Genomic DNA, 57,671 nt, shown 5'->3' with positions numbered 1-57,671 from the left:
GAGAATTCATTGTACGGTAATCATCCCGCTGCCATTCTAATACTTGTTTCTTCTGCTTTAATTTATCAAGAGGCATCCGTTCTGCCTTCATTAGATCTGACACAAGCTGGTCAATATCCATCCCGCTCGCCAGACCTCCGATTCTAACCAATTCGAATTCCTCCTTTAAATCTTCTTATCTACCACTAACCCAACAAATTCTGTCATCGCTGCATACATGTCCAGCATTTTTTTTGATGGGATTTCCTTTACTACTTCCTGGGTTCGGTCATCAACTAAGGTTACGTAATATTCATTTAGTTCATCATGGAGAACGAACTTTAATGAGGTATGGGAAGCCTGTAAAAACTCGTTCATGCTTTCGACTACTTCTGTTAACTTTTCTTCCTTCAGTGGTTCAATTTGTTTATGTGCTGGCTGTTTGAGTATATTAGATTCTTTTTTTGTAAACTCATTATTTACTTCATTATTATTAGAAAATCTAGGTGTAAGAGGCGTGTGTTGAGATGTTAACCGATCAATCATGAAATCCCCTACCTATATTAATTTATTCTTAGTTTTTATATCGGTAGGGGAGTGGAAATGTTGAGAGGGAATTTAGACGGTGATAATATGGAGATATTGCGTGTGGATTATTATTTAACTATTAAAGAGTAGGAAACTATCTGTTTTAATTCATTACTGTATGTGGGGAAAGCCACCGATACTTTAAGGTGTTAAATGAATAGGAGCAGGCGGGGCGAGGCACCCGCCCCAATTGGTTCTTCAGGGAAGGCTCCAGAAAACAAAACTTGCATAAAGTTGGTAAATAAGTTAGGACAACTACTGACTTTTTTACTATAGCGCTTTATAGATTGTGGGGTCAGGCACCTGGTTTTCCAGCTATTCTTGTAAAGAATGCTAGATTCCTTCACTAACTTTAGGCTTACAATGTTTACACTTTGGCTGATTGATTTTTCATGATTCGATTCCTCCTTCAAAAATAGAAAAGGGACTTCCCTCCGAAGAGAGAATCCCCGTTTTGATGAACATCATGTACATGAATGCTCAATATTATGATATATGCTTATTTTTGTAGTTATTACGGTTTCAATTTTGTTATGCCCTAATTACCTCTACCGAAAGTGAATGTTAATTTCATGCCTTTCTGTCTTTACTATCCCTTCAGTTGGTTGGTGTATTGGATTTGCTGTATTCGCAACAAGAACATTAATAAATGGTTCAAAACCAATTGAAACTAATCTTTCGAATTCATGCTCAACTATTGAAACACATTGATTAACATCAACTAGTCCTTCGTATAGAACAATAGTTCTCGGAGCGTTAACAGGTGGCATTCTGCCATCTATTTCTTGAATTTCAATTCTCACTTCGTTATGATTAGACGCAAAAATATTAATTAAGCTTGTGTGTAGCAACATAAATAATCCCACTTTCCAGAAATAAATTAATGTAAAAAGAGACCCTAGTAAAACTAGAGTCCCCGATTTGTTCAAAAATATTAACGAAGAAGTTGTAGAACTCCTTGTGGTTGTTGGTTGGCTTGCTTTGCCGCTATGCCTTTCGGTCACAGAATAGACTATATCTTCATCCATATTTTTTCATGGAGCTGGGCACTTCGAACAGTTTTCACTGCCCTACGAGATTCATAGTCATAGCCTTCGCCTTAGACCGTATTCTCTAGTCGTTGAACCTTCTCCAGAGTTTCCTCACAGGAGCTTGGCTGCTGATTATCCATTGTTTCATCCTCATCATTTTCAAACCATCACGCTGACCGTTTCCAGTTACGTTGTGGTTGATGAAGCTTTAGGAAGTTCCAGCAATTCACCCAGTTATCCTCTTATCCATTGCCAGATAAGACGCCCTTTAATCAATTATCTCAAGAGTTGCAATACCGCTTGAGGCATCTGATTCGATTGAGCCAACATTGCTTGTGATGCTTGTGCTAAGATAGAGTTCTTAGTTTGTTCCATCATTTCTTTCGCCATATCCACGTCACGGATACGAGATTCCGCAGCAGTTAGATTTTCAGAAGATGTGTTCAAGTTATTAATAGTATGGTCCAAACGGTTTTGTGCTGCCCCTAATGATGACCTCTGTGAAGATACTTTATTAATTGCATCATCTACTACTTTAATTAAAGCTTCTGCCTTTGCCTTTGTATCAACAGCAGTATTATCACTTATTTTGTCACTAAGGTTGCTGCCTGCTCCACTACCTAAAGTAGAACTTGACATCTCCTTGAATTCTACCTTTAATGTCTCATCAGCGCCACCATTGCTACCAATTAAAAATTCTGCTGAACTACTACCTGATTCAGTTACAACTGTTAGTCCAGTACCACCGCCATGCAATGCACCACCAATATTAGCAGCAGTGTCATCACCTGTAACTGTAATACTTACACCTAGTGTGTTGAAACTTAGTGTTTCCTCATTGTCATCAAAATCTGCATCTTTAATATCAATAGTTTGCGCTGCATTGTCACTCTTCCTTGTAAGAGTTAACTCTCCAGCATTATATGAAAAAGTGTAAGTTTCGTCAGCTTTTGCACCACTTACGTCAACATTAGAGATTAGTGCACCACCCAGCGCTACACCTGTTTTTGCAGTTGATGTAGATTTTTGGGTAGTTGCCAAATCACCATTTAAAAGTTTTTTTCCGTTAAAAGCTGTAGTATCAGAAATTCTATCAATTTCGTCTGTTAGTTGAACCAATTCATCCCCTATAGCTTTTCTATCATCTGCTGTATTAGTGTCATTTGATGCCTGTACTGATAATTCACGCATACGTTGAAGGATTGAATGTGTTTCATTTAAAGCCCCTTCAGCAGTCTGAATCATTGAAATACCATCTTGGGCATTTTTGGATGCTTGGTCCAAGCCACGAATTTGTCCACGCATTTTCTCAGAGATTGCTAAACCTGCTGCGTCATCCCCAGCTTTGTTAATACGAAGACCAGAAGCTAACTTCTCCATTGATTTTGATTGACCAGCTGATGCACTATTCAACTGACGATAAGTATTCAACGCCGCAATATTATGATTAATTCTCATTATTAATTTCCTCCTTGAGTATATATCCCACATCCATGTGGTTTGTTTACCAACCAGCAGAAAAGTCGGCCGCCTTTTTGCTGGTTAGCTTTACAATGGTTATATCGACTTATTTTGACAGGTGTTTAATGGTTTGGAAAAAATTTTTATTTCTTTTTAAAAAAACTGCTCAAACTTTCAATTGCACTAGCATCTGTTTGTGATGCACTGCTGTTTTCCTGCTGAATTGATAGGTATATTTCCTTCCTATGTATATCGACATTTTTCGGCGCGCTAATGCCCAGCTTTACCTGGTCACCTTCAATAGAGATGATCGAGATTTCAATATCGTCACCAATCATGATTGATTCTTTGGGTCGCCTAGTAAGTACAAGCATTATCTCTCCCCCTGTTCCTGAGGTGTCATGATTTTATGCTTGGTCTGGTAAGTTGTTTGATTAAGAATGACTTGTTTTCCTAGCTTTTTTGTTTGGTTAATGACTAATGGTGCCTGCAGGTTAGCGGTTGTTTCCTGGAAAGGATCTCTTACTGTCAAAATCGAAAAGGTTGCCACATCTTTAGCTGATTGGATTTCTAATTTTCCCAATGCCTCTTCTGGCAAATCAAACTCATACTGAGGAAAAAGAACAAATGGATCTGTAACAATAAATGCCACCTTAGTTGTTTTTACTGATTGCAGCACAAATAGGTCTGTCCCTTCAAGAGGAAGAATAAAAAATTCCCTCTCTTCTAAAAACCCCGGAATCCCGGATGGAAATTTAATAATGTCATCCTTTTTTATCTCTTGCTCACCATGAAACTTTGTTTGGATATTCACCTTTTCACCTCATTGCTATATTGTTAGATTGATAAAATCAATATTCAGGCTATTTTTCTCAAGAATTTCTGTGCTTACCTTTCCAGGCGTATAAGTATGTACCGGCTTTCTAATTTCAACATCAATCTTCGGCTTTTGCGGCTGAGCCTCAATGTTTACTTTTGCAGGTTCATATTGAATCCTTACACTATTATGAGAGGGCACCCAGCCAATATTAAACTGTTTAGGAGGACCTTCACTGTTTTCCTTTGCTTGATTTGCGATAGGGTTGCCGCCATATTCAATTTTCATGAGCTCTGTTCCCTGTGCAGCTCTTCTCTCCAGCCCTATCAGCCAGTCCTGGTATCCGTTTTGGGCAAACTCTTCTATTCTTCTGCCGACACTTTTTAGGTCGACGTCCTCACGTGCCTTTGTCTGATCGATTGTCAGCTTTCCTGGGATTGTTTCGATTTCCAGGAGGGCTTTAGGCTGCTGGATGGATTGGATGGCTGAGGGCTGTTCGATTTCCTGCACCGGTTTTTCTATTTTTATTCCCATTTTGATAAAGTTAGATTCCAGCCTGATCTGCGGCACGTTCATATTAGACACCTCTTTTATGAAAAAAAGCTATCACCCATGGATAGCTTTTCATTGATTATCTTAAAAAGTCGGTTAAGCTCGGCTGAATGATTCTTGCCCCAACGCTTAGTGCTGCACGATGAATGCTTTCCTGGGTTGTAAGCTCGATAATGGCTTTTTCCACATCAATGTCTTCATTATCGGAAAGGATTCTCGTTGAGAAGACTTCCTGCTGGGATAAACGGTCCTCCATCAGCTCGACACGATTCTGTTTGGCGCCAATTAGCGCACGTGCAGACAGGAAATTGTCTATGTTTTTATCAACATTCTCAAGCATATCCCCAACGGCAGGGTCATTCGTTTCGAGTGCTGTAATTAGCTTTTGGATATCACCTTCATTGCTGAGCATATCCCCAAATAAAGCTTTACCTTCCGTGTTAACAGGAATCTTGATTCCTGAAAAAACCTCTAGCTCAATGGTTCCGCTTTGAAAACCGGATTCAGATGGCCGTACATTTGTCTGATTGCCATTAAAAATATACTTTCCGCCCACTTGTGTATCTCCAAGATTCTGCAAATGCTCTTTAAGCTGTTTCACCTCTTCAGCAACCGCTTTACGCTGATCTCCTTCAAGAGTGCCGTTGCTTGCCTGGAGCGTCAACTCCCTGATTCTCTGCAGGGCCAGCACACCTTTATCTAAAGCATCGTCGGTACTATCCACCCAGTTTCTCGCTTCCCCAATATTTCGGGTAAACTGCTGAATCCGGTTTAAGTCCGTACGATAATTCATCCCCATCATCGCAGCAACTGGATCATCCGATGGCTTGGTAAATTTCTTTTGCGTAGAAATTTGATCCTGCAGCTTGTCCAGCCTGCTGTAGCTGTTGCTTAAATTTCGAAGCATGTTATTTGATAGCATCGATTGTGTTACGCGCACTTTATTTCACCCTTTATCTGCCTACAACGCCCATGCCGTTGATGATTTTATCGAGCATTTCATCGACCACAGTGATATTGCGGGCCGAAGCGTTGTACGCATGTTGGAATTTAATCATATTGGTCATTTCTTCATCTAATGAGACTGCACTGACGGATTGCCTGTTCCGGTCTACTGAATCTGCCAGCACGGCGGAGTTTTTTAAATCCTTTTTAGCACTCTGAGAGTCTACGCCTAACCGTCCAATAATTCCTGAATAATAGGAATCCAGGCTCCCGTTCAGCTTTGATTTTTCATCATCCGTCAATGAAGTATAATCACTAAAGCTTTTCTTTCTTAAATCAGCCAGCAGCTGAGCATTTTTGTTATCACCTGATGCTCCGCCTTTTTCGGCTGCCGCGGCAATTTTAGATGAATCATCCAGCAATGCTTGATTCACTTTCATGCTCTGTGCCGGGTTCTCCTCATCAAACTCGAAAAAGTCCAATCCGGAGATATTATCTGCTCCAAGGGCATATCCATTCTTATGAATCTCATTGAATTCCTTGGCAAAAGCAGACGCCATTTTATTCAGCTTCTCCAGCATTTCAGGATAAGCACCCTTAGCAGAACCACCTGCTTCATAACCATAGCTGTTAATTAAACCGGTCAATTCACCGGATAAAGTCTCAAATTGCGTAAAGGAAGTAGATCCAATCTTTAATCCTGTTACAAGTCCGCTGTCTTCGCTTTTTTCAAGCTCCAGCTTGTTTGTGCCAACAATCCCACTCTCTTTTGTTACAGATATGAGGTTAATTGGCGGGTTATAGGATTTTCCATCCTTTTGGACAATCTCGATATTATAAAGGCCCGCTGCCATCGGCTTGGCATCTCCATATGTATTCGGAACCACATTGGTCACTTTTACATTCACCAATTTTGAAAGACCGTCTACCAGTAAATCCCGCTCATCATAAAGATCATTTGGCATGTATCCGTGCGGCTCAACAGAGGCGATCTGTTTATTTAGTTGATCAATTTGTGCGACGATCGCGTTAATTTCATCCACTTTCACATCAACCTGATTCCCAATATCCTCTTGAACCCGTGATAGGGAATTATGATAATAATTCAGTGTATCCGCAACCATCTGCCCGGTAGCTGCCACTACATCTCTGGCTCCGGTGTTTTCAGTATGGCTTGATAAATCCTGCAGCGCATTCCAGAATTTTTCCAGCGTACTGTGCAATCCATTCTCAGACGGTTCATTTATGATTTCTTCCATTTTGGTTAAAGACTCGCTCATGGCACCGTAATAGCCCATTTTTGTGTTTTCGGTTCTATATTGCAAATCCAGGAATGATTCTCTTATTCTCTGAACTGTTCCAGCCTCAACACCTGTTCCCATTTGTCCGGGTATCTGCGGTCGGTTCATGCCAACGCCAGGATAAGGCTCAGTTTGCGCGAAATTAATGCGCTGCCTGGTGTATCCCGGCGTATTCGCATTTGAAATATTATGACCTGTTGTATATAAAGCACTTTGCTGGGTGAACATGCCGCGGCGGGCTGTTTCGAGTCCCATGAAAGTTGAACGCATGTTTGTTCCTCCGTTCTGCTACACTTTCGAGTTGAAAATTCCTGGATTCATCTTTTCAGGTTTCTTTCTGGCAGGCGGACCGTAGTTCATATTTTCAGGCTGCGGCCTTAATAGATTCATAGAGACATTCACAAACTGAAGCGACTGATGAACAAGCTGCTGGTTAAGGAAGTTCTGCTCTTTCAGTTCGTACACCAGCTCAGCAAGCTCCTCTGTGATGGCCTCCAGCTTGAGACGGTCAGGCTGCGTGAGGATATTTAAGCAATCTGATACGGTTGGGCTTTTCAGCATAGGTGCGATGGAGTTTGCTGCTTTCTCCCGTTCTTTATCCAACCGGCTGATAGCCGCTATATGAGCCTGCTCATCCTTCAGCATCTGATTCAGGGCGTTCATGTCGCCGGTTTTAATAATATCTGTCTTTTTAACTGCGAGTTCGTATAGGCTTTTATGAAGCTTAAGCAGTTTCTCCATCGATGCAGTAAGTGCTTCGGCTGACACGCCATCCCCTCCTCTTTATTTTTTCGTATAAAAATTAGCGATGCTTTTCGCGACTTCTTTTGGATTGATTTTATAGGTGCCGTTCTCTACCTGAATTTTAAGCTCTTCCACCTTTGCTTTGCGGTTTTCGCTCAGCTGTGAAACCTGCTGCATTTCCTTTGCAGTGGAGCTGATTTCGATTTTATCTGATGCCGCTCTGGCTGGTTTCCCTGCATTTTCAAGCTTATTCAGTTGGCGTTTGTATGGGTTCACGCCTGAAGGACCAAAATTATTGATTTTCATGTGTACCCCTCACTTTCTTTTCCGGTCAATTTTACCCTAAGTTTATTATCGGCTAACGGGGCGGTTTGTTTAAATGTTATTTTAAGTTTGGCAAAAAATACATCGATTAGCCTATAGAAAAAGCTATGTGAATGGGACACATAGCTTAAAAACGCCTATTAATTTTTTCATTTACGGCAAAATAAGTGCCGTGTTTTTCCCGCTGGGCTGCTTCTTTTCTTCGTTCTTCTTCAGCTGTAAACTGCTGAAGATCTTTCCGCAGCTCTACAGCACAGCTGCCGCAAAGCTTACCTTCCCGGATGCTTGTACCGCATTTCTCGCAAGGATACCCCAGGTTTGGAAAATGCGCCAGCTTCAATCGGCCGGTTTTAATGAATTTAATGATGAGCTCTTCTTTAACTCCGGTCGCATCTACAACCTCCAGCATTTTTGCCGTCCGATTCTCCCGCTTCCGTATAAACTGGTACACCGTCTCATAGGCCTTTTCTTCTTCCTTCCAGCAATCCTGGCAGACATCGCGGAATTGATTTTTTACATAAATCGCATCACATTTCGGGCAGTTAGATAACTCAGCCATATGATTTCTTCCTCTCTCAGTTTGTGATGAAATTATTATAGCTCGAAGAATAGGATAATTATAGAAAAATGTTATTCGAAGTACTGCTGGCTGCTGGCTGTTTTTATGAATCGAGATTCGGAAACGGGGAGGTCTTGCTCGAACTGACTTTGCAAAACATCAAGCATACCCGCCAATTCCGCTCTTGGTGCCTCTTCGATAATAAATTGAAATCCATAAATAGTCAGAGCATCTGATATTTCAGCTTTTCGGACAATCGTTCCGGTATAGGAAAGATCCTCTCCTGAAAGCTTGGTCTCAATTAATAGAATGATATCTTTCCTCACAGGGAGTTTCATCTTTGATACAAATTTCACTCCGCCTGCACTCATATCTTCAATCAGGATCTTCGTGCTGCCCATTTTGACAGGCTTGCTGTTAAGCTCTAAGATGGTCATGTCCGCCTCCAGCGGATAGGGAAACTCGACCCGGACATACTTGCGCAAACCTTTAAACACATTGTCTTCCTTGATATTCCGCGGCTTCAGGGTGCCAATTAACAGATTCTGCTCAAAGGTGGAAGGCGGAATTGGCTTGCTGAAAAGATAGCCCTGTATTTGGTCACACTCATTTTTTCTTAAGGAATAGAACTGTTCAAAGGTCTCAACGCCTTCTGCTACCACCTTCATATTCAGCCCATGCGCGAGCTGAATCAAATTGGCCGTAATGATCGCATCTTCTGTGTTTTTATCCATTGCCTGAATAAACGTTTTATCAATCTTTAAAACATCGAATTTATATTTCTTTAATTGAGTGATGGAAGAATAGCCGGTTCCAAAGTCGTCCAGCGCAATTTCCACTCCCATCTCACCCAATTCCTTAAGCACTGCTATCACGTTCTCTGAGTAATTGATCAGGGAAGACTCGGTCAATTCAATCTCAAGCAATGATGCGTCCAGACAATTCTCATCCAATGCTGCCTTTATCGTGGAAACAAAACAGCTTTTCAAAAAGCTCAGCGGAGAGATGTTCACGGATATTGGAACAATCGGCAGCCCGCTTTCCTTCCAGGAATGAATCTGCCTGCATACCTTCTTTATCACGTATTCGCCTATATCTACGATTAAACCGGTTTCTTCTGCAACGGGGATAAACTCCAGCGGTGAAACTCTGCCCCATTCTGGATGATTCCATCTTAATAAAGCTTCCGCACTTAGTATTCTCCGTGTTTTCGTATCAACTCTTGGCTGGTATTCAAGAAAAAGCTGGTCATTCTGAAGTGCTTTCCGCATATCCTGTTCCAAAGTAAAAAGCTTATAAGATTCAATATCCATGGAGGGATGGTAAGCCTGGAATCTATTATTCCCTTTCTGCTTGGCATGGTATAGGGAAGATTCCGTGTTTCTGACCAATTCATCAGCTGTGATTCCATTATCCGGATATAAACTAATGCCTATAGACGGGGTAATACTAAGCTCAAAGCTGTTAATATGGAATGGTTCAGAGAAGATAGGATTGATGGAATCTGCTAATCGTGCGGGATCCTCCCCTTCCTGAATAGATTCCATAATGACCGCAAACTGATCACCGGAAATTCTTGCTGAAAAATAATTTACCCTCCCCTTAATTCTTTGAGAAACAAGCTTGAGAAGTTCATCTCCAGCAGAGTGGCCGAATGTATCATTAATCTGCTTTAGCCGCTCCAAATCAAAAAATAGAACCGCAAATCTCTTCTGTGCATCATCTTCTATAAGACTCTGGAGCTTCTGATCAAAGTACCGGCGGTTTGGCAGGTCGGTTAAATGATCATAAAAAGCCATACGCCTCATTCTTTTTTCAAGCCATTTTTGTTCCGTTATATCTGTTACAAATCCATCAACCCGGATAAGCTCACCACTATCATTCAGGTGCGGGATGCTATGATGATTAACCCACCTTAATTCACCGGACTTATGAACAATCCGATATTGATAGCGGATGCTATTCCCATTCAGAAGTTTCACCCGCTCCGCCTCTACCACCTGCACATCCTCTGGATGGATTACATTGTTCCACAAATCGAAGTCGGCAATAAACTCCTCGGCCGTGTAGCCGAAAATCCCTTCTACACCTCTCGAAAAATGAAGAACCTTTCTTTTCAGTAAATCTGCAGAATAAATGCCCACATCAAGATTTTCATATATCTGTCCAATTTTCCGCTCGTTTTCATAAAGTTTTTCTTCCATGCGCCGCTTTTCAGTTATATCCTGAATCGTGACAATGATTTTGGGCGATCCATCTCCATCTGCAAAATAATCTGCCAGATGGTGAATATACCGTTCTTCACCATCCTGCCTGATCATCCTGCATACCAGGTCCACACTATCCTTTTCTTTGAGAAGCCTATTAAACTGCTTTTCAAAAGCCGGGTGGTCATCCTGATGAATGTAGCTCAAATACATTTGATAGTCTGGGAAAAAATCTTTTTGAGGCTTTAGACCAAAAATCCGAAACAGCTGATCAGTCCAAAATCCTTTATCGGTTTCAACATCGTACTCCAGGCTTCCAATGTTGGCGATTTTTTGGGCCTGGTTGAGGTTATTTTTTATTTTAGTCAATTCCATTTGATGGATGTAATATTCAGTCATATCCTTTGGATTGATATCATCTTCCTGCGAGTTTAAGTCGTTCACTTCCAAACATCCTTTCCAAACAAAATGGCAACTGAAAAAACATTTCTTTGTCGCCATGGCAGCTCCAATGCTTTAGATCAGCAGCAGGTGTCTTTCCCATCCGTAAAATTCGCCCTTGATTAGAATATTTTAACATAGGAGTATTTTCCTAATAACTAATCAATCCAAAATATTACTTTGCAATATCTTCCATTACTTATCCTCTTGCCAATGTAAATGAACATACCGATGCAGCTCCTCGTTCCTTCAAAACATTCGCTGCATGGTATAAAGTAGATCCAGTTGTATAAATATCGTCGATGAGGAGGATATTCTTGTCTTTAACAGCTGTCTCGGGAAATAACTCGAAGACCTGTGTTAGATGTATGCGCTCTTTTCGTGATTTTTTTGATTGTTTTTCCGAGTGGCTGCGCTGAAGAAGCTCTACAGATGTAAAGCCTGCTTCCTGAATAAGGGCAGATGATTGATTGAATCCTCTTTCGTAAAGCCGCTCAGGACTTAGCGGGATGGGAACGAGGAAGTCGAATTGAAGAGACTGGAGTCTTTCATTTATGAAAGGGGAGAATGCTTTAGCGAGGATATAATCTCCGCGGAACTTGTACCTGGCAATTGTCTCCTTCAAAAAGTCATCATAGGCGAAAATTGAATGGTTTTTATCAAGCTGTCCTGACCAGACTGTGTCCTGGTTCCACCTTACGCAATCTTTGCATAGATTCCCTTTACGAAATTGAGGATCTAGCGTGCTGAAGGGGCGGCTGCATTTACCGCAAGTATCGCCTTTGATAACTGGGAGTTTGTCGGTGCAGGTCTGGCATAAACGAATCTCTTTTGGCCGTGACCAGAGAGTTGTCCAGCTGACAACAGACAGGATTTCTTCATGGCATATTAAACAGTTAATAGTCGATCAGTCCTTTCTTTTTGGCTTCAGTGTTCATATGGAGGATTTGCTTTCGTGCTTTGACCATGCTGTCGGTTTTGCCGTAATGGAAAAAAGTGATATCTCCGGTTGGAAATTGAGCACTTCTGCCAACTCGGCCTGCTATCTGGACGAGAGCACTTTCTGTGAAAATCCGGTCTTCTGCTCCCAGAACAGCTACATCTACATTAGGAAACGTTACGCCTCTTTCAAGGATGGTTGTTGTTAGGAGCATCGGGATTTCGTTATTGCGGATCATTTGGACTTTGGCTTTACGCTCTGGGTCTTCTGCGTGGACAGCTTGAACATTAGGATAGGTTTTACGGAGTATGGTGAGGACTTTGTCCATTTTCTCGATTTTGGGGAGGAAGAGCAGGCACTGCTTATGATAATCTAGCCTCTTTTTGATCCATTGGGTGACGATTGGCGGGAGCTTATCCTTCTTAAGGGATTTCTCCCAATTGCCGCACCATTTGAATGATGGTACTGGCAAGGGGTGGCGATGATATCTAGCTGGGATGGTGACATAATCTCTTTTCCCGCTCCGGCATTCATTCTGCCATTTTTGATTTGGTGTAGCTGTGAGATAAATCATCGAGGAATGTTCTTTGCTGGACTGGCGGACAGCATACTGGAGGCTATCGTCTGCCGTATAGGGAAAGGCATCTACTTCATCCAGAATGACTGTATCAAAAGCTTTGTAAAATCGGAGAAGCTGGTGCGTGGTGGCGATAGTTAAGGGGGCTTGAAGATGGTTGCCTTCACTGCCGCCGTAGAGGATAGCCACCTGGATGTCGGGAAAAACTGCTTTGAGCCGTGGACCAAGCTCGAGCACAACATCTGTTCTCGGAGTGGCAATGCAGACTCTTTTTCCGGAAGCGAGGGCGGCATTGATGCCTTCAAATAGTACCTCCGTCTTTCCTGCACCGCATACAGCCCAGACGAGGAGCTCTCTATTTTCTTTCACTGCCTGCTTTACGTGATCGGATGCAATCTGCTGACCGGGGGAAAGGGTGCCTGTCCATTCTAGGGGATGCCCGGTTAATTCACGGTCTGGCTCAGGTCCGCTCCAGCCAATTAGAGGGGTGCACTCACTGACTCTGCCCATCATGATGCATTTTCGGCAGTAAGTACATTCTTCCTCACCGCAACGGGCACAGGGAAAACCTGCGAATAGTGATCGATCTTGATTGCCGCATCTCGCACAAACTGTCTTGCTTTTGGTCTTAATTATTCCTTTTCGATAAGTAATATAGCCATTTTCATAATGCTGATGGATCTCTAAGAGTAAATGTGGTAAATTCTCGAGTAGAAGCTGTTTTCCGTAGAGGACTTGCTGGAGTTCTTTGTTGAAAGGGTAGTTTTCGTTGAGTGGCGGTTCCGGAATGACTTCCATAGAGGTTATCGGCAGGCTTTCTGGAGGAAAATCTCTCAAATAGGGGGTCATATTAGGAGTAAATCTCAATTAGTTCACCTCTGGATTAATTAGTTTGCATCTCAATTTGCAAGTTTTTCGGTTCTATTTGCAAGTTCTCCGATCTATTTGCAGATTTAGGCTCGCTATTTGCATATTCAAGCTTTCTATTTGCAGGAGTCCTCAATCTATTTGCAAATCCACATCACCCCTCTCAAAAAATCTGCGCCACTCCCCAGAATGGCGCAACTCCAAACAAACATTACTTCTTTACCCAGCCAAATCCCATCGCGCCTTCGCCCAAATGGGTTCCGATAACCGGACCAAAATAGCTGATCATAAACTCAACATTCGGATACTGTGCTGCGAGTTCAGCCTTCCACTCACGCGCTTCTGCTTCACGATTGGCATGGATAATCACCGCCTGATATGGCTCCCCGCTTTTCACATCTTCCCAGAAAAGGTCTACCATCCGCTTCATCGCTTTCTTCCGCGTGCGAATCTTTTCAAAGGGAACGATTTTCTTATCTTCAAAATGCAGCAGCGGCTTCACCTGGAGCAGACTACCGATCAAGGCCTGTGCACTGGACAAACGTCCTCCGCGCTGAAGATGCGCAAGGTCGTCCACCATGAAATAAGCACGTATGCTCTTCTTCATTTCCTCCAGCCGGTCCACGATTTCTTGTGGACTCTTACCGGCAGCAGCCAGTTCAGCGGCTTCCATCACATAAAATCCCTGCACCATACAGCTGATTTCGGAATCAAAGGGGAATACCTGAATATCGTCCACCATGCTCCCGGCAGTGACTGCCCCCTGAAACGTGCCGCTGATGCCGCTCGACAGATGAATCGAAATTACTGCATCATACTCTTTCGATAATGTCTCAAACAGCTCGGCAAACTCGCCCACCGGTGGCTGTGAAGTAGTCGGAAGCTCTTTATGCTTCACTTCTTCATAAAAATCCGCAGCCGTAATTTCCACTTCTTCCTGGTACGTCTCACCGCCAAAAATAACACTCAGCGGAATCATATGTATATTTAACTTTTCTCTTAAATTCTTAGGAATGTATGCTGTACTATCCGTTACAACAGCCGTTTTCATAAATAGAGGTACCATCCTTATCTTTTTTCTCTACTGTATGTTCCATTTTATATGATAGCGGGGGAAATTGCATTAAGTTATAGAGTTGGGAAGCAAATAATCCTATGCCCCATTATGCCTACTTTTAAGACCTGGTAATTTTTTACCTTAAATCCTTCCCATGTGTATGATAAAATGCTCCTTGTGTCTTTATTTTGTAAAGGAGCTGTAACACATTGATTAAAAGCACTTCTTCCACAAATACCACCGTATCTAATAAATACAGCTTAGATATCCTTCATCAAATGCTTAATAATGAATTAAGTAAGTATAAACACATTAAAGTTCCTAATATCAACCATTCTGTCAGCGGGACAGAACTTGCTTCATGGCTGATGGACAGTGCATCCCCCCAAGAAATCGAAGAGCTTGTTCACATGGTGAACCAGGCTAAAAAGAGATCTTCCAATACAAAAGCTATTTTTCAAATAGCCGCAGCCGCACTTATAAAATAAACACGCCAAGGTGAGTGCTACACGCACTAATTTGGTTAATATTTCAAGAAAAGTGTATAAATGCCTTTAAATCATATGATCTATCCGTTATCATTAATATATATAAGTAAACTTCCATTTGAAACAATAAAGAATAGAGGTAAACCATGGCGCAAGCAATCACAATTATTCTTTCTTCGTTTATAATTTTTTTATTAATTGAGGAGATTTCCCATCTTGCCTTTAGAAGGTATTTAAATGGTCCTTTTGTTTTCTTAGGAAATTTAATGAGATTATTGAGTAAAGTTAAAAATAAAAAAGAAAAAGCCCCTTCCAAAAAGGACTTTTTCTCTCAATAATATTATCGCACCTCTACCCAGCCGTTCTTAATAGCTACAACAACTGCCTGAGTACGGTCATTCACATTCATTTTTTGCAGGATATTGCTCACGTGGTTCTTTACCGTTTTTTCGCTTATGTATAAAGCTTCCCCAATTCCGCGGTTGCTTTTGCCATCAGCCAGGAGCTGAAGCACTTCACATTCGCGGCGTGTCAGCAAGTGCAGCGGACGGCGGATTTCGACCTGTGAATAGGAGCTGTTGCTAGTTCCCTCTGCTGCCAAGCGGCGGTACTCATTTACCAGGTTGTGTGTCACCTTCGGATGTAGATAAGAGCCTCCATCAGCAACAACCTTCACAGCCTCCACTAATGCATCTGCATCCATTTCTTTTAAAAGGTATCCGCTTGCTCCTGTCTTTAGGGCGTGCGTTACATAATTCTCATCATCGTGGATGGAAAGAATGATTACCTTAGATTCCGGATATTTATTAATCAGCTGGCGGGTCGCTTCCACACCATTTGTATTTGGCATATTGATGTCCATGATGATTACATCTGGATCATACTCTTCGACAAGAGCCATGGCTTCACTGCCATCATCGCCTTCTGCCACTACACTAAAGCTCTTTTCGAAATCTAAAATGCGTTTTACCCCTTCTCTGAATAATTGATGGTCATCAATTATGACGATCTTTGTATTCAAATGCTTCGCCTCCCAAATCTCCAGTTCGTTTTATCTATCTCTATTCTTAAGATGTTTCCTATTTCAATGGCACCTGGATTATGACAATGGTTCCTTTTCCCGGTTTGGAATCTATGGACATCTGGCCTTCCAAAAGTTCCAGCCTTTCACCCATTCCCATAATTCCAAAAGAGCCAGGACGCTTCTCGCGTATATTGAACCCTTTTCCGTCATCTTTAATGACTACAGCTACCCTAGAATTGTTAATCTCTATTTTCACTTGAATTTCTTTCGCATCCGCATGCTTGAGAGCATTTGTCACAGACTCCTGAATCAAACGGAACAATGCGACTTCATATTGTGGCGGCAATCGCCTTTCTTCGCCAACATTTGCGAAATATATCTTTGTACTCCTGTGATACTCTTCGATCGTTGTTAAGTATTTTTTGAGGGTAGGTATTAAACCCAAATCATCAAGAGCCATTGGACGCAAGTCATAAATAATCCTTCGAACCTCATATAATGCATTGCGGACCATTTTTTTCAGGTCTTTTATTTCCGTAATGGCTTCATCTGCACCGCGCTCTTTGTATACCCGTTCAATTAAATCGGATCTCATCATGACATTCGCCATCATCTGGGCAGGTCCGTCATGGATCTCACGGGATACTCTTTTCCGCTCTTCTTCCTGTGCTTCGATGATTTTCAGGCCAAAATCCTGTTTCAGCTTCGCATCTTCAATGATTTCGCCCATTTGTTTCAAGTCACTTGTCAGATAATTCATTACAACCGTAATTTGTGAAATAAGAACTTCCGATCTATCGATGGTGTCATTAACACCTACAAGCCGTCTTTCAATGTCATCACGACGATCCCTCAGCTGTTTTTCAAGCTGACGGTTCATGGATAAATCCATTTGAAGCTGATGGGCTTTCTCATAGGCTTCACGGACTTCAGACTCAGAATAATCCTTAAAATGCATGCTTACTTCAGATAGGCGCTTTCTTGCAAAACGGGTTTGCACCTCCAGCCGATCCCCTTCTTCAATTACTTTAAGGACCATTTGTTTTACTTCCATCAATTCTTCCGTCAGGGTCTCGTAATCTTTACGGCATTGCTCTCCTATACGGAATATTTCATCTTTACTGGTACCTACTGTTTGAACCATTTTTTCAAGGATAAGATCCAGAGTCTTGGAATCGAATTTCTTAATACTCATTTACATTCCTCCAAGGGCGTAACCCTTCCGCTATGTACCTTTATTTTAGCGCTAAATGAGCTAAGATACTATCTTTCCAGTCTGAAAATTATACCAAGTTACCTAAAATTCGGTAAAAAGCCTTAGGCTTGTGATTTCACCCTATGTCTTATATCCTATATAAAAGCAGGGTAAACATGACTACCTGGGAAATTAATATGTATATTTATACCACTTAAAGATTAAAATCGGCACATTTTTTATTATAGCAGCATAAACATCAGAATTGCTTACATTATAACATGGGAAAAAATGTTCTATATTAAAGTTTCATTACATTCTGTTAAAAAATTGATGTTGGGAAACTTGTCGAATTATAATGAATTAAGCTGATTTTTTTGGACAAAGAGTTAAGAAAGGAGCGGTTCTGTGCTGCCCTCTTATTATACAGTTAAGGGATACGGAGAAAATGAAATTGAAATAGAAAGATCCAGGTTTATTGCTCATGTAGGAAGAGCAGAAACAGCAGATGAGGCCCTGGAATTTATTCAGAAAATTAAGAAGATACATTCCAATGCCACCCATAATTGTTCTGCCTACTTAATTGGTGAAAACGACCAGATCCAAAAAGCAAATGATGATGGAGAACCAAGCGGCACCGCTGGTGTGCCTATTCTGGAGGTATTGAAGAAAAAAAAGCTAAAAGATACAGTCGTTGTCATAACCAGGTATTTCGGCGGAATAAAATTAGGAGCAGGCGGTTTGATTCGGGCTTATGGAAGGGCAACCTCAGAAGGATTGCAGGCGACCGGTATTGTTGAAAGAAGGCTCATGAAAGTTATGAAGACAAAGATTGATTATACGTTGCTTGGGAAGGTCGAAAATGAGCTGAGATCTTCCATTTACGCGATAAAGGAAATTCATTATCTTGATACAGTCACAGTTGAAACATTTGTTGAAGAAAATCAAACGGGGGCTTTTACTGACTGGATGACCGAATTAACAAATGGGGCGGGTAAAATTACTTTAGGTGACAGCTTATACCTGGAAGAAGAGGTAATACAATAGCCTAACCAAAGTTTTGTTTTACTAAACTCCCTAAAAATTATAAAATAACATATGGCACTCTTTACTTTTAAATAAAGGAGCATACAGATGTCTCATGATAGACGTTCAATAGTTATCGAAAAAAGAAAATCAAAAAGGAAGAGAAGAATCTTTCTATTTATTTTCCTTCCTATTATCTTACTGACACTCAGCGCAACGGCTTATGGAACATTTTTATATAATAAAGCACAATCAGTTATGGAAGATTCATATAATCCTATAGATCGCACAACAAAAAGAGCATCGGCAGCCCAGCCGGATATTGATAATATTTCTGTGCTATTCATCGGTGTGGATGACAGCAGCAAAAGGTCTTTCAGCACATCCTCCAGATCGGATGCGCTTATGCTTGCTACTTTTAATAAGGATTCAAAATCAGTTAAATTGCTTAGCATTCCAAGAGATTCTTATGTTTACATTCCGAAATTGGGATACCAGGATAAAATTACCCATGCACATGCTAACGGCGGGCCGGCTACAACAATAGAAACCGTAGAGGAATTGCTGGATATTCCCGTTGATTTTTATGTGAAAGTAAATTTCAATGCATTCATTGATATTGTAGAGGCTCTGGATGGCATTCAAGTCGATGTCCCTTACGCTTTTTCAGAACAGGACTCAAATGATACACCTAATGCCATCAGTTTAGAGCCAGGATACCAATTATTAAATGGTGAAGAGGCACTTGCATTGGCCCGTACCAGAAAAAAGGATAGCGATATCCAGCGCGGCGAAAGACAGCAGCAAATCTTGAAAGCAATTGTTAATAGAGCGGTTTCTGTAGGCTCCATTTCCAAATATGCGAATGTAATTGAAGCGGTTGGAAAGAATATGGAAACCGACCTGACCTTTGACCAGATGAAGGCTTTCTTGAATTATGCAACTGAAGGATCATCCATTAATATCGAATCTCTAGCATTAAAAGGACAGGATATGTACTTGCCTAACAGCAACGGAAATAGAGTTTATTATTATCAGCTGGATGAATACAGCCTATCGGAAATAAAGACGGCTCTTCAAGGTCATTTAGATTTGGCACCTGACACCTATGGACAAAGTGATAATACACAGATTGAAGATCCGTCTCAATCTCAAGATGGAACTGATTTGAATAACTCAGAACCAGCTCAAAATAACTATAACGAAGCACAGTCTGAAGAAGTTTCTGAAAGTGAGTATTAAAAAGTTCGCGGCCTCGCGAACTTTTTTTTGCATAAAATAAATAAAAATAAGCAACCTATAAAAGGCTGCCTATTAATTAGTATCTATCTTTAGCAGAGGGAATGGCTCTGCTTTTTAGTCTTTTTAGAATCGGCTGATAATCCTTTCCTGCAAGCCCGATAATCTCGGCAAACAGCTCGATCATCACCAGTATTACTGCTATTAACACCAGGGATCCCCATATTTTAGCCTGCGAGAAGATGACTGCTGCTAGACCAAAAAATGCAGCAATGGCATATATCATTAGAACCGTTTGCCGATGGGTAAAGCCCAGATTCAACAGGCAATGGTGCAAATGGGATTTATCTGGCGCTGATAAGGGCTGTTTGTTAATAAATCGTCTAATAATCGCAAAAAAAGTATCCGATAACGGAACACCTAATATAAGAATAGGAATAATGAATGAAATCATCGTTACATTTTTAAAACCTAGAAGAGAAAGGACTCCAATCATATAGCCTAAAAATAATGCTCCTGTATCCCCCATGAAAATTTTTGCGGGATGAAAATTATATAAAAGAAATCCTATTGTACTAACAAGCACCAGGGTAGAAATAGCTATAACATAAGTATTCCCCATGATAATGGCCATTACAGAGATAGTAATTAGCGCAATAGAGGAGACACCTGCAGCAAGCCCATCAAGCCCATCAATCAAGTTAATGGCGTTCGTGACTCCTACAATCCACAAAACTGTCAAAGGAATGGCTAAATAACCAAATTCAATTTTTCCGCCAAATGGCGCATTTATGAAAGATACTTCGACCCCGCCCCATAACACCACAATTAAAGCAGCACCGATTTGGGCAATAAACTTTATTTTAGCTGATAAATTATACATATCATCCAAAATGCCGATTATAATAATTACTACGCTTCCAACCAGTATAGGCAAGTGATATTCCTTAGAGGGCTGGAAAATCATAACCCCCAGCAAGAAGCTGATATATATAGCTAAGCCGCCTAGTCTAGGCATTATTTTTTGATGTACTTTTCTTTGTTCCGGCTTATCTGTAGCCCCTATTCTGAATGCCAGCTTTTTTACAAGAGGTGTTAGAACAACGGAGCATAAAAAACATAATATTAAGGTCAGGTAAAACATCTTAGACCCTCCTTATGAATAGAATGCCCCTATTTCTCTAACAGAATCAGGCATTTATTTCTAAACTGTGTGAACGACACACAACGAACTCATTATACCATACAAAAAAAACTTTAGGATTATTATTTTTTTGACAAAAATCGATAAATCAAGTCAATCTTGTTAATTTTTTATACGTATCTATTACACTTTTTCTGAAATTTTCGACATTAAATAAAGAAGAAGCTCGTTCATTTAGACAATTTCCCTTTTCCTGAAGCTTGCCGAGATGTTTTAAATCAATCGCTTCATTAATGGCTAAAGCCAGTTGATCATAATCCTTGACAGGAATCACCCATCCATATTTGTTTGAAGGAACCAGATCCCCCACCCCTCCTACATCAGTAGTAATGACCGGCAGCTTTGCCCTTGCAGCTTCAAGCAGGACCAAAGGGAAACTCTCGCTATAGGATGTTAAAATCTTTAAATCAGACAGCTGCCAAAGGGAAACCACGTCTTCTCTATAGCCCAAAAACAGGATATGCTGAGTCAAACCCATTTCTTTTGCCTGTCTTCTTAAATCTTCTTCCAGAAATCCATCACCAACTAAAAGAAGCTTCACATCCGGATAGTGGTCTATAACTTTTTTTAATGCAGCAAAAGCAGTAACATGGCCTTTGACTGGAGTAAGCCTGGCAACCATGATAATAACAAATTGCTCCTCCTCCAAACCTATATCTCCTCGGCTTAACTCGATTGAAGAGTGGCTGCAGGAAAAATCAATTCCATTGAAGATAGTTGTAATCTTATTTTCTTTAATACCCTGAGAAACAAGAAGTTCCTTAAAACGGCTGGATATAGCAAAATAATGGTCAGGTTTCTTCAATGTCAATAAATGAACCTTTGTAAACACCCGTCCCGCTATGCCTTTCCCTAAGAAATCGTGAAAAGGGTTGCTGTGCACCGTTGTGACCCACATACAATGAGGCCTTTTTCGTTTAATTAAATAACCAAATAAATTGGCTCTTGCCCCATGAGTATGAATGATATCAATTTTATTTTCATCAATGAACTGAACCACTTTGGCGATTAATGAAAAATCATATTTGGTTTTCTGAGGGAATAGTTGTATATTAATTCCCCTTTTGAAAGCTCTTTCAAACATTGGACCTTTTTCAAATACCCCGAGGAAAAACTCTTTCTGGCTTAACGTTTCCAGAAGGTCCAGAATATGATACATTCCTCCCCCAGTTTCATTTCCTGCATTTAAGTGAAGAACCTTCATATTTATCCTTCCTTTATGTCTCATGATATAAGACGAAGCTCAAGTCAAAAGGTTTCAAAAAATACAGCCCCTAAAAAAAATCTTTTATATGAACTGATTTATTTTTTTGACTGCAGCACATGGATCACAAATTTGGGGAGAGCAAGCATTCGTTTCCATCGGGCAGGCTGCTGCAGAAGCCGGTAAAACCACTCCAGCTTCATTTTCTGCCAAACTTCGGGAGCCCTCTTTACTTCTCCAGCTATTACATCAATGCTGCCGCCTACCCCTATAAATAGGCCTTTAGAAAATCTGGATATATTCTCTGAAATCCAATGTTCCTGTCTGGGAAATCCCAGTGCAACAAAGACGATGTCTGGCTTTAGTTGTTCAATATCATTTGAAAGCTTGCCATCTTCCCAATTAAAATAGCCATTATGCCTTCCTGCCAAAACAAGGTCGGGAAAAGCTGCTTTTATTCTTTCTGCAGCCTTTTGATTAACCCCTTCCCTGCCTCCAAGAAGGTAAATGCTCCATTTATGTAAATTGGCAAGCTCAAGCAGTTTCATCATTAAATCGAACCCGGCTATTCTTTCAGCAATTGGCTTGTCCAGTATTTTCGCGGCCAGGAGAATTCCATTTCCATCTGGAACTATAAAGTCTGCTGTGAGAACTTTTTCTTTATATTTTCTATCTTCATATGTATGCATGACGATTTCCGGATTGGCTGTAACAATAAATGTTTTCTCTTCTCTGTCCACTTGATCAGCAAGAATTTCAACCATATCACTAAAAGATGTATTTATGAAAGGAATTTCCAGTATTTCAACACGTTCTTTCATGCTTACCCCTCATTTGCTAATTTTGCATGTTATCTTTAATGTATACATTAGCACTCCCTTTCATCATTGAAAATAACTTATTCGATATTTAATTAAATTTACATAACCTTAATAAAAAAAGCCTCCCATTTAGGCTCATCTTGATATACCTTTATAGGAGACATTTAATAATGAACGTCTTTATAATAAGGATGTTATTTGATCATTATAATTTTAAATGAAGTGTGGAGATTGTGATGAAACGTAAATTATTGCAGGCCGCAGGGGCTTTGACACTAATCGCGATTATGAGTAAGTTATTGGGTTTTGGAAGAGAGCTTTTAATGGCCTCTTATTTTGGTGCCTCCATAACCACAGATGCATATTTTGTTGCTTCAATCATTCCTGTTTTAATGTTTACAGCTGTCGGTATGGCCATCACAACTGGCATGGTGCCCCTCTATGCAGAAGCAAAAGCAAAAAGCCAGCAGGAAGCAAGCGATATTATTAGTGTAATGGGGACTTTATTCCTTATACTTTCCATTATCCTGACTGGCCTGCTTTATTTATTAACTCCATTAGTTACAAGGCTGATGGCTCCAGGCTTTACAGATAGCCAGCTGGAATTAACCAATATACTGACCTGGATCATGCTGCCCAGCTTCTGTTTCTATGTTTTATCAGCCATTATGACAGGTATTCTGGAATATGAGAAAGTGTTTACGCCTCCTGCTTTTGGAGCCATTCCGCAAAATATCCTGATTATAGCAGCAATCGTATTTCTAAATGAGTGGTATGGAATCTATGGAATCGCTGTTGCCACTTTATTAGGGGCATTCAGCCAATTCCTGATTCAGTACCCTTTTATCCGCAAATACAAAGTACTAAGACTGAACTTTCAATTTAAGAAACACAGTAAAGTCATAAAAAGCACAATAATCGGCTTTGCCCCTATTGTGGTTGCCTCTTTGGCCTATCAGCTAAATGCCGTAGTAGACCGGATGATTGCATCGGGCTTATCCGAGGGCAGTGTTTCTGCACTAAATTATTCCAACAAATTAATGTTTTTACCACTCAGTATTGTCCTGCTGTCCCTTATTACGGTGATCTTCCCATCCATTGTAGATGCTGCAATCGAGAAAGGGGACAGACTGGTCCGGCTAATTTTCAATGGAATGAGCGCTATTGGGTTAATAGGGATCCCAATCGTTATCGTTATGCTGGTAGAGAGCCAGAATCTGGTTAATATCGCTTATAAAAGAGGGGCATTTGATGAAGAAGCCGCCATTATGACTGCTTCTGCTTTCTTTTTTTACTCTTTTGGGATGATATTTATTGCATTAAAAGAATTCCTGAACCGTGCCTTTGTTGCAATGAAGGCAACGAAAGTCACCATGATTGGGAGTGTCGGTTCGGTAGCTGCCAACATAGTTTTGAGCATATTGTTTGCGAAGTTTTTCGGAGTTGGCGGAATAGCTCTCGCGACTTCCATTGCCATGATATTGCAGACTATATTCTTGTTTATGTATTTACCGAAAAAGACTGTGATAAAAAAAGGGGAAATACCCGCCTTCTTTGTAAGCGGCTTGAAGCTGCTGGCTATTTTTATAACAGGATATTTTATTGTAGATTTTATTTACCCACTCTACAACCAAATGGAAGCATTCGTTTCCTTTATGGTATCAACAGCCATTGCATTCTTCATTGCAGGTGCAGGCGCAGTCGTGCTGAAATGCCGGGAGATCACATGGGTAATGGATTTAATCCGCAGAAAAAGGAGCCAAAAACATGGTGAAAAATAAAGTAATGGTCGCAACATCTGCAGGTGACTGGGAAGGTGTCCAGCACCGCCCCCATCATTTTATGAAGCGTGCAGCTGAAGGAGGAAGAACAGTCCTTTATGTAGAGCCGCCCGTCACACTATTGGGACCATTAAAAAATAAAGTTCTATTGCAAAATTGGAAACGATGGAAAAGCGGACTGCAGAAGGTTAATGAGAACCTCTATGTACTGAGCCCACCTCCTATTTTTCCTTTTGGCAATAAGAGCCGTCAGGTTAACAGGATGAATCAGCGCCTCATTGCCAGCTCGATCAACAATGCCCTTCAGGAATTGGATGCCAATGAGACAGAGCTTTATGCATTTCTTCCAAATTCAGTGGATTTATTGGCACATGTTCATTTCGATAAGGTTTATTATGATTGCGTGGATGACCATGCCTCCTTTACTGGCCTGATAAATGCTGAGCTGGTTAATGAAATGGAAAGGGAACTAATGCACTTTTCCGATGTTTGCTTCGCAACGGCAAAGCAGCTATTGGAAGACCGTAAAAATTGGAGCTCAAATTTTCACCTTGTGCCAAACGGAGCTGAATATGAGCATTTTTCACGGGTTCAATCCGAAGAACTATTAATCCCTCAGGATATATCCCATATAAAAAAGCCTGTTATTGGCTTTGTCGGAGGGATCAGCGATTGGATTGACCTGGATATGATTGCAAAAGCTGCCCAAAATCTGCCCAATCATTCTTTTGTCATGATCGGTCCAGTGGATACAGGCATAGATCAGTTTAGGACATTGAAAAATGTTCATTTTTTAGGGGCCAAATCATATAAGGATCTGCCTAACTACATACAATCCTTTGACATTTGTCTGATCCCTTTTCGAATTAACAAACTGACACGCAGTGTGAATCCAATCAAAATGTACGAATACCTTTCAGCAGGCAAACCTATTATTTCAACACCGCTTCCTGAAGTAATCCACTTTAAGAATGCAATCGACATTACCCAAAATGCTGAAGAGCTGGAGATATCTATCAAAAGCTTATTGAGTACCACCAGCAACGCTAATTCTGCTGAAAAGATACGGGAACGCCAGCTAATAGGACAAGAAAACTCTTGGGATGCACGCTGGAAAAAAGTCAGTGAGTTAATTGAAACAATCTGATTAAAGCAAAAAGAGAAGGGGCTTAGCCCTTCTCTTTTTATTTGTTAATTTTCACAGTACTATTTTGCCCATATTTGTTCGTCTTATAGAAATAGGTATAAGTCTTACCTTCCTTGAGATTGTTGAAATACCACTTGTTAGAGGTTCTTAGTATCAAGTGCTTCCCATTTGCTAATTTCACTTCAAAGGTGTTGCCGTCAGACCATCCAACGAGCTTTCCCTTGGCGTATTTTGCTTTAACTATCTTGTTTCCTACCGCAACCTTAGTAATTTGAATGGTCTTATCTTTTGAGGTTGCATCAGCCGATGGAACCATTCCTCCCAGACCTAAAACACCTGCAAGCAGAATCATCGCCATAAATTTTTTCATGTTTTTTCACTCCTTATTTTCTCTTAACAGCTGCAAATCTTTTAAAGTCAATTTAATATATTCACCTGTACTTATCCTCATTCATTCCATTACATTGTTTTTTCATCCTTTGACCGAAATAAAACCGTATATATTTCAAAGATAATAAAAAACAGTGCTGGTTCTCATAAGAAGAGCACTGCAGAAAATCTTAAGATTTATTTCATTATCCTTCTCATGATAGAAGTAACAGTATTCAAAGGATGAATGAGATATTTTACATAATGATTGAACCAAGCGGATCCCAAAATGAAGGTGACTCCTAATGCAATTCCAAATTCAGCGAAAAGGCGGACATCCGGGCTTAACTGATCAAGCCACTCCGGCTGGCTTATTAAATAAAAAACAACAACCATATGAAAAAGAAAAATAGATAAAGAATACTCGCCCCATCTAGTTAATATGCTACTTTTCTCACCAGCCGCATTTAAAATAAAAAATATACCCGCCGCTCCTGCCAGATATTGAAATAGTACGGTTAAAGAGTAAGACTGATTTTCAAGAGCAAACCTCTCGTATCCCAAGAAACCATAAAATAGCAGGTCATACTGCTTGGGGTAAGCACTTATATAATGCATGATCAACACTGTATAGATAAACATAATCAAATATTTATAATTTTTTAATGGCCCCAGGAAACAATAAATTCTCTTTAATGTTTGTCCATTAAGGTAAAATCCTGCAAAAAAGAAAGGCAGAAAAACAAAGGTTCTCAGAATGGACAGGGTTTGGGTATGCATATTTTCATAATATAGCTTAATAGCCTCTACAGCCCCATCTGCATAAAGGCGCGAATAAAACGATAGGATCAGCAATCCACAAACCAGCAATGCATTAAATACCCTTCCGAAAGGTAGTCTTTTGAGAATAAGTGCAAGGGAGTACCAAAAACCAAGGCTAACAATATACCACAAGTGAGTATGAGGTCGACAAAAAGTAAATTGGATACTTGGAAAGTCACCAGTATAATACCGCAAAACCGAATAAAAAGACTGAAAGATCAAATAGAGTAAACTCAAATTAATAATTTTTCTTACATTTGGATTTTTAGAGAAGTAGCCGCTGATAAAGATAAAGGCGGGCATATGGAAGCTATATATAAAATTGACAATATTCTCAAGGCCTTCCTTACTTGCCCCGATGATGTGTCCCAGGACAACAAAAAAAATTAATATGCCTTTGATATTATCCGATTTTATATCTCTGCCCATATCCAACCACTCATTTATAATAATTTTTTATTGAATTAATTCAAGTATGGTCATAATAATTTTTTATGTCAATAAAGCTTTAGGATCAAAAAAGCAGCGTACTTGTTAAAAGCACACCGCCTGGATACTTAATATTTATAGATATTGCTTTCAGCCAGCTTGTTATTTTCACTATCAAAGATCTTCAGTTGTATCTCTTTTGGTTTTACTCCATTGGGAACGAACGCATACATGGTATGTTCATCTTCAAACGTATACTCAACTGCTTTTCCATTGATATAGACTTGTGAGCTTGTTGTGAAATATTCACCCTTCAGCACAATGGCTGATCTGCCTTTATATTGGCCCTTAACAGCACTTTCTATAGCCGGGTCCCCCAGCCCTAATCTGTATGCTTTGCTTGGACTGATCTCGAGGCCGCTTTCTTCAATCCCTTCCCTTTTTCCAAACAAAATATCATATTGAAGCAGCTTATAGCCTTCCTGGTCGCCGGAATCTATTGGAGAATGCTCAGCATAGTCCATTCGCGGAAGGAAGGATTTATCCTCTTTCCTTAACTGGTTTAGGTAATCCGTTAAGTAATAGCCTTTAAGTCCTGCACGTTCCAGAATATACGGACCGACAAATGGACTGCTCAGATTAAGCTGTTCCTTTTCCCGGTTCCCCAGGTTGTCCCATACCAAAATAGGTGTGGAATACATTTTTACATAATCCTCAAAATTGGCATCACCTTCAAAATAGCCAGCTTCTTTATAGACCTGATAATTATCACCTAAAAGTGGAAGATGATCGCCAAAGAAAGCAATAATGGTTTTTTCCCCCGAGGCTTCAACTTCATCAATTAAACGTTTTAGTTCCTTATCGACCTCTACCAAATTATCTGAATAAAACTCCAAAATATTTTTAGCTTCAGGTGTAAAGGTCCCTTCCTTGAGCCCTGCTTCCATAGTGGCATAGAACTTCTTGGCATCTGTTCGGTACGGTCCATGATTTTGCATCGTGACTGCGAAAATAAAATTCGGGTCATCATTTCTGTTAAGCTGCTTTATGATCTCGTCAGTAATTTCATTATCTCGAAAATACATCATATCCTGCACAGGCTGCGGGAAAAACTCAAGGCTGACAAAATGATCAAATCCCAGCCATTTATAAACTGTATCTCTTTCATAGAACCAATTATGGTAGGTATGATAGGCAATTGTTTTATATCCTTGGTTCCTTAAAAGGGCTGGCAATGCCGGCAGAGGATTTTTGATAAAGCTTTTATATGCGACACTGCCGGACGGTAGAAACTGATTGCTCATGCTTGTTAAAATCTCAAATTCTGTATTGGCGGTAGACCCGCCATATACAGGAACGTGAACAAGACCTGAACTATAGTCATTTTGCAGCTGGTGAAAATTAGGAAGCGGATCTTTATTAAATTCCACCTGCTCCATGACAGTTGGGTCCCAAAAAGCCTCACTCATGATCATAATGATATTTGGTTTTTCTCCGGCTTCCGGGTACACGGGCGATGATTCCTCCATGTCCCGGACCAAAGCGGATATTTTAGATGCTGTATATTCTTTTGGCTTTTCCCCTTTAATTCCTTTTATATTTCTGGCAAAGCTAAGGAGTACGCCATTTTCGTAGTAATTTTCTTTTTGATTAGGTGTTTGGGCCTTAAATGCTTGAGCAAAGATATCAGCATATAGCAGAACGGAAAGAATGATAAATGAAATAGCAGGAATCATTATATATCTGGATTTTTTTTCTTCCTTTTTAATTTTCCTAAATAGATATACTAAAAATGCTGCACACAGCAAAATAGCTGTAATGATTACAATCCAAATTCCAGCAGAGATGTCAGAGAAAAACTGCAGCATGTTTCTTGCTTCCCCAGCCATCATAACATCTGCCGGCAATAAGGGATCCCCTCGAAGCCTCTCTTTTGTAAAGCTGGCAAATGCCAGAAAGCCCAGCAGGCAGATCGTCAGAATGGAGCTAATAAAGACAGCCCGCTTCGAAAAAACAAAGTATACACCATAAAGCAGAAACAGAAGAAAATATAAGTAAGAACCCTTTAAAGGATATTGTAGTATCCATTCCGCAAACTGAATAACCCCACCCCTATGAATGGACTCCATCACAAATAGGGTAACAGCTGCCAACGTGATCATCCATATCAACATATTGAATAATCTCTTTGCTTTAAACTGCATTCATGCTCCTACTTTCTATCTTTGTTTTTCTATTGTATGTATTTTAGCCGGTTTTATAAAAAACATAGGACTTCCATAGCACACGGAAGCCCTCATGAAGTCATTCAGCTTTTAAAACTAAAAATGCAGTAAGCATACCTAAGTATATGCTGACTCCCGGAGCAGTAAGCACATGCCCCGCTATCAAGGCTATTCCAAGCCCAAGAGCAATTCCGGATGCAAGCAATGCGTTTTCATACTCCAGGTAGAAAGAAAACCTCTTGATTAAAACCTTGGCCAGCATATATAACATGAATATCAATGGTGCCAGATAAACAAGAGAACCCAAGTAGCCCAGGGAGTAAAATACATCATGAAAATCCATTTCAATCATTTTAGCTTCACTCTGGTAATTTCCCGCATACCCCATGCCAAAAAGTTTCTGTGTTAGCGGTGCCTCTTTAAAATATTCACGATGCTCACTCCAATATTTCTCTCTGCCGCTATAGACAAGGTTCTGCATCTGTTCATCTGTAACTTCTGCAGTATGGCTGTATTCCTCTTCCATTTCGGTATCTGGTGGCGCTTCTCCCATTCCGAGCCAGGATAAATGCATATTCATATTAGTTGCGAGCGGTGAAAACGGAGTATAAAGAGCAGTACCAATCATTAAAAGGAGTAAAATCCAAATACTGCTTAATTTGATTTTTATCTCCCCTGCCTTTTTCCCTTTTACATAATCATATACGGAAAAGATTAATCCGAATAGCAGGACGATCATAATTGCCCCATAGCCAACCTTCGTACCCAAAGCCAGCAAGGAATAAATTGAAAACACTACTGGAATCCAGTACCATTTTGACACTCTAATAGCCAGTAGTACTGCAACAGGAAAAAGCATCGCCAATATGGCACCAAGCTCATTTCCGGCATAGAACCAGCCAACATGGCCTTCCTTTCCGCCTTCATAGCTTGCGAAGGCAGTACCTGTCAAGCCGGCGGCTGTCATAACACCGCCGATCACTGCCACACTGTAAAACAGGTAGCGCAGCGTTTTCTCCATCCATATCTCGCGCGAAAGAGTTTTAAATATTACATAATATAATATCAGGATGACATTAAAGTATACTAATTTCACTAGATATTTGATTTCCTCTGCCAGCAGGAAAATAGGCTTAGTCGCGTAATTTGTGTATAAGTTTAGTAAAAGCAGAACTCCAAGCAGCCCAAAGTAAAGCAAATGCGTTTTTTGAAAAGGATTATTCTTCAAGAGAATAAGATACATCCCTGCAGCCGCCAAAAATAACATTCGAACAATCAAACCGATTGTAAGGTCATATCCAAGCAACCGGATGGACAGGGATGTGAATAAGTCCAAAAAAGGCTGAAACAAAATAAAAAGCAACATTAAAAGATTAATCTTTTTAAAAACAGTATCAGGTATCAACATAGGTTAGCCTCACATAAATAGATTGTGAATTAAGAATACTCGACTTAAAATGTGAAGTAAATAATTCCAGTACTCTTTTTACATGTTTGTAATATTAACATATGCATATGGGCTGATCTTATTGATGTGTCCTTGATTAAATAAAAAAAAGTGCCGGCAATCCGGCACTTTTCTACTGACTATCATAGCTTTCTTTTTTGCTGTTATACTGTTTTGAATCCGTTTTGATCAGCCATTTTAAATCAGGCTGGATAAGCGGTTTTGTGAATTTTATAATCGGTTCTCTCGTGATAATCCAGCTTACCACTATTGCTCCTCCCAGAGCTACAGCAAGCTTAATCACAGATTCAGTATATAGCTCCTCAGGCAAAAAGACTCTGTAAACCCTGATTAAATTTGTGTGAATGAGGTAAATAAATAAAGAAAACAATCCAAGCCTGTTAAAGAAAAATAATGGCTTTCCTTGGGGAACTAAAAGCATTAAGGCAACAGATACACCAATCGTTCCCGCATAAAGCAACAGGTGATACATGAGGCCTTTCCACAATGGCCAGTCAAAGTAATTATAAGATTCTCTCATGAATAAAAACTCTGTTCCTTTTGGGACATTCATATAAAAAACCATTGCACCCATAAACGCCAGAGTAACGAAAAGAGCAGCCCAGCGCAGAGGATAGCGGAAGCTTTTTGCCTTCTCCCCGAGAGTACTTAATATATTTTTATTTGCAAGTATATAACCTAAGAGAAAATACGGATAAAAATTAATCAGCTTTCTTAAAGAAAACCAGCCTGTAACCTGATCAGCATAGCTGATAATCACAGCAAATGCGATGGATATGACAAGCGGGTATCGAAGCTTCATAAAGTAAGGAGTGACAATACTCCAAACAATGACACCCAATAGATACCATAGGGTCCAATAAGGGTTAAAAATACTAAATATACGGCTTTCAGGCGTTAGGCTAATGAGCTGCTGCTCATTAATTACTTCGGATAATACACCATTCAGGAGCTGCCAGATAATAAACACAATAAATAGCTTCATGATGCGCGCCGGTTTATTCGGTTTAAAGAAATAGCCCGTCAATATAATAAACAAAGGCATATGGAAAAAGTAAATAACATTATATAGATATAACATCATTTCATTTCCTGGTATATCACGATAGGTTTCAATCATATGGCCAAAGACAACCGTAAAAATCAGCAGGCCTTTGATATTATCAAACCATGGATTTCGAACAGTGCTCATACGTACCTCCTTTTGAATCAGAATTCAGCTGAGAATACAGTTATTTATTATAACAAAGATACAAAAAGCTTCAATGGAACAAAAGTACAGAAAACCCAATATGTCTCTTTCCCTAAATCTAAGCATATAAAACCCTTAAAAAACAAAAAAATCCAGTTAGACACTGGATTTTTATGTTGCAGGTGTTACTTTTAGCCCGCTTTGTTTTTTGATCGCTTCTTCTCTAAATTTCTTTTGTTCTTCTTTCGACATCTTTTTATATTTCTTTAGAAACTTCTCATATCCAGGCAAAACTTCGTCAATTGGTCCGTATTCTTTAATTTCGCCATACTCAAGCCAAAGAGCCTTTTCACAAAACTCTTTAATTTGGCCCATCGAATGGCTGACAAAGAATATGGTTTTTCCCTTTTCCTTGAACTCAAACATTTTTTGTTTGGATTTCTCGGCAAACACTTTATCGCCAACAGATAAGGCTTCATCAATGACAAGGATATCAGGATCGACTGTAACAGAAATCGCAAATCCTAATCTGGACTTCATACCGCTCGAATACTTTTTAACCGGCTGGTCTATAAACTTGCCTATATCTGCAAAATCGATAATTTCAGGTTCCAGCTCACGAATCTCCTTCTTGTTAAAGCCAAGCATCAGACATTTCAGTTCAATATTTTCCCGTCCAGTCAGCTGATTATTCAAGCCTGACGCAATGGCAATCAGAGAAGTTTGTCCCACAGCTTCAACCTTGCCTGAGGTCGGTGGAATTACACCGGATATAATATTGGACAACGTCGACTTACCAGACCCGTTAACACCAATTAGGCCGATTACATCTCCCTGCTCAGCAGTGAAGCTGATATCCTGCAAGGCGTAGAAATCTTCTCCGTAACCGTTAGGCAAAATGACATCCAGAAGCTTTTCAGAAGTTTTGCTATGCATTTTATATTTTTTATATACATTTTGGACAATAACTGATTTAGTCATTTTTTCACATCCATTTTATAAATAGTCGACAAAATGGTTTCTGAACTTCAAATGAAGGAATGAACCGATACCCAGTAATACAATGACAAGTGCCCAGAAATAAATGGTATAACCGATATTTTCAACCATAAACCATGAAGTTCCCAGAAGGGCAGCACGGTATCCCTCTACAATGTAGTATAGGGGATTTGCCATCATCACCATTTGAATAAATTCAGGCAGTTTTGATGACTCCTGAGGCGTCCAAAGCAATGGAGTCAAATATAACAGCATTCTCACCACAGCCTGTACAATCATCTGCACATCCCTGACAATAGTAGCAAGTGTGGATGTAATCAAAGATAATGCTATTAGCAAAGCCAAACAGGCAAACATAAAATAGAACAATTGGAGATAATAGATCGATACAAAGAATCCCCCAAATTGCAATGCGATCGCGATCAAGGCAGTTAATAAAATATGCGGGTAAAATTTAGAAACAATAACATAGGTCGGAATCACACTCATTGGGAAGCTCATTTTTGCAATGAAGTTTATCCTTGTATAGATGGCCTTGGAAGCTTCAAGTATAGCCGGGTTCACAAAGAACCAAACGACAATTCCTGATAACATCCAGTATACATAAGGTATACCATTTACCGGCGAACCTCCGCGAATTCCAATACCAAAAACAAACCAATAAATTCCTATCTGAATTAAGGGATTGATTAATTCCCAAAGCATCCCCAAATAATTATTATTATTCTTGCTCTTAAGTTCAAAGAGAGATAAACGGATTATAAGATAAAACGCATTAACTTGCTCTTTGATGATCGTAATCATTGATTTCATTTTATGAATCCTTCCTAAACAATACATAAGGTACGTTTAATTCAAATAAATTCATCCAAAACAGAAGCTTCGAAGCAATAACTCCGAAGCGCTAATTTATTTTAGCATAATAGTATGTTTTTTTCTAATTTTATTACAGGGCTCTTCTTTTCACTGCAACAGATTCTTCCCCGAATAAATAATTAATCAAATTCTCGCATGATTTCCCATTGGAGTACTTATTCCACTTTCTTGCATATTCACCAATCAGCTCATGATCAAATTTTTCTTCTCTAATCAGCTTAATGATCTCAGTTGTGCTTTTCACGACAGGACCCGGCACCATGGATTCATACTGGTCCCACAGCCCTCTTTCTTTTTGGTAATCCTCCAGGTCATAAGCAAAGAATATCATAGGCCTGTTTAACAAAGAATATTCATATGGAATAGATGAGTAATCCGAAATGAGAAAAGTTGATATTAATAATAGCTCGTTTATATCATACTTGGAAGAAGAATAATCATAAACAAACCCTGGGTATAGATCAGAATAATTAACATTACTCTTTATTGCAGGGTGGAGTCTCAGCAATAAAATATGGTCATCCGCTAATTCTTCATACAATTTCTTAAGATCAAGCTCCAGCTGAAAAGAGTCCAGCTCGCTGTCCCTATAGGTTGGAGCGTAAAGGATCTTTTTCTTATATTTCAAATCAGGATTTTCCTTAATCAATTCTGATATTAATTCGTTCTGCAGATTTTTATCATAAAAAAAGTCGGTTCTCGGGATACCGGTCCTTAAAATACTTTCCCCAGGAACATTAAAAGCCTTCATAAATATATTAGCCATAACGTCCGAACCAACGACTATCTTGTGAAAGTTTTGGTATACGCGCAGAAAGCGCTCATGTGCTCTCTTACTGCGGAATTTGTTTGACTCATCTTCAAGGCCAAATTTTTTAATAGCACCTGAAGCATGCCAAAGCTGGACACAGGTTACTTCATCTTTAAAATCAGTAACAGAAAGAACACCAAAATAATTATCTATGAAAATAGTTTTGGATGTTGCCAAATGGTAGACAGACTTCAGCACATAAGCAAGGTTGGCTGACTCAAAAGGGATTGCTTTAATATCATTGTAAGATTCAAAATGCCTTATGCTAGATCCCTTATAAAGAACAACTGTATCAGCATCAATTCCCTGTTTCCTCATTTCCTCAAAGACATATTGACTATTGTCCCCAAACGTTATTAAAAAAACAACCTTATTTTCAAGCGGGAACAGCTTAAACAAGTTAAACAGCCACTTAAAAATAAGGAGATATAAAGAAATGATTAATTCTCTAACCATTTTTCACCTTATGGAGATCAGTTTTGATTTTTGAAGTGGAGATGCCAATTGTACGCGGCAAATAAATAACTTCACAATATTCTTTGAGGAAATCAAAGTGCCCTTTCCAGTCATCGCCCATTACGAATACATCAATATCATGCTTAACAACATCCTCAATCTTTTGTTCCCAGTTATTCTCCGGAATTACTTCGTCTACAAAGTTAATAGACTCCAAAATTATTTTTCTATTTTCATAGCTATGATAGGATTTCTTATTCTTCTCTTGATTAAATGAGTCAGTTGAAAGGCCGACAACAAGGTAGTCACCCAAGTCCTTTGCCCTTCTCAGCAAATTAATATGTCCAATATGAAGCAAATCAAATGTTCCATATGTTAAAACCTTTTTCATTTATATCAACTCCTTACCAAGTATGAAACCAGGTAATCGAATATATTTACATTCTAAGTAACCTCTTTACATAAACACAAAACATTTACATGAAATTTACTTTTCAGTCCTTATTATATAACTCTGGCTCTCTAATTTCAAACCAAAGTCGAAAGTTGTCGTATCCAGTACATCCAAATAATTCAAAAAGCAAAACGCACTAAAAGAAAAACAGCTTTAACCAGTTAGTAAAAAACAAGTTATCGCTGCATACAATTGACTATTATATAGTTTTAATGAAGAATTTCAAGTTATTTTAATCTTTTATTTGGATCGTCTTTTTCTAATTTCTGAAACAACGAAACCCATTGTTTACAGACCTGTATTTTGGAATATTTCCTTAACACTAATTCATATGCCTCACTGCCGAATGACTTTATCTTTTGGGGATCGTTCAGCAATTCAATAATACGGTCTGCCAATCCATTCTGATCTCCATGGGGAACTAAATAGCCATTTTTGCCATGGTCTATTATATCTCTCATTCCGTAATTCACATCATAGCTCACTACCGGGACTTTACAGGACATAGACTCAAGGCTTACGACATTTAGCCCCTCAAATTGGGAAGTAAGGATAGTCAGGCTGCTTCTGCCAAGGACCTCCCCAATCTTAGTGGTGTATCCTTTTAGCTTGACTTGTTCCTTTAAGCCCAGATCAATAATAATCCCTGCAAGCCTCTCCTCATCTTCACCATGCCCATATATCTCAAGCCTCGCATCAGGAATATGTTTTATGACACGTTTGAAGGCCATTATGGCTTCATCTATACCCTTTTCCGGATGATATCTTGATATCATTGTGACTAACCGCGGATCTTGATTAAGCTTAAAATCTTTAATGGGAGTAATAAAGTTTGGAATGACATATACATTTTTGTAGTCCCCGAACTGCTTAATGATATCCTTTTTTTGTGACTCAGTCAGCACAACCAAAGCCTCTTCATTTTCCAGGTTATTCAATAACGTTATATGGTCTGCCTTAATTGGGCTTCCATATTGGTGAGGATAGTCAAAATGATTGGTATGGATGGAGTAAATTCGATGTGCTGCTTCAGGCTTCATACTTAATACCTTTGATGCAGATCCCACCCCATCGCAAATCAAAAATGGCTTCTCTTTTTGTTCACCGCAAATCTCATTAAGAAAATAGACATGAAATTCTTTATTATTCTTAAACTCATGCACTTTTTGTGTTTGCCTGTTAAATAGGTAAATTCTTTGAATCTTACCATTCTTATGATTAAACCATTTTGATAAAAAACAGAATCCATCCTTCGTGTAATGGAGTTCCTGTTTAGGTTCATTGCTGGTTAAATCATAATAGGTTTTTAGGCGGCAATAGCCTTCACGGTGAAATTCTTCCCTGGCAGTACGATTCCGATTTTCGTTAAAGTAGTCAATATGGGTTAAGCGGCCGTCTTTTGACCATTTTTTATATTTGATATAAAGTCCATCTTTAAAATATCTTGCGTATTGTTTATTCTTATATTCACTATCCTGAACATAATACCCATCTTCATTCAGGCTGGATACAGACTTGTAGTTCTTTAGTTGCTCTCTTCTTACTTTCCCATTGCAATACTTTTCCCGATAATAATTATGTACATTAATAATATTGACCTTTGAATATAGCCGTCCATCATTAATTAACTTTTCCTGTATTTCATCGTAATTATCTTTATAATCCAGGCTAATCAAGTCGACATCGTATCCATGCCGGAAGCTTAGTTCCCTCGACCGGCTTAGCATAACGCTTGTGATTCCGCCTTTATTGACATCAATATCATAAAGCAGCATGTAAACTTTTTTACCCAAAGAAAAACCTCCTGGCAGCATCCTTATCTTTTGTTACTGGAAGAATAATATCGGAACGTCTCGTGCAATCCATCTCTTAAGGTATATTTCGGCTCCCAATACAGATCTTTTTTCGATTTTTCATTGCACAGAACACTTCTTTTAATATCGCCTTCACGTTCATTTTCATATTGAGGACTTTGTGAAGTTCCTGTTATCTCCATAATAGTGCCTGTCAGTTCATTTAAACTTATTTCGCTCCCCGTAGAGATATTATGTACGTCTCTGCTTCCAAGTTTAAGTGCTTGAACATTTGCATCTGCCACATCTTCTACATAGATAAAGTCCCTTGTTTGTTCACCATCACCAAAAATGGTAATCTGCTGTCCTTTTACAATAGAATCCATGAAGATGGAAATAACGCCGCCTTCTCCAAGGGCATCCTGCCTCGGTCCAAACACATTCGCGTACCTTAAGATCGTATAATCTAATCCATGAAGGCTCCAGCTCATCTCTAAATATTTTTCAACTGAAAATTTAGAAACACCGTAAGGAGATAGTGGAGAAATTGGGTGTTTTGTATCAATAGGCAGATATTGAGGAACACCATAAACTGCAGCACTTGATGCGTAGATTACTTTTTTAGTATGAGCTTTCACAGCCGCCTCAATAACCTTAAGAGAACCCCGAATATTAACCTCTTCGTCATACAGGCTGTCTTGAATGGAGTTGAATACACTAACTTGAGCAGCCTGATGAATAATATATTCAGGCTGCTCCTTTACCACAATCTCCTCAAATACCGGTTCCAAAATGCTGCATTCGTAGAAGCGCACATTGGCTGAATCTATATTACATTTCTTGCCTGTTGCCAGATTATCAACAACTGCAACGTCGTAACCCTCAGCAATCAATTTATCGGCGATATGAGATCCAATAAATCCACAGCCTCCCGTAATCAGGACTTTCTCTCTCATATTCCTCCCCCGTTCCTGTTTCACATCACTGAAAGTCATTCTGAAAGTTCTTCATCCTCTTCCTTCCCGAGAATTAGCCTGTCAACCACTCTTGCACTTGAACTTCCATCGTGATGATCAAAGAAATATTCAATGAAAGGTTTGATTTTTTCCATCTTAAAGTCCCCTGTACTAATCGTTTGAATCATTTCCTCCGTATTTCGAACAAGAGGACCAGGGATGAATGAGGTATACTCGTAATAAAAATCGCGCTTTTGAACATATTCCTCAACATCATAGGCAAAGAAGATCATCGGCTTATTTAACAGTGCATATTCAAAGCAGACCGAAGAATAGTCCGTAATCAGCAAATCTGTAACAAATAATAAATCATTGATTTCCCGGTAAGAAGAGAAATCATAGAAAAAGTCCTTATATTGATATGGAATGTTAAAGTCGTTTTTTACAAATGGATGGATTTTAAACAAGAATACATATTCATCCTTAAGCTCATGGTATAACTTGTCTAAATCAAGAACTTCCATAGGATAATGGGCAGACTGCTGGCCATTTCCCCTAAAAGTAGGAGCAAAGGTGATAACCTTTTTACCCTTCAAAAATGGAAACTCTTCATACAGCCTGCTCTTCACTTCATTTTCATAATTCTTATCAAAGAAGATGTCTGTTCTGGGAATACCAGTCGGAATAACCTTTTCTTCCTCAATTCCGAAACCTTCAGCATAATATTTTGCGACATGCTTAGAGCTAACAATAGCCTTCGTATAATTCCTATGATTCCTTGAAGTCGGAGAAGGACCGCCTGGACGGCCAATACGGCTGAATCCAAAAGTTTTAAAGGCTCCTACTGCATGCCATAATTGAATGAGCTCGGCATCCTTTCTAATAGTAAGAGGATAGACCATTGGATAAAAATCATCCAAAATAATAAACTTTGAAGTAGCAAGATGGTAAGCGAGACTCTTAATTTCTTTAAATGTTTTTTTCTCTCCCACTCCGCGTTTGAGCATAAAGTGATAATCCAGATCCAGGTTCCTCTTTAACATTTCTTCATAAACAAAATGAAAATTCCCGCTCATATCGCTTCTGCTGTCAGAAGCAAATAACACTTTATTTTCCTTAATAGGCAAGAAGCAATAAAGCTTATATAAAATTCTAAACCCTGTGGAATTAAGGAAACGATAGAATAGGCCTCTCCTGCTTTCTTTTGCATCAAGACTCATTTCTCTAGGGTCAAAATCCTTTAACTTAGAGGACACGATCTTCAGTGTTTTGACAGGCTGATCATAGGAAGCAATCAAATTAAATTTCATTTCCCGTTTTGCTGTGAAGTATTCCATCTTTGCAGAGTGGAAGCCTTTATCAAGGAATGGCGAAACATTGCCAAGCGTAAAGATCTTTTTATATCTTTGATCCCCTAAAACATGAACTTCCGCTTCTATGTAAACCTTATACTCAGAGTCAGGAAGCGGGCGGCTATTCCCATCAATTGTAGCGAAGTTAATGGTCCCTTCAAACCCAGCCCATTCATAGAATTCATCAATTTCCACATCCAAACCCAGACTCTTCACAGGCAAGTCAGCAAGGGGGATAGAAATCCTCGTTCCGTTTTTCCCGATCAGAATCAGCCTTTTCTTTACTAAATCCTCATCACGCATAGGGATCTCTTCCAGATAGAAGTAACCCCGAACCTTCATAATCGGTCCATTCCAGCTTAGATGCGTCACTTTACGCCTCGGGATAAGCGTTTCCTCTTTGCCTGCCAGTTCATTTAAGGTTGGCAAAGATTCGCCAAGACTTTCCGTCTTGATAATAATGCGATCCTTATTAATCACCAGCGGATCCTCTGATCCCAGTTCTGTTTCAAAATCCGGTGCTGGCTGACTGACAGCCGTTCCCTTTCCCGATCTCAATATAATATTCTTTATTTTTCTCTTAAGGCGTGAAACCATTGCTTTCTGCTCCTATCATTTAAGAAATCCCTGCTCCTAATGCAAAAGGGGGATTATGCTAATCCCCCCGCCTAACTACTATATGCCTAGTTTGTCTTCCCATTAGACAGCAAGTGATCGACAATCCGCTCACTCGCTTTCCCATCCAGGCGGTCGAAAAAGAAGTCCCTGAAATCAGAGACAGGCTTCAAATCAAAGTTGCCCTGTTGAATTTTAGTGGCCAGTGCATTAGCATTTTCAACTAAAGGCCCTGGTATAAAGGATTCGTATTCAAAATAAAAATCACGGTCTTGCTTATATCGTTCCAAATCATCAGCAAAAAATACAATCGGCCGGCGAAGCAAACTGTAATCAAATATAATTGAAGAATAATCTGTTACCAGAATATCTGCAAGAGATAACAATTCCTCTATTGTAAATTCCCCGCCTATTTGGCATGCAAAGTCTTTTTCATCTTCCCGAATCTCGATGCCCGACTTCATATAGGGATGAAGATGAATGAGAAATGAATATTCATCACCAATTCGATCCTTCAACAGCCCAATATCAATCGGTATAGTGTATTTCGTCTGATAATGGCTGCTTCCTCTAAAAGTAGGTGCAAATAAAATCAGCTGCTTCCCATCATGTTCAGGAAATAAATCCAGGAACTTTTGCTTCACTTTTGCTTTTTCCTCATCCATAAAAAAATAATCCGTTCGGGGCAGGCCCAAAGGATATATTCTCTCTTGAGGCATACCAAAAGCCTCAGCATAATGAGGAATGACATTCGCAGAGGTAACATATACCCTTGAATAATTTGAATGAATCTTTACATGTCTTAAATACTCTTTGCTTGGACCAAAAGGCTTATTTATTGTACTCAGGCCAAACTTCTTAAAGGCGCCTGCTGCGTGCCATAGCTGAATGACTTCTGTACCCTTCCGTTGTTTAACCACATATACAGGAAAATAAAAATCATCGATTATAAAGAAACGTGAAGTTGCAAGTGAATAGCTCGCCTTCAGCATATGTAAAAAATAATTCAGCTTGCCTGAAATCGTACTGTTAAACTTCTTAAATAAAAACTCAAATTCAAAGTCTTGACTTCTTTTATTAAATTCCCTGTGAATATAAAGCAAGTTCCCTTCCAATTGCTCAGATCGATAGGAAGCAAACGTCACTTTATGTTTATTCACAGGGAAAATAATGCTAAACAGAAAGAAAGAGACCTGGATAATAAATTTCACCAATAAAGTTGGAGCCATCTTAATATTCACAGCAAAATCCTGCCTTTCTCTGTTCAGCAAAAACTTATTAAATCTTCCATTCCATTACTGTTTTACCCCAGGAGGATGTTAAGTCCTTTTCAAATGCATCTATAATATCCTGAATTGTTCTAACCACCTGAACTTCCCCTACAAGAGTGGCTAGGTATTCAACAAAGTCAGGATGTTCTTTCATAAAGTCAACAGTATTCTGGAAGTCTGTCCGCCCGCTGCGGCTGCTTCCAATCACAGTGATTCCTTTTTCGAGAATCATTCGGGTATTGACTTCAACCGGATATTCAGAAACACCCATAATCGAAATCGATCCTTCTGGCTGTATATGATCAATAATTTGATCAATGGCATATTGGCTGCCCTTTCCGCCTACTGCTTCGAATGCGTGGTCAATCAGCAAATCTTCAGGTATTTCATCAATCTGGTAAGCTTCATCCACAAAAGAAAAATGATCAAGCTTGTACTGATTTTTACCGAAAATAATCACTTTGCTGTCTTTATAGCGTTTCTTTAATATTAATGAGGTAATGTATCCTAAATTCCCATCACCCCATACCCCAAATACATTGCGGCGTCTATGGGCTCTTGTTTCAAAACGGACCAGTGAGTGCATAGCAATCGTAATTAATTCAATGAAAGCTGAAACATGCTTATCCAGTTCATCTGGAAGCTCAACCAGCCGATCCCGATTTAAAAAGACATAATCCTGCATAAACCCATCATATCCGCTGGATCTGAATTTACTTGATCTCAGGTAATTCTCTGCTATAATTTCATCAGTCTCTGTTGGTGTATTTGGCACCATCACGACAGAAGTCCCTGTTTTGAACTCACCTGCAGGATCGTACACTACTTTCCCAACACCCTCATGGATTAAAGCCATTGGCAGTTTCTTAGCAAGAGCTTCTTTTCCGCGGGACCCTGTGTAATAACGCTGGTCTGCTGCACAGATGGATAAGTGTGTTGGACGAACCACTACATAATCCGATTGAAGTGAGCGGTCTTTGTATGTGACCTCGAATTGCCGCGGAGAAACTAAACGATATACTTGATTAATCATCTTGAAATCCGCTCCTGTATAATAGCATTAGCAACTTTTAGATCGTAAGGTGTTGTCACTTTAATATTGAAAACTTCCCCTTTGACTAACTTGACTTTATCTCCATGAAGTGCACAGATTTTACAAGCGTCAGTAAGAATTTTCTTCTTTTCATCGTCAAGGTCATTATAATATTTCACTAGTTTCTGGATGTTGAAGCTTTGTGGCGTCTGCCCCTGGAACATTGTATCCCTTACAGGAATATCGGAAATCACTTCCCCATCCTCTGATTTAATAATGGTGTCAATTGCCTCAATTACTGTATCCACCGCTCCATATTCAATGGCTGCATCAATATTTTCCTCAATGATGCGGTGTGTGAGGAAAGGACGTACAGAATCATGAGTGACAATGACATCATCTTCATTGATGCCGAAGTTTTCTTCTATATATTTTATCCCGCACATAATGGACTCGTTTCGGTCAGAGCCGCCCTCCACGACAACCAGGCGATCATTTTGGCCGATGTGCTTCTTCATAATATCTCTTGTATGATTAATCCAATCCTTTGGAGAAACAATAATGATTTTATCAAAACGGTCATTTAGTAAGAATTTTTCAATTGTGTGTATAATGATTGGACGGTTATTTAAGGTTAAGAATTGTTTGGGCATATTAATATTGCCCATACGCGTTCCCTTACCTCCTGCAAGAATCTCTGCATATATCACCTTTACCACTCCTTTTGATCAGCTGCTTCAATTATTTTAATTCGTTAAGTTTTTTGTAATTATTTGATAGGATTTGTCAAAGTTTGATAGCAAAACCCATATTTCAATATACACTTTTTCTTCAGGGTTATCAAGTTACCCTATTATTCGACAAGAGCTGTCACGACCGGTTTTACTCCATTAATGGAAGGCCTTTATTAAATTTATATTAATGCACGATGACAAAAAAATATCAGGCTGTTCTTAGAACAGCCTGATGGCAATATACCGTTAATTATAGTAATTCATAATGCCTTTATAAATGGCATCTGCTGCCTTTTGCCTATAAGTATTGCTTGCCAGTTTTTGTGCATCGCTTGAGTTAGTTATAAAGGCAAGCTCGACAAGCACACTTGGCATTTTGGTATTCTTGATTACATAGAAACCGCCATTCTTAACGCCTCTATCTGTTGTGCCCAGTGCTTTCACCAGTTCCTTTTGTATTTCCTCGGCGAGTTCTTTGCTGGCCGCGGAAGCATATGTACTATCGTACCAGGTCTCCGTGCCATTTGCTGAACTGCTTGTAAAGGAATTAACATGGATACTTACAAAGATATCTGCCCCAGATTTGGCCGCTTGATTTACCCGGGCTTCTAAAGAAGGATAGGTATCGGTTTCTCTTGTCATAACAACTTTAGCGAGAGAATTTGAGAGTTTTGAATTCACTCTCTTAGAAACATCCAGCACAATCTCCTTCTCCACTAAGCCATTTCCGGACGCACCTGGATCCTTGCCGCCATGGCCTGGATCAATAACAATCGTTTGGCCAACGATTCTTTTTTTCAGCAAGCTATTCACACTTTCACTAACAGAAATCGGGCCGCCCAGGATCGTGAAATTGGTAAATTCATTATTTGCAATTGATTTTTTAATGACTTTCGGGATACTATTCGATTCGATTAATAAAATCGGTGCATTTTTCTTGGCTGCCAGGACTGAGCCTGTCAGTGCATCTGCAAAAATAGTCCCTTTCGTAATAAAAGCATTTGACCGAGATGAAAAATACGCATTGGCAATATTCGCAGACACTTCATACCGGCTGTTTCCACCGAACCTTCTAGGGTTAGGGACATTTTTATAAACCGTGTCAGAAACGCTCAATGGACCACCTGAAATAATGGTTTGAGTTATATTCCTGCTATTGATTAAGTTTTGTGTAGATTTTTCAAGGTTATGCTTATTATTAGTCAAAAGGATTGGATAGCCGTTTCTTGCCGCATACGGAGCTATGGACAATGCATCAGGAAAATTAAATCCATCCGCAATGACTACTCTGCTGCTGGATCCCAATTCTTTGGCGATATTGTTCGCGACTTCCATTCGGCTATTACCAGCAATACGCTTAACTGAAATGCCCATGGCGTTTAATTCTTTTACAATATTTCCGGACACACTAATCGTTCCACCGACAATAATTACATTTTTAGCTTTTAGTCTTTTAATCTCATCTTTTGTTCTTGGAGTTAAAGAACCAGGTTTTGTTAAAAGCATTGGCGCATTGTATTTATACGCAAGAGGTGTAGCTGCCAGGGCATCACCGTACGCCTCCCAGTTTGCCAGCACCACAGTAGATGCGCTCGACCATCCATTCTTCGAAACATTAATCGCAACATCAAACCGATCCTGCCCGCCTAATCTTGTGGTACTTCCGGCTGAAGCCTCGAAAGTAACAAATAATGATAAGATTAGAACAAATAGACAGGCTGTCAGGTTCTTCTTCATCTTTCAGCCTCCCATGATGTTATTCTATAAATTTATAATAATGACCAAGGACTAGTGATCAACAGGACAAATAGTTGAACTGCCCTCCTTTTTTACAAGTATTAAATTTCCGTGACAATTTACATAGACTGACTAATTATAACATATATATACATATTTTTTAGTACTTTCTCCAAAATTCAGCAAATTTATTAATCTTTACTAGTTTATAACCTGCTGAATTAGGGTATAAAAAAGGGTGACAATCCTTGAGGAAGTCACCCTGTTAAACTATTAATTATCAGTTAGTGTTGCTCCCGGATAATAGAATCCTAATATTTCATTATATTTTTTACCAGCCGCAGCCATTGAATTTGCGCCATATTGGCTCATGCCAATTCCATGCCCAAATCCTGCTCCTGAGAAGTTCATCGAAACATTTGGCAGATTGTTTGCTACGCTCTCATTAACGGAAATCGGCCCGCCAAGAATGGTAAACTGATCAAATACATTATTGGCAATAGACTTACCAATAACTGTTGTCAGCGAATCAGGCTTGATTAACAGAATTGGCGCATTATTCTTTGCCGCCAGTACAGAGCCTGTTAATGCATCTGCAAAGACATCCCCTCTAGTTATAAATGCATTTTGGCTGTTAGAGAAATATGCATTCGCTATCTTCGCTGAGACATCATAACGGTGATTGCCTCCGAACCTTTTCGGATTAGGAACACTGTTATAAACTGTGTCAGATACACTTAATGGCCCGCCAGAAATAATTGTTTGAGTAATATTTCTGCTATCTATCAGACTTTGAGTAGACTTCTCAAGGTTATGCTTATTATTAGTCAATAGAATTGGATACCCATTTTTTGCTGCGTATGGAGCAATCGATAAGGCATCAGGAAAATTGAAGCCATCCGCAATTACAACTTTGCTGCTGGAACCGATTTCCTTGGCGATGTTTTCGGCCACTTGCATTCGGCTATTACCCGCAATTCGCTTAACAGAAATGCCCATTCCCTTTAATTCACTAACGATTCCATCGGAGACACTTATCGGCCCTCCGACAATGATAACGTTTTTCGTTTTTAATCTCTTAATCTCATCTTTAATTCTCGGTGTTAAGGACTTAGGCTTGGTCAGAAGCAAAGGTCCATTATGCTTATAAGCAAGAGGTGCAGCTGCAAGAGCATCACCAAATGCTTCCCAGTTTGCTAAAACCACCGTATTGGCAGTAGACCAGCCATTCTTTGAAACATTGATTGCTACATCAAAGCGATCCATGCCGCCCAGACGCGTGTGACCAAGCACCTCGCTGCCCGTTACAAGGGTACTTTTCATATTGCTTGTACCAAGAATGACCCGCATTGAATTGGCAGTTCTTTGTTTGGTTTCAACAAAGGTTTTGATCTTTCCATTTTCCATCACAAATTCGCCTGTAGACTTGTTTTTCACAAAAAATTCGACCGTAATAGATGCATCGATGCTGCGTCCGCTGCTGTTCTTGCCAATGAATTTTATTTCAGGTATTCTTACAATCTTAATTTCATTATTTTCATAACCAAGATCATAAAGCCAATTTTTAATGTTATTGGCTACTCCAGGTGTTCTTTCATAGGTGGAACTCCACCAGCTGCCCGGATTTTCTAAATCCAGCTTTCTAGTGTCAATTTGATCCTTATTATAGGTAACGCTCCAAGGCCTAACAGGGTCGTACGGATCCTGTTTTGCCTGAAGATATGGGTGATCATAGCCCCATAGGTTCCCACTCGCTTCAATAGATCCGCCATTACTTGATGAGTAAACAGCACTAATACGGGAGCCGTTGTATTTCATTACTTTACCAGCAGTTTCTTCTACAGCTTTAGAAGAATTAGGGTGCCATTCATAACCGCCGTACACTTGAAATGCTTGAGTATCTGCCACAGTCTGCCCAATCTTCGCAGCTGAATAGGTTCTGGCAGCAACTGCTTGTGCTTTCACCGCTTCTAAATTCCACTCTGCCGGCATTTCGTGGGGAACTACTCCTTTTAGATAATCTTCAAAAGGAATATTGATGTTGATCGGTCTCACGTACTTCGAATTCTCTACTGTATACTTAACCACACCTAAGTATTGTTTTACAGAATTGCCGTGTATCGTATGAACATTCTCAGTTGAATATTTTTCAGGCAGAACGGTAATCGTGCTATCAAACTCTTTAATTTTAGTGCCTGTAGAGCTATAAAGAGTTAATTTTCCTGATACTGCTTTGACCTTATATAGCTTGCCTTCCTCAAGTTCAACCTCTTCATCATCATCTTCCTCGATGCTATGAGAACCCTTAAGAGAAAAGCTTAACTCCGTTTTATTCCCTATGTAGTTGCTCAGTTTTACAGAAATGGTATCTGCACTTGCAGCTGAAGCACCGATATTCGCCATAGACATAACCAAGGTGAATACAACTAAAAATGATAGTATTCTTCTAAAATACAATGTACTATTTCCTCCCTTTTCCTCTTATTTTACAAGTATATCACAATTAAATTTCATCGTTGTCAATTATTTGTAAAAAATAAGGGAATAATCGGGGATTTAGAGGAAAATTTGGTGAATTTGTCACTTGCTGCAAATAAAGAAACAGTACCGCTTGGTAATGGTACTGTCTTGAAGATTTAATAAAACAAGCATTTTAAAGTACCTCATGAATAATATGTAATATAAGTCTTTTTCAAGAGGTGGGAAATATGTGCAGCTATAATGATGAATTGGATTTCATTATGCGATACTTTCAAGAGGAAGTCCAGCCAGATTCAAAAACAAAGGAACTCGGCCTTAGATTAATAGACATGGTCATTCAGCTAAGGCTGGAAAATCACTATCTGAAAGAAAAGATCATAAAAGCCGATCAGGATTTTGAATGGGTTGAAAAGAAAGCCGATGAGTGGATGTTAAAAGCAATGGAAAATTCCGAGCTGAATAAGCCCTAACGCTTTTCCATCAATTTTTATCCGCAGCCTTTTTAGCATAGATTATATACCTCTGCGGTGCGTTGCCAATATAACTGAACGGATAGCATGTAGTGACAATCAGCTCTTCTTCTTCATTTTGCAGTGTTATGATACTTAAATCGTCTGCTTCTACAATCTTAGTTTCTACTATATTATATGTATGTTCACCAAAGGGCATTTTCATTGTTAATTCATCACCAAGCTCAAGTTCCCCTAACCTTCTAAAAACTGTATCCCGATGCCCAGAAAGGACAATTTGTCCATTTTCCCCAGGATAATAAGAACCTTTGTAATGCCCTACTCCCTTTTCAAGTTCATCAGGGTCTGTCCCTTCAATAATAGCGAGTTCAGAGTTGATAGCAGGAATTTTCAGCAGGCCAACCACTTCTCCAGTTGAAGGAGCAAACCTTTCATCCCTTTCTGGCTCTGCTGTTTTTGCCACTACTTCTTTTGCTTTCTCAATACTCACATCTGCCTGTACCTTTGATTTTACGATTCCCCAGCCTGCATAACCAGTTACTCCTGCCCCCAGCAGGATAAACATAATTGATATTAGTTTTAGCTTCATTTTCCCACTCCCGATACCCAGTCCCTATATTTTCATTATAGAATAATGATTGAATGAAAAACCCCCCTTAAATGCTAAAAGGAGGGTTTTTGTTGATATTTAGATGCTTTGCCCTGCTTTTCTAAGCTTTGCAATCATTAGTAATGCTCCGCCCATAATGGACACCAGAACACCTAATGCCAACAAGTTGAAGTTGTCTGTAGCCGTATTTGGCAGTGCATGTCCGGATTTAGCATTTTAGAGTTCCCGCTCAAGCTTACCACACTTTAAAATAATCCAGCATAAAATCAGGAAGCTCCTGCTTGTCCGCCCATCGGCTATTCTCAACGACCGTCCGGCCATTCCTATCTAAAATCACTGTATTTATCGGCTTATCCAATTCATTCCTTAAACTGATTAACCCAATAATTAGAGCGAAAAAAAATAAAGCTATAATTGATAATACAATTTTTACTTTCATCTCAAATCCCTCATAAAACTTTTAGGCTATGTGTATTATACTATAAAAATACCATAAATAAGGTAATATTTTCTTTAACACTTGAAATTTACAGGATTTTTATACCAAACACCTAAAAATATTTATATGATTATGCTAAAATGATATATTAATTTTGTTTAATATTTGGTATTCTATATTTCAGGATTACAAAACTTGTAAATACTTGGAGGATTTAATAAATGAGAGTCGAAAAAAGAAAGAAAAAGCCGAAATGGCTGAAAGTGATAGGAATACTATTTCTAGTATTATTGATTGGTGCAGGCGGCTTTGCCTTTATGGTATATAAATCGCTGACAGATGCTGTCGAAACGATGCATCAGCCAATTGACAGGGAGAAATCAGACAAAAGACCTGAGAAAATCACACTTGAGAAGAAAGAGCCTTTCTCTGTCTTAATGCTTGGTGTTGATGAGCGCTCAGGTGATAAAGGCCGTTCGGATACGATGATCGTCCTGACGGTAAACCCAAATGATAAATCCATTAAGATGCTTAGCATACCCCGGGACACACGAACTGAAATTGTTGGAAAAGGCTTTGAGGATAAAATTAATCATGCATATGCATTTGGAAATGAAGAAATGTCCATGGCGACAGTCGAGAACTTCCTGGATATCCCGCTGGATTACTATATTAAAGTAAATATGGAAGGCTTTAAGGATATTGTTGATGCTGTGGGCGGAATTAGTGTAAATAGCTCGCTGGCATTTAACCAGGGAGGATATCAGTTTACAGAAGGAAGCAACAACCTTGATGGAGATGCTGCCTTAGCTTATGTGAGAATGCGCAAACAGGATCCTAATGGGGATTTTGGACGCCAGGACCGTCAGCGCCAGATCATTCAGGGAGTTATAAGAAAAGGCATGAGCGTTAATTCTTTAACCAATTTTGACGACATCTTTGGAGCACTTGGAAAGAATGTCCGAACCAACATGACTTTTGCCGAAATGAAGGATATCCAAAAGAACTATCGAGATGCTGCAGGCTCAATTGAACAGATGAAAATCAGCGGAAACGGACAAACCATTAATAAAATTTGGTACTTGATCGTTCCGGGAGAAGAACAGCAGCGCGTTCAGATTGAACTTAAAGACCACCTTGAACTGAACTGATGAAGATGAAAAAGCGAAGGAGCTCTCCTTCGCTTTTTTGCTGCAAAAAAGCACATTCTTTCAGAGATCTGAACAGAATGTGCTTTTCATATTAAAGCTTATTTAAAACTTACAAGGTTAGCCGTTTTCAATGCTACACGGACAGCTTTTCTATTCAATGTGCCCTGCTGTTTCTTAATGGTCTTCTCTTTTTTAGATAATTTATTTTGCAGGTCTTTTATGGTTTTGTCTTTTGCCGCCACCTTATCCTTTTGGGCTTTTAATGCTTTGGCATTTCTCTCTTCTTCCTGTGGATAATACTTTTCAAATCTCTCCACCATCTCTTCCAGACTGCAGCCGCTGATTGGTGTAAGAGGAGGAAGCAGTTCAGTCTGTGCAAGCTTCTCATCAAACGGCACTTTTTCAGGAGTAAGGCTATCCTTGTAGATGTGGTCAATATTATTTTTATCCAGGAAGTTAATAAAGTTATCGAAGTTCTTTGCCTGTTTCCTGGCCGGCTGCTGGAAATCAACCTTTTCGATAAGGTCTGAAAGCCTTGTCTTCTCTGTAACTTCATTTGCCCATACGTGAGTCAGATCATGGAATTCTGTTAATTCCCTCATTCGGGCATCCTTCGGAATTAATATGCTAGGCGTCCCTGCAATAGTCGCTGTAATATTTCCATGCAGCCTGGCACCAAAACTTAAATCTGCTTGTCTGATGAAATCCAGCCAAGTAGGAACATTTAAAAAGTAGCGTACTCTGTTATTCATATAGGTCCGATCCGACATTTTTACAGGATAGTTATCACTGTGCTCTGCAATTTGAGGAGCTCCTGCATAAACGAGTTTCATCTCTTTCATCCATTGTGGAATAAAATAATGATTCGGGTATTCCTCCATGCTTCTCGTAATAAAGTTTAAAACATTATCAGGAGAGAGTCTTGAAGAGTTAACAGTTACCATTGAATCCTTCGTAATGGTAGTGTCACGAATATTTAGTTCTCTTCCAAAGGCATACATAGAAGGACAGCCAATAACGGTATGGTCAACACCTTCACGGAAGCCTAATCGAGTAAGGTATTGGGAAGTAATTTCTCCCCGCAGGCCAAGCATAGTGGACTTCTCCAGTACTGCACTGACAAATGCCTTTACATCTTCATCAAAGGAAAAACCCTCATTTAGTTTTGGTTCAAGCGGTGCCCGGAGCCCTACTCCAATTACATAAACAGGAATTTTCAATTTCTTGATCAGCTTAGTATATTTACGGAGTGACGGAACGAATTCCTTACGAAAAGCATCAGCCAAAGGAATTACATAGGCATCATACTTTTCATTAATTTCATCAGCGTATTTAGGGTCATAATTGTAATAGTCCGGTGTAATCGTGACACCTTCGGTCATCAAATTGCGAAACACGCTATATTGATAAACCAGGTTACCAACATTACCCCCAATTGAATTATTGAACATGATGTGTGGTGCGTCAAATGTATCGAACGGAGACATACCCGCACGTATTAAGATGTTTTTCATAATGTTCCCCTTTCTGATTGTGAATCTCTATATAAATGAAATAAAAATAAAATGAATACAAGGAATTGAAGCAATGCCTTTGTTATTTTAACATACCAATACAATCTTTAAAAATAATTCACTTGTTTTACAATTCGGTTAAAAATATTATCCATTTGTTTTATGTATTTTACTCCTTAAAAAAGATTATTTCTTTTGAACCCTCCATTTTAATATGATAGTTTATATTCAGAGCATTATACTTTACCCTATATTTTGCAGGTTAAGCTAAGATAAAAAAATTTTTCACTAACAAAAAAAAAAGAACTAGCTTCTATATTAAGCCAGTTCTCAGCCATACCCATTTTTTTATGCTTCTGTATTCCCGTTAATTAAGTGTTCCACTACACGTTTACTTGCTTTTCCATCCTGATGGTCAAAGAAGTAATCCCTGAATGGCTTAACTTTCTCCTCTGCAAGATCCTGATTAATGATCTTTTTTACTAAAGCATCTGTCGTTTTGACCAGGTTCCCCGGGATAAAGGATTGGTATTCATAGTAGAATCCGCGCTTGCTAATATAATCTTCTACATCCGGAGCAAAGAATAGCATCGGCTTATTAAGCAATGAATACTCAAAGCATATGGAAGAATAATCTGTAATAAGAATATCAGTAATTAAGAGTAAGTCATTCACTTCCCGATAATCAGTAAAATCATAAAAGAAATCCGCATAATTATGTGGAATGGTAACCTTATTTAGAACAATGAAGTGCAGTTTAAAAAGGAAGACATATTCATCCTTTAAGTTTTGATATAATTTTTCAAAGTCCAGATTTTCAATCGGATAATGAGCTTCCTTCCTCCCCCTGCCTCTGAAGGTTGGTGCAAACATGATTACCTTTTTCCCCTTAAGGTATGGATATTTCTCATATAACTCTTCTCTTTTTGCAGCTTTATAAGCCTCATCAAAAAATATATCCGTCCGGGGAATGCCAAGGGGAAGAATATTCTCTTCCGGAATATCAAATCCTTCTGCATATTGGGGAATAATATTTTTGGAGCTTACTACAGCCTTAGTATAATTCCGATGATCCTTCGAATGGATCTTTGGACCACCTGGCTGTCCCAAGCGGCTATAGCCAAACTTCTTAAATGCACCAGCGCCATGCCATAATTGAATCAAATCAGCATTTTTCCGTATCCTTAACGGCGATACCATAGGATAGTTTTCCTCCAGAAGAATTGCTTTAGAGGTTGCAGCATAGAATGCAAGCTGTACAATTTCAGTCAAACTTTTTCTTACAAAACTATTCTCTTTAAACATGAATTTGCAGTTATATTGAAGATTCTGCCGAACCATTTCTTCATATACATACTTTAAGTTCCCTCCGATTTCACCTCTGCTGTCGGAAGCGAAAAGCACTTGATTTTCTTTAACGGGGAACATATGAAATAAATAATAGAAAAAGGCAAATAACCTGGTCCTGACAAATCTGTAAATGGGACCTGGTTTAGCGGTCTTATTCTTTATATCTCCATATAATTCACTTGGATTAAATTCTTTTAGCTTTGTTGATGTTAACAGCATACTCTTTGAATTCACATCATATGTGACCATTAAATTATGCATCAGCTGAGATTTTGCCGAAAAGTATTCCATTTTTGTATTATAGAAATCATCTTTAAGGAACTTCCTGATATCCCCTAGTGGAACTCTTCTAAAAATTCTCTCCGTGCCATTGTACTTTACCAGTATTTCTATATAGGTCTTATAGTTCCCCGCTGGTAGCGGTTTGTTATTTTTACTATCAGCCGTTGCAAAGTTGACCCTGCCAGTAAAACCCGCCCACATATATTCATTATCTACCGGCTTTTCAAGACTTAAATTCGTTAACGGTATATCTTCTAATATAAATTTATACTTTGTTTTATCTTCCACATGGATCAGTACCAGCTTTTTCTTAACATCGAAATTCTTTTTTAATGGAACTCCTTTAATGAAACAATATCCTTCTATATCTAAGATGGACCCATTCCATTTCAGCAGGGTCACTTCCTGCTCAAACTCTGCAAAATTGTTTTCCTCAAATACGTTATCCAAAGATTGTGATTCCTTATTCAGCACTTCATTCAGGGACATTTCATAGCTGTTATCTCCCTGATTTTCATTGGCTGAACTCGGGTTCACCCGTTTTGTATCATTCCCTAATTCCATTTACCCTTACCCCTTTATGAAAGCCATAACATTATTTTAGTATAATACGCCTATGCAAATAGATTAAAAGACCCAATACACAAACAAATTATAGCATATAAGTTATATTTAGTTTATTTTATTTTTAAGGGATCGTTGCTCAAAGAATGTTGTTTTTTGTTTATGCATTTATAAAATCTATTTGACTTTCACTTAACACTGATAAAATTGAAAAACCTTGCTAAAAATAAAGCAAGGTTTTGTTCCTATTTCATATTTACTTATTCTTCATAAATATGATTAAATGGCTTACTGTTCCTTTTTCAAATTCACTTCAATGTCTTCATTGAATCTTCCAGAATTTTTGGTATACATCTTCTTTCTATAAATGATTTCACCATTTGCTAATTCGATTTCTACCAGACCAGCATTATCATTTGCATCTCCATCAAATTCATATGTCCCCTTTCCTGAGCTTAAACCAATTGTACCTCCACTGCCATTGATAAAGGCTGCACCTGGGCTTTGTTCCTGTACCTCAACATCAAAGACACCGGTAGTTTCACCAGTTGATTTTAACGTCACGATATAACCGCCGCTGTTCTCATCGTTCTCTTCAAAGTGATATTTCCAAACCCCTACATAAAGGCTTGTATCCATTGCATCAGTTGGGCTTTGACTATTTTTTCAGTGTTATTTTGGCTATCATGAAATGTCTCTTTTGCAGGTGAATCAGCTGAATCTGCCTCATCCACTCCACAGCCGGCAGCAATTAATGCCAACACCGACAATAACCAAAGTAATCTCTTTAAGGTTTCCAGCTGAAGGTGAAAGTGGTTAGTCATGAGGCAATTGAAGTGTAAAATAAAAGGAATCACATCCACGGTGCCGTAAGCCGTTTCACCATCAGGTTTAGCTGCGGCTGCTTTTTCAAGGATTTTCTGTATTCGCCCTATAAACGTGGTTGGCTTACTACGAGTTAATGGTCATGGTTATGATATCCACCCTGCTATATAATCTTTCCACGAGTACCTTGCAAAGTGCATATCTTGGTGAAGTGAATATAGATTAAGGTCCAGCTTGATATATATCCATATTTATCGGCTTTCAGGATTTCGCACCAGACACAATTGTAACAATTTACAAAAATTGAAAAATAACTTGAACCCTTGGTGATATACCTTTAAACTTATATTGGTATTATTCTAGGGGGTTTAAATTTTATGTATGTAGCTCTAAATCACAAGTCAGAGAAATTCTCAAAACTTATTTTGATGCTTCCTATAGTGTTTTTTCTTTTCCCAAGACCAGGACTTCCAGGAGGACAGTTTATAACTTATCCGATGATAGGGTTATTGATTGTTGTGACAGTTCTTTTATCAAAAAGAAAAGAAAGTTTATTTAGTTTTGATAAGAATTTTTTATTTCTAAATGCGACTTTGTACCTTTACACTTTATCCATCGCTATTTCAATGCTATATAATTCTGGTGAAGTTTCAATATCTGGATTTACTCATGTCGCAAAACCAATCTTTTTTATGTTGATTTTCTACTTTGGTTACTTCGTTTCAAGAAATAAAAATATTGAAGTGATTAAACAATCTTTTTTAAAAATGGCTTATATTATTTTAATTTTTCAATTGATTACTGGTCTTGCGCAACTGATTGATATATCAGCTTTTTCCTATGTTTATTCATCAGACAAAACAAGGCCGTTAGGTAGCATGGTTAGGATTGCAGGAACAATGGGGAATCCGAATATTTTTGCTTGGTTGGTTATCCAAATGGCCACAATAATTCTAATGTTCGAGAAACGCAAATTTATGAAATATATCTGGATAGCCTTAAGTATAATATTGGTATTCCTTTCGGGATCAAGGTCTTCACTAATATTGATGCCTATTGTACTTGTGTTTGTTTCTATGATTTCGAACAGAAAAACTGTGGTTTTTTATTTTATTAAAATACCTATGTATCTCTTGATTTTATTTCTCTTTGCAAAGTTGTCTTATTGGTTTATTTACAACTATGGAGATCATTTTCCTTATTTATATCAATTATTATCTATTTTTGATTCTGGATCTTTAACCAGTGTTAATTCCTTTTATTTAAGAACGTTAATGTGGGATAACGGATTAAGTCAACTCGGGAATTCCCCTCTATCTTGGTTATTCGGAGTTGGTCCAGGTATTATTACAGAAATGGATAATGATTACTTGTATGCACTAACTAATTACGGATTATTGTTTATGTTTTTTCATATCGTTTTGTATATTAGTATATTCATCTTTTTCTCTAGAGTAAAAGATAGTAAACTTAGAACACTTGGGCAACAGTATATTATCTTTTCTATGGCAGTTGGAATTCAAGCGGATACTTTAGTTGGGTGGACATACCCAATACTGATTCTATTTTATGCTGGTGTAGTTGTATCCATTTTAAGAATTCAAAGGTACAACAAAAACACATACGAAGAAGTTGCATTAGATAAGTCAGTCGCCAAAAAAAAAATAAAGAAAAGATATAGATTGACCTGGTGATAATGAACAACAGGAAGAAAAAGCGCATAACTAAATAAAATAAGAGCTTATATTTGAAATGTACCACCATTTACGGACAGTAAAAAAGCTCCTTTGCGGCTAATAAATGACCCCAGTATTGTACCGGGGTCATTTTATTTAAGACCCATTGATAACGGTGATGATTGTACTCTTCGATTACTCGTTTCACTTCCTTCGCTAAATCCTTTAAATTAGCAAGTGATTTACTCTGCTAGATCTTTAAAATGTCCAAAGAAGCTCTCCATTGGTACGTTATCCCAACAGTTGCCCTTTCGTGACATTGATTGAGTTAATCCAAGCTCTTTCACTTTGCTTTAAATAGAGATGCGTAAAATGTATTCCTTGGTCAGAATGTAATATGACTTCAGGGTGAAAATGTTTGCCAACACCTGTCTCTAACTTTTTAACGTCTTATAGACGATGTCCATATCTAATGACGTAGACAGGTGGCACGCCGTAATTTTCCTTGTAGCTCCGTCCTTTACACAGGATAAATAAGCTTTTTGTCCCTTTCCATAATAAAGATAAGTAATGAAGTAAGCAGGACTTTCCTTGGTTCCTCCTGATTGAATTCTCCCGTTATGAAGGTTAGGGCAGGTTAGATGATCCTGGTGTGACTGCTAAACTAAAGTAGACAGTTTTCGCTAGATAAGATGAAACACTTATTTACCCGAATATACCAGTAAAATACATGCCCCCTCCATTGTATGATGGTGGTTTGATTCATTAATTTATGGAGGGCAGAGTAAAGGTGGATAAGTGGGAAATGTATATGGAAATACAACAGTTAAACAAGAAAGGATTCAGCAAGTCGAAAATAGCAGTTAAGCTAGGAGTATCCAGGGCGACTGTATACAGGCATCTCAAGAAATCTCCTTCGGAGATGGCAGAATGGGTTGAATCGTTACAATCCAGAAAGAAAAAGTTGGACCCATATAAAGAGTTAATATTGACTTGGTTAAGGGAGCATCCTGATCTTTCAGCAGCACAAGTACAGGATTGGTTGATGGAAAGGTATAAAGAGCTTGAAGTTGGTGAAAGCACAGTCCGTGCTTACGTGAGAGAGTTACGGGATGAATATAGAATAGCTAAAGAAACTTCACCAAGAGACTATGAAGCAATCCCTGATTTACCAATGGGGGAACAAATTCAAGTTGAT

The 57,671-nt window shown here is 39.0% G+C and carries 52 protein-coding genes and 3 pseudogenes (2 of these 55 cut by a window edge); 10 read left to right on the top strand and 45 right to left on the bottom strand.

Annotated elements, in window-relative coordinates; genetic code table 11:
- From fliD to CHI10_RS06000, 16 genes are all read right to left on the bottom strand, one after another.
- A protein-coding gene (fliD, locus tag CHI10_RS06075) for a flagellar filament capping protein FliD (protein WP_095243421.1) crosses the window boundary here: on the bottom strand, window positions 1–151 show its beginning. Its footprint begins 1,973 nt before the window's first position; the window shows 151 of its 2,124 coding nt (coding positions 1–151); the start codon lies at window positions 149–151; its stop codon lies off the left edge, out of view.
- Between the two features lie 14 nt (window positions 152–165).
- Entirely contained in the window at window positions 166–525 is a 360-nt protein-coding gene (gene flaG, locus CHI10_RS06070; RefSeq protein WP_095243420.1) for a flagellar protein FlaG, read from the bottom strand.
- A 590-nt stretch (window positions 526–1,115) separates the two neighbouring features.
- On the bottom strand, window positions 1,116–1,421 hold the full coding sequence (locus tag CHI10_RS06065; RefSeq protein WP_095243419.1) for a hypothetical protein: 306 nt from the start codon (window positions 1,419–1,421) through the stop codon (window positions 1,116–1,118).
- Between the two features lie 453 nt (window positions 1,422–1,874).
- On the bottom strand, window positions 1,875–3,056 hold the full coding sequence (locus tag CHI10_RS06060) for a flagellin N-terminal helical domain-containing protein (RefSeq protein WP_095243418.1): 1,182 nt from the start codon (window positions 3,054–3,056) through the stop codon (window positions 1,875–1,877).
- Window positions 3,057–3,202: 146 nt separating this feature from the next.
- The gene (gene csrA, locus CHI10_RS06055; RefSeq protein ID WP_095243417.1) at window positions 3,203–3,433 is read right to left on the bottom strand and encodes a carbon storage regulator CsrA; all 231 of its coding nucleotides are present in this window, start codon (window positions 3,431–3,433) and stop codon (window positions 3,203–3,205) included.
- A complete protein-coding gene (gene fliW, locus CHI10_RS06050; protein ID WP_095243416.1) occupies window positions 3,433–3,873 on the bottom strand; it encodes a flagellar assembly protein FliW in 441 nt (146 codons plus the stop codon). Before fliW ends, csrA begins: the two co-directional genes overlap by 1 nt.
- Window positions 3,874–3,888: 15 nt before the next feature.
- The gene (locus tag CHI10_RS06045) at window positions 3,889–4,452 is read right to left on the bottom strand and encodes a DUF6470 family protein (protein WP_095243415.1); all 564 of its coding nucleotides are present in this window, start codon (window positions 4,450–4,452) and stop codon (window positions 3,889–3,891) included.
- A 55-nt stretch (window positions 4,453–4,507) separates the two neighbouring features.
- Window positions 4,508–5,368, bottom strand: a complete 861-nt coding sequence (gene flgL / locus CHI10_RS06040; RefSeq protein WP_095243414.1) for a flagellar hook-associated protein FlgL — start codon at window positions 5,366–5,368, stop codon at window positions 4,508–4,510.
- A gap of 13 nt (window positions 5,369–5,381) precedes the next feature.
- Window positions 5,382–6,944, bottom strand: a complete 1,563-nt coding sequence (gene flgK / locus CHI10_RS06035; RefSeq protein ID WP_095243413.1) for a flagellar hook-associated protein FlgK — start codon at window positions 6,942–6,944, stop codon at window positions 5,382–5,384.
- A gap of 18 nt (window positions 6,945–6,962) precedes the next feature.
- Window positions 6,963–7,442 (bottom strand): flagellar protein FlgN, encoded by a 480-nt coding sequence (locus CHI10_RS06030; protein WP_095243412.1) that lies wholly within the window; start codon window positions 7,440–7,442, stop codon window positions 6,963–6,965.
- A gap of 15 nt (window positions 7,443–7,457) precedes the next feature.
- The gene (gene flgM / locus CHI10_RS06025; protein ID WP_095243411.1) at window positions 7,458–7,724 is read right to left on the bottom strand and encodes a flagellar biosynthesis anti-sigma factor FlgM; all 267 of its coding nucleotides are present in this window, start codon (window positions 7,722–7,724) and stop codon (window positions 7,458–7,460) included.
- 145 nt (window positions 7,725–7,869) lie between these two features.
- Window positions 7,870–8,301 carry a TIGR03826 family flagellar region protein gene (locus CHI10_RS06020; protein WP_095243410.1) on the bottom strand — a complete coding sequence of 144 codons (432 nt, stop codon included), beginning with the start codon at window positions 8,299–8,301 and terminating at the stop codon, window positions 7,870–7,872.
- Between the two features lie 71 nt (window positions 8,302–8,372).
- Window positions 8,373–10,952 carry an EAL domain-containing protein gene (locus CHI10_RS06015; protein WP_095243409.1) on the bottom strand — a complete coding sequence of 860 codons (2,580 nt, stop codon included), beginning with the start codon at window positions 10,950–10,952 and terminating at the stop codon, window positions 8,373–8,375.
- Between the two features lie 196 nt (window positions 10,953–11,148).
- Window positions 11,149–11,574 (bottom strand): ComF family protein, encoded by a 426-nt coding sequence (locus tag CHI10_RS22875; RefSeq protein ID WP_353615963.1) that lies wholly within the window; start codon window positions 11,572–11,574, stop codon window positions 11,149–11,151.
- A gap of 271 nt (window positions 11,575–11,845) precedes the next feature.
- Window positions 11,846–13,315 carry an ATP-dependent helicase ComFA gene (locus CHI10_RS06005; RefSeq protein WP_095243437.1) on the bottom strand — a complete coding sequence of 490 codons (1,470 nt, stop codon included), beginning with the start codon at window positions 13,313–13,315 and terminating at the stop codon, window positions 11,846–11,848.
- A 229-nt stretch (window positions 13,316–13,544) separates the two neighbouring features.
- Entirely contained in the window at window positions 13,545–14,384 is an 840-nt protein-coding gene (locus tag CHI10_RS06000) for a DegV family protein (RefSeq protein WP_095243407.1), read from the bottom strand.
- A gap of 215 nt (window positions 14,385–14,599) precedes the next feature.
- Between CHI10_RS06000 and CHI10_RS05995 the strand changes: the two genes are divergently transcribed.
- Window positions 14,600–14,878, top strand: a complete 279-nt coding sequence (locus tag CHI10_RS05995; protein WP_048009869.1) for a hypothetical protein — start codon at window positions 14,600–14,602, stop codon at window positions 14,876–14,878.
- Window positions 14,879–15,024: 146 nt separating this feature from the next.
- Window positions 15,025–15,216, top strand: coding sequence for a hypothetical protein (locus CHI10_RS05990; RefSeq protein ID WP_095243406.1), 192 nt, complete (start codon window positions 15,025–15,027; stop codon window positions 15,214–15,216).
- A 2-nt stretch (window positions 15,217–15,218) separates the two neighbouring features.
- Here CHI10_RS05990 and CHI10_RS05985 read toward each other — a convergent pair whose 3' ends face one another.
- A complete protein-coding gene (locus CHI10_RS05985) occupies window positions 15,219–15,899 on the bottom strand; it encodes a response regulator (RefSeq protein ID WP_095243405.1) in 681 nt (226 codons plus the stop codon).
- A gap of 58 nt (window positions 15,900–15,957) precedes the next feature.
- Window positions 15,958–17,097, bottom strand: coding sequence for a sensor histidine kinase (locus CHI10_RS05980; RefSeq protein ID WP_095243404.1), 1,140 nt, complete (start codon window positions 17,095–17,097; stop codon window positions 15,958–15,960).
- A 408-nt stretch (window positions 17,098–17,505) separates the two neighbouring features.
- On the opposite strand from CHI10_RS05980, the gene CHI10_RS05975 reads away from it, so the two are divergent.
- Both CHI10_RS05975 and CHI10_RS05970 read left to right on the top strand, forming a co-directional pair.
- Window positions 17,506–18,144, top strand: a complete 639-nt coding sequence (locus CHI10_RS05975) for a YigZ family protein (RefSeq protein WP_095243403.1) — start codon at window positions 17,506–17,508, stop codon at window positions 18,142–18,144.
- An 87-nt stretch (window positions 18,145–18,231) separates the two neighbouring features.
- Entirely contained in the window at window positions 18,232–19,365 is a 1,134-nt protein-coding gene (locus tag CHI10_RS05970) for an LCP family protein (RefSeq protein WP_095243402.1), read from the top strand.
- Window positions 19,366–19,441: 76 nt separating this feature from the next.
- Here the strand turns inward: CHI10_RS05970 and CHI10_RS05965 are convergent, their stop codons facing one another.
- From CHI10_RS05965 to CHI10_RS05955, 3 genes are all read right to left on the bottom strand, one after another.
- Complete coding sequence (locus tag CHI10_RS05965; protein ID WP_095243401.1) at window positions 19,442–20,506, bottom strand: glycosyltransferase family 4 protein; 1,065 nt, start codon at window positions 20,504–20,506, stop codon at window positions 19,442–19,444.
- A 148-nt stretch (window positions 20,507–20,654) separates the two neighbouring features.
- Complete coding sequence (locus tag CHI10_RS05960) at window positions 20,655–21,770, bottom strand: glycosyltransferase (protein ID WP_179288966.1); 1,116 nt, start codon at window positions 21,768–21,770, stop codon at window positions 20,655–20,657.
- A 98-nt stretch (window positions 21,771–21,868) separates the two neighbouring features.
- Window positions 21,869–22,591 (bottom strand): WecB/TagA/CpsF family glycosyltransferase, encoded by a 723-nt coding sequence (locus CHI10_RS05955; protein WP_095243399.1) that lies wholly within the window; start codon window positions 22,589–22,591, stop codon window positions 21,869–21,871.
- A gap of 236 nt (window positions 22,592–22,827) precedes the next feature.
- Between CHI10_RS05955 and murJ the strand changes: the two genes are divergently transcribed.
- Window positions 22,828–24,372 carry a murein biosynthesis integral membrane protein MurJ gene (gene murJ / locus CHI10_RS05950; protein WP_095243398.1) on the top strand — a complete coding sequence of 515 codons (1,545 nt, stop codon included), beginning with the start codon at window positions 22,828–22,830 and terminating at the stop codon, window positions 24,370–24,372.
- Window positions 24,359–25,519, top strand: coding sequence for a glycosyltransferase (locus CHI10_RS05945; protein WP_095243397.1), 1,161 nt, complete (start codon window positions 24,359–24,361; stop codon window positions 25,517–25,519). The genes murJ and CHI10_RS05945 overlap by 14 nt, the downstream gene beginning before the upstream one ends.
- 37 nt (window positions 25,520–25,556) lie before the next feature.
- On the opposite strand, the gene CHI10_RS05940 is transcribed toward CHI10_RS05945, so the two are convergent.
- From CHI10_RS05940 to CHI10_RS05860, 17 genes and pseudogenes are all read right to left on the bottom strand, one after another.
- Complete coding sequence (locus CHI10_RS05940; protein WP_095243396.1) at window positions 25,557–25,889, bottom strand: hypothetical protein; 333 nt, start codon at window positions 25,887–25,889, stop codon at window positions 25,557–25,559.
- Window positions 25,890–26,086: 197 nt separating this feature from the next.
- The gene (locus tag CHI10_RS05935) at window positions 26,087–27,139 is read right to left on the bottom strand and encodes an acyltransferase family protein (protein WP_095243395.1); all 1,053 of its coding nucleotides are present in this window, start codon (window positions 27,137–27,139) and stop codon (window positions 26,087–26,089) included.
- 128 nt (window positions 27,140–27,267) lie between these two features.
- Window positions 27,268–29,343 carry an LTA synthase family protein gene (locus tag CHI10_RS05930; RefSeq protein WP_095243394.1) on the bottom strand — a complete coding sequence of 692 codons (2,076 nt, stop codon included), beginning with the start codon at window positions 29,341–29,343 and terminating at the stop codon, window positions 27,268–27,270.
- A gap of 100 nt (window positions 29,344–29,443) precedes the next feature.
- The gene (locus tag CHI10_RS05925) at window positions 29,444–30,772 is read right to left on the bottom strand and encodes an O-antigen ligase family protein (RefSeq protein WP_095243393.1); all 1,329 of its coding nucleotides are present in this window, start codon (window positions 30,770–30,772) and stop codon (window positions 29,444–29,446) included.
- A 172-nt stretch (window positions 30,773–30,944) separates the two neighbouring features.
- Window positions 30,945–32,024, bottom strand: a complete 1,080-nt coding sequence (locus CHI10_RS05920) for an acyltransferase family protein (protein ID WP_095243392.1) — start codon at window positions 32,022–32,024, stop codon at window positions 30,945–30,947.
- A gap of 195 nt (window positions 32,025–32,219) precedes the next feature.
- Window positions 32,220–33,005 (bottom strand): annotated as a pseudogene (gene tagH, locus CHI10_RS05915) (teichoic acids export ABC transporter ATP-binding subunit TagH); the annotation flags it as partial.
- 15 nt (window positions 33,006–33,020) lie between these two features.
- The gene (locus tag CHI10_RS05910; RefSeq protein ID WP_095243390.1) at window positions 33,021–33,836 is read right to left on the bottom strand and encodes an ABC transporter permease; all 816 of its coding nucleotides are present in this window, start codon (window positions 33,834–33,836) and stop codon (window positions 33,021–33,023) included.
- 133 nt (window positions 33,837–33,969) lie between these two features.
- A complete protein-coding gene (locus tag CHI10_RS05905; RefSeq protein ID WP_286137197.1) occupies window positions 33,970–35,109 on the bottom strand; it encodes a CDP-glycerol glycerophosphotransferase family protein in 1,140 nt (379 codons plus the stop codon).
- A 49-nt stretch (window positions 35,110–35,158) separates the two neighbouring features.
- On the bottom strand, window positions 35,159–35,557 hold the full coding sequence (tagD, locus tag CHI10_RS05900) for a glycerol-3-phosphate cytidylyltransferase (RefSeq protein WP_095243388.1): 399 nt from the start codon (window positions 35,555–35,557) through the stop codon (window positions 35,159–35,161).
- 290 nt (window positions 35,558–35,847) lie between these two features.
- Window positions 35,848–37,413: a glycosyltransferase gene (locus tag CHI10_RS05895; protein ID WP_179288965.1), complete on the bottom strand. Its 1,566-nt coding sequence runs from the start codon at window positions 37,411–37,413 to the stop codon at window positions 35,848–35,850.
- Window positions 37,414–37,436: 23 nt separating this feature from the next.
- Entirely contained in the window at window positions 37,437–38,369 is a 933-nt protein-coding gene (locus CHI10_RS05890) for an NAD-dependent epimerase/dehydratase family protein (RefSeq protein ID WP_095243436.1), read from the bottom strand.
- 35 nt (window positions 38,370–38,404) lie between these two features.
- A complete protein-coding gene (locus tag CHI10_RS22620) occupies window positions 38,405–40,318 on the bottom strand; it encodes a CDP-glycerol glycerophosphotransferase family protein (protein WP_095243386.1) in 1,914 nt (637 codons plus the stop codon).
- A gap of 86 nt (window positions 40,319–40,404) precedes the next feature.
- Window positions 40,405–41,577: a CDP-glycerol glycerophosphotransferase family protein gene (locus CHI10_RS05880; protein ID WP_142301764.1), complete on the bottom strand. Its 1,173-nt coding sequence runs from the start codon at window positions 41,575–41,577 to the stop codon at window positions 40,405–40,407.
- A gap of 37 nt (window positions 41,578–41,614) precedes the next feature.
- Window positions 41,615–42,640, bottom strand: a complete 1,026-nt coding sequence (locus CHI10_RS05875) for a ribitol-5-phosphate dehydrogenase (RefSeq protein ID WP_095243384.1) — start codon at window positions 42,638–42,640, stop codon at window positions 41,615–41,617.
- Window positions 42,637–43,350: an IspD/TarI family cytidylyltransferase gene (locus CHI10_RS05870; RefSeq protein ID WP_095243383.1), complete on the bottom strand. Its 714-nt coding sequence runs from the start codon at window positions 43,348–43,350 to the stop codon at window positions 42,637–42,639. The genes CHI10_RS05875 and CHI10_RS05870 overlap by 4 nt, the downstream gene beginning before the upstream one ends.
- A 270-nt stretch (window positions 43,351–43,620) precedes the next feature.
- Window positions 43,621–45,111 carry an N-acetylmuramoyl-L-alanine amidase gene (locus CHI10_RS05865; RefSeq protein ID WP_095243382.1) on the bottom strand — a complete coding sequence of 497 codons (1,491 nt, stop codon included), beginning with the start codon at window positions 45,109–45,111 and terminating at the stop codon, window positions 43,621–43,623.
- Between the two features lie 273 nt (window positions 45,112–45,384).
- Window positions 45,385–47,568 carry a SpoIID/LytB domain-containing protein gene (locus tag CHI10_RS05860; protein WP_095243381.1) on the bottom strand — a complete coding sequence of 728 codons (2,184 nt, stop codon included), beginning with the start codon at window positions 47,566–47,568 and terminating at the stop codon, window positions 45,385–45,387.
- A 251-nt stretch (window positions 47,569–47,819) separates the two neighbouring features.
- On the opposite strand from CHI10_RS05860, the gene CHI10_RS05855 reads away from it, so the two are divergent.
- A complete protein-coding gene (locus tag CHI10_RS05855) occupies window positions 47,820–48,062 on the top strand; it encodes a hypothetical protein (RefSeq protein ID WP_095243380.1) in 243 nt (80 codons plus the stop codon).
- Between the two features lie 10 nt (window positions 48,063–48,072).
- Here CHI10_RS05855 and CHI10_RS05850 read toward each other — a convergent pair whose 3' ends face one another.
- From CHI10_RS05850 to CHI10_RS05840, 3 genes and pseudogenes are all read right to left on the bottom strand, one after another.
- Window positions 48,073–48,651 (bottom strand): class D sortase, encoded by a 579-nt coding sequence (locus CHI10_RS05850; RefSeq protein WP_095243379.1) that lies wholly within the window; start codon window positions 48,649–48,651, stop codon window positions 48,073–48,075.
- Window positions 48,652–48,750: 99 nt separating this feature from the next.
- Window positions 48,751–48,873, bottom strand: a pseudogene (locus CHI10_RS22870) (LPXTG cell wall anchor domain-containing protein); the annotation flags it as partial.
- 34 nt (window positions 48,874–48,907) lie between these two features.
- Window positions 48,908–49,111 (bottom strand): cytochrome c family protein, encoded by a 204-nt coding sequence (locus tag CHI10_RS05840; protein WP_095243377.1) that lies wholly within the window; start codon window positions 49,109–49,111, stop codon window positions 48,908–48,910.
- 221 nt (window positions 49,112–49,332) lie between these two features.
- Between CHI10_RS05840 and tagU the strand changes: the two genes are divergently transcribed.
- The gene (tagU, locus tag CHI10_RS05835; RefSeq protein WP_095243376.1) at window positions 49,333–50,262 is read left to right on the top strand and encodes a polyisoprenyl-teichoic acid--peptidoglycan teichoic acid transferase TagU; all 930 of its coding nucleotides are present in this window, start codon (window positions 49,333–49,335) and stop codon (window positions 50,260–50,262) included.
- Between the two features lie 98 nt (window positions 50,263–50,360).
- On the opposite strand, the gene CHI10_RS05830 is transcribed toward tagU, so the two are convergent.
- The 3 genes from CHI10_RS05830 to CHI10_RS05820 form a co-directional block, all read right to left on the bottom strand.
- A complete protein-coding gene (locus CHI10_RS05830; protein ID WP_095243375.1) occupies window positions 50,361–51,776 on the bottom strand; it encodes a polysaccharide pyruvyl transferase family protein in 1,416 nt (471 codons plus the stop codon).
- Window positions 51,777–52,124: 348 nt separating this feature from the next.
- Window positions 52,125–53,972, bottom strand: a complete 1,848-nt coding sequence (locus CHI10_RS05825; RefSeq protein WP_095243374.1) for a CDP-glycerol glycerophosphotransferase family protein — start codon at window positions 53,970–53,972, stop codon at window positions 52,125–52,127.
- Window positions 53,973–54,260: 288 nt separating this feature from the next.
- The gene (locus CHI10_RS05820; protein WP_095243373.1) at window positions 54,261–54,611 is read right to left on the bottom strand and encodes a hypothetical protein; all 351 of its coding nucleotides are present in this window, start codon (window positions 54,609–54,611) and stop codon (window positions 54,261–54,263) included.
- Window positions 54,612–55,174: 563 nt separating this feature from the next.
- Here CHI10_RS05820 and CHI10_RS05815 point away from each other — a divergent pair.
- The gene (locus CHI10_RS05815; protein WP_095243372.1) at window positions 55,175–56,491 is read left to right on the top strand and encodes an O-antigen ligase family protein; all 1,317 of its coding nucleotides are present in this window, start codon (window positions 55,175–55,177) and stop codon (window positions 56,489–56,491) included.
- Window positions 56,492–56,730: 239 nt separating this feature from the next.
- On the opposite strand, the pseudogene CHI10_RS22615 reads toward CHI10_RS05815, so the two are convergent.
- Window positions 56,731–56,872: pseudogene (locus tag CHI10_RS22615) on the bottom strand (IS3 family transposase); the annotation flags it as partial.
- A 391-nt stretch (window positions 56,873–57,263) separates the two neighbouring features.
- Between CHI10_RS22615 and istA the strand changes: the two are divergent.
- Window positions 57,264–57,671 carry the 5' end (the start) of an IS21 family transposase gene (gene istA, locus CHI10_RS05810; RefSeq protein ID WP_286137195.1) on the top strand. The gene runs 1,074 nt beyond the window's last position, so 408 of the gene's 1,482 nt are visible here — the first part of the coding sequence; it begins with the start codon at window positions 57,264–57,266; the stop codon falls past the right edge of the window.

This window comes from Bacillus sp. 7894-2 (assembly GCF_002272225.1).
Taxonomy (GTDB): Bacteria; Bacillota; Bacilli; order Bacillales; family Cytobacillaceae; genus Cytobacillus.
The sequence above is the reverse complement of the archived record's forward strand: the minus strand, read 5'-3'. Positions and strand labels throughout refer to the sequence as shown.

Bases quoted from the DNA above. Each gene is read 5' to 3' on its own strand.
- flaG (WP_095243420.1), bottom strand. From the start codon at position 525: ATGATTGATCGGTTAACATCTCAACACACGCCTCTTACACCTAGATTT.
- CHI10_RS06065 (WP_095243419.1), bottom strand. From the start codon at position 1,421: ATGTTGCTACACACAAGCTTAATTAATATTTTTGCGTCTAATCATAAC.
- CHI10_RS06060 (WP_095243418.1), bottom strand. From the start codon at position 3,056: ATGAGAATTAATCATAATATTGCGGCGTTGAATACTTATCGTCAGTTG.
- csrA (WP_095243417.1), bottom strand. From the start codon at position 3,433: ATGCTTGTACTTACTAGGCGACCCAAAGAATCAATCATGATTGGTGAC.
- CHI10_RS06045 (WP_095243415.1), bottom strand. From the start codon at position 4,452: ATGAACGTGCCGCAGATCAGGCTGGAATCTAACTTTATCAAAATGGGA.
- flgK (WP_095243413.1), bottom strand. From the start codon at position 6,944: ATGCGTTCAACTTTCATGGGACTCGAAACAGCCCGCCGCGGCATGTTC.
- flgM (WP_095243411.1), bottom strand. From the start codon at position 7,724: ATGAAAATCAATAATTTTGGTCCTTCAGGCGTGAACCCATACAAACGC.
- CHI10_RS06020 (WP_095243410.1), bottom strand. From the start codon at position 8,301: ATGGCTGAGTTATCTAACTGCCCGAAATGTGATGCGATTTATGTAAAA.
- CHI10_RS06005 (WP_095243437.1), bottom strand. From the start codon at position 13,315: ATGACCCCCTATTTGAGAGATTTTCCTCCAGAAAGCCTGCCGATAACC.
- CHI10_RS06000 (WP_095243407.1), bottom strand. From the start codon at position 14,384: ATGAAAACGGCTGTTGTAACGGATAGTACAGCATACATTCCTAAGAAT.
- CHI10_RS05990 (WP_095243406.1), top strand. From the start codon at position 15,025: ATGGCGCAAGCAATCACAATTATTCTTTCTTCGTTTATAATTTTTTTA.
- CHI10_RS05980 (WP_095243404.1), bottom strand. From the start codon at position 17,097: ATGAGTATTAAGAAATTCGATTCCAAGACTCTGGATCTTATCCTTGAA.
- CHI10_RS05970 (WP_095243402.1), top strand. From the start codon at position 18,232: ATGTCTCATGATAGACGTTCAATAGTTATCGAAAAAAGAAAATCAAAA.
- CHI10_RS05965 (WP_095243401.1), bottom strand. From the start codon at position 20,506: ATGTTTTACCTGACCTTAATATTATGTTTTTTATGCTCCGTTGTTCTA.
- CHI10_RS05960 (WP_179288966.1), bottom strand. From the start codon at position 21,770: ATGAAGGTTCTTCACTTAAATGCAGGAAATGAAACTGGGGGAGGAATG.
- CHI10_RS05955 (WP_095243399.1), bottom strand. From the start codon at position 22,591: ATGAAAGAACGTGTTGAAATACTGGAAATTCCTTTCATAAATACATCT.
- murJ (WP_095243398.1), top strand. From the start codon at position 22,828: ATGAAACGTAAATTATTGCAGGCCGCAGGGGCTTTGACACTAATCGCG.
- CHI10_RS05945 (WP_095243397.1), top strand. From the start codon at position 24,359: ATGGTGAAAAATAAAGTAATGGTCGCAACATCTGCAGGTGACTGGGAA.
- CHI10_RS05940 (WP_095243396.1), bottom strand. From the start codon at position 25,889: ATGAAAAAATTTATGGCGATGATTCTGCTTGCAGGTGTTTTAGGTCTG.
- CHI10_RS05935 (WP_095243395.1), bottom strand. From the start codon at position 27,139: ATGGGCAGAGATATAAAATCGGATAATATCAAAGGCATATTAATTTTT.
- CHI10_RS05930 (WP_095243394.1), bottom strand. From the start codon at position 29,343: ATGCAGTTTAAAGCAAAGAGATTATTCAATATGTTGATATGGATGATC.
- CHI10_RS05925 (WP_095243393.1), bottom strand. From the start codon at position 30,772: ATGTTGATACCTGATACTGTTTTTAAAAAGATTAATCTTTTAATGTTG.
- CHI10_RS05920 (WP_095243392.1), bottom strand. From the start codon at position 32,024: ATGAGCACTGTTCGAAATCCATGGTTTGATAATATCAAAGGCCTGCTG.
- CHI10_RS05910 (WP_095243390.1), bottom strand. From the start codon at position 33,836: ATGAAATCAATGATTACGATCATCAAAGAGCAAGTTAATGCGTTTTAT.
- tagD (WP_095243388.1), bottom strand. From the start codon at position 35,557: ATGAAAAAGGTTTTAACATATGGAACATTTGATTTGCTTCATATTGGA.
- CHI10_RS05890 (WP_095243436.1), bottom strand. From the start codon at position 38,369: ATGAGAGAGAAAGTCCTGATTACGGGAGGCTGTGGATTTATTGGATCT.
- CHI10_RS22620 (WP_095243386.1), bottom strand. From the start codon at position 40,318: ATGGTTTCACGCCTTAAGAGAAAAATAAAGAATATTATATTGAGATCG.
- CHI10_RS05875 (WP_095243384.1), bottom strand. From the start codon at position 42,640: ATGATTAATCAAGTATATCGTTTAGTTTCTCCGCGGCAATTCGAGGTC.
- CHI10_RS05865 (WP_095243382.1), bottom strand. From the start codon at position 45,111: ATGAAGAAGAACCTGACAGCCTGTCTATTTGTTCTAATCTTATCATTA.
- CHI10_RS05855 (WP_095243380.1), top strand. From the start codon at position 47,820: ATGTGCAGCTATAATGATGAATTGGATTTCATTATGCGATACTTTCAA.
- CHI10_RS05850 (WP_095243379.1), bottom strand. From the start codon at position 48,651: ATGAAGCTAAAACTAATATCAATTATGTTTATCCTGCTGGGGGCAGGA.
- CHI10_RS05840 (WP_095243377.1), bottom strand. From the start codon at position 49,111: ATGAAAGTAAAAATTGTATTATCAATTATAGCTTTATTTTTTTTCGCT.
- tagU (WP_095243376.1), top strand. From the start codon at position 49,333: ATGAGAGTCGAAAAAAGAAAGAAAAAGCCGAAATGGCTGAAAGTGATA.
- CHI10_RS05830 (WP_095243375.1), bottom strand. From the start codon at position 51,776: ATGAAAAACATCTTAATACGTGCGGGTATGTCTCCGTTCGATACATTT.
- CHI10_RS05825 (WP_095243374.1), bottom strand. From the start codon at position 53,972: ATGGAATTAGGGAATGATACAAAACGGGTGAACCCGAGTTCAGCCAAT.
- CHI10_RS05820 (WP_095243373.1), bottom strand. From the start codon at position 54,611: ATGGATACAAGCCTTTATGTAGGGGTTTGGAAATATCACTTTGAAGAG.
- CHI10_RS05815 (WP_095243372.1), top strand. From the start codon at position 55,175: ATGTATGTAGCTCTAAATCACAAGTCAGAGAAATTCTCAAAACTTATT.